Source organism: Rhodococcus sp. I2R (assembly GCF_020889545.1).
GTDB lineage: Bacteria > Actinomycetota > Actinomycetes > Mycobacteriales > Mycobacteriaceae > Rhodococcoides.
On sequence record NZ_JAHUTG010000009.1, the window covers coordinates 115,343 to 173,013 of the forward strand.

Consider the following 57,671-nt stretch of genomic DNA (forward strand, 5'->3'; position numbering starts at 1 on the left):
TCCGAAGCGCTCTACGAACCACCGCCGCGAGAGTTGTCGGCCTCTCCCCCGTCATCGACGGCAGGCCCCTACGCGGAATGGCCGACGAATGCCTGTCGGTCATCGGTGTCGAGACCTCGGCGGAAGCCATCGGACGCCACTACGGCGCGCGTTCGGATACCGGCATTCTCGACGGCTGGATGATTCATTCGACCGACGAGGCAACCATTCCCGGTGTCGAGGTTGTCAGCGCACCGTTGTTGATGACCGACACGGACGCAACCGCCGAAATGGCTGCTGCCGCTTTGCGGTCCGTCGGTCTGAACCTGTGAGCGCGCCGGTGCCGTCCGATCACGCACCGGGCACGAGCATCGAACTGCTCCCCATTGTGGGGCTCCCCGAGTTCCGTCCCGGGGACGATCTCGCCGCCGCCATCGCCGCATGCGCCCCGTGGATTCGCACCGACGACATCCTGGTGGTGACGAGCAAGGTCGTCTCCAAGGTGGAGGGCCGCCTCGTCGATGCACCGATCGATCCCGAAGCGAGGGACGCTGCTCGTCGTCTGCTCGTCGACCGCGAGGCCGTCCGTGTCGTCGCCCGAAAGGGCCGGACCCTCATCACCGAGAATCGACTCGGCATCGTGCAGGCCGCCTCGGGGATCGACGGATCGAACGTCGATCGCGCCGAACTCGCGCTGCTGCCGGAGGATCCCGATGCGAGCGCGCGTGCACTGCGAGCTGCCCTGGCCCGCTCGCTCGGCGTCGAGGTCGGTGTGGTGATCACCGACACCATGGGAAGGGCTTGGCGTATCGGTCAGACCGACGCTGCGATCGGCAGCGCCGGACTCGCCGTGGTGCACGCATACTCCGGGACCGAGGACAGTCAGGGCAACGAACTCGTCGTCACCGAGGTTGCCATTGCCGATGAGATCGCGGCGGCAGGCGACCTCGTCAAGGGAAAGCTCGGTTCCGTGCCGGTCGCCGTCGTCCGCGGCCTCCAGCCCGTCGACGACGGTTCGCGGGCACGCGATCTCGTGCGCCCCGGCGAGGAGGACCTGTTCTGGTTGGGCACCGAGGAATCGATTACCCGTGGCCGACGCGAAGCGGTATTGCTCCGCCGATCGGTACGTGCCTTCACCGACGATCCCGTCGACCCTGACGCCATCCGCAGCTCAGTCGCCGACGCCCTGACCGCCCCGGCCCCGCATCACACTCACCCGGTCCGCTTCGTGTGGGTGCGCACACAAGCAGTGCGGGCGCGGTTGCTGACGGCGATGCGGACGCAGTGGCGGGAGGATTTGCGGAGCGACGGGTGGTCCGAGGAACGCATCGAACGCCGGGTCGGCCGAGGAGACATTCTGTTCGACGCCCCCGAGGTGGTTATTCCGTTCTGCGTGCCCGACGGTGCGCACTCGTACGCCGACGAGCGCCGAACCAAGGCCGAGGAGACGATGTTCACGGTGGCCGCGGGAGCGGCCGTGCAGGCTCTGTTGGTCTCGCTCGCCGTCCGCGGACTCGGCAGTTGCTGGATCGGATCCACCATTTTCGTCTCGGACCTCGTCGGTGCCGAGCTGGGATTGCGTGCGGACTGGAAGGCGATGGGCGCCATAGCCATCGGACACCCCACTGGCGTTCTCGAACCGAGAACGCCCGGAGAAGCCGGCACCGGACTCGTGGAGATCTGAGCCTGTGACCGCGCGCTCCCTGCACGAATCCGCCCTGTCCGTCCTGACGAACTGGAACACCGAGAGCTGGCATGCCGATTCGTTGCGTCACACCATGCTGGCGTTTCTGGACAGCAACCCCGAGGGCTGCCTGCGCGCCAACACCGCCGGTCACATCACCGCGTCCTCGCTCGTTCTGGACGAGTCCGGTCACCGCGTGTTGCTGACGCTTCATCCGCGGGTGGGGCGGTGGATTCAGCTGGGCGGTCACTGCGAGGAATCCGACGAGACCGTTGTCGACGCGGCACTGCGCGAGGCGCGGGAAGAGTCGGGAATCGACGATCTGGAGATCGACAATCAGATGTTGTCGGCCCACACGCATCCCATCACGTGCTCGCTGGGCAAACCGACACGGCATCTCGACCTGAGGTTCCTCGTGCGAGCACGAGCGGGTGCGCAGGCCGTCCGGAGCGAGGAGTCCACCGACCTGAAATGGTGGCCCGTGGACTCCCTGCCCGCCGCTGCCGAGGTGGACACCATCAACCACCTGGTCGAGTTGGCGAACCGGCGCTAGACGTCGGTGGAGAAGCGCACCCCGCCATCGGGGAGCTTGACTCCGGGCCAGACGCGGGCCCCGCGTAGCAACTCGCAGCGAGCACCGATATCTGCCCCGTCGCCGATCACCGCGTCACGAACCAACGCGCGCGGTCCGATACGCGAACCGAAGCCGAGGATGGACCGCTCCACCACCGCGCCTGCTTCCACGACCGCACCGTCGAAGACGACAGCGCCATCGAGTCGTGCGCCCGCACCGATCTCGGCGCCGCGCCCGATCACGGTGCCCCCGATCAGCAGAGCACCGGGCGCGACTCCCGCGCTCGGGTGTACGAGGGATTCACCACGCGTGCCGTTCAGTGCAGGAGACGGTGCAATACCGCGCACCAGGTCGGCAGAACCCTTCACGAAGTCTTCCGGAGTCCCCATGTCGCGCCAGTACGCGCTGTCGACGTGGGCGTAGATTCGTTTGTCCTCGGCGAGCAGCGCCGGGAAGACCTCACGTTCCACCGAGACCGGGCGGTCGTGCGGAATCGTCTCGATGATCTCGCGTTTGAACACGTAGCATCCGGCGTTGATCTGGTCGGTCGGCGGATCCTGCGTCTTCTCGAGAAAGGCAGTGACGCGACCGTTCTCGTCGGTCGGCACGCACCCGAAGGCCCGCGGATCACCGACACGAACCAGATGGAGCGTGACGTCGGCCTGCGTTCGGTGGTGGGTATCGAGCACTGCAGTCAGGTCGGTTCCGCCGAGAACGTCGCCATTGAAGACGACGATATTGTCCGCGCGGAGCCGAGGCAGGACGTTGCGGATACCGCCACCGGTACCCATGGGTTCGGTCTCGGTGACGTATTCGAGTTCTATTCCGAGAGAGGAACCGTCACCGAAGTGCTGTTCGAACACCTCGGCCTTGAACGAAGTCCCGAGCACGACGTGATCGATACCAGCAGCCTTGATCCGCGCGAGCAGGTGATGCAAGAACGGAAGACCGGCGGTCGGCAACATAGGTTTGGGTGCCGAGAGCGTGAGCGGGCGCAAGCGAGTGCCTTTGCCGCCCACGAGAATTACGGCATCAGTGGTCTTGCTCATGTCAGCTGACATGGTCGGCCTCTCTGTTGTCTCGCTTGTCCGGATTATCGATCTGTCGCTGCCGAAGCGCCGAAGCCACAACCACCTTCGAACGCGCCGCCAAGCCCGCGCGCAGCGCCCATCTCAGGGGAGCTTGCCATACGTGTGGGTGTCGATCAGCTTGAAACCTGTACGCGCTCGCATGGTGGGCGGGAAGCATCAACTCCGGATGCCGTCCTGCCGCATGACCTTTGGAGTGAGTGACCTCGACGCCAGGGACGTACACGTTGTGCCACCCGGCGCCAGCGAGGCGGTCCCCCAGATCCACATCCTCCATGTACATGAAGTATCTGGAATCGAACCCGTTCACTGAGTCGAACGCCGAACGCCGCAGGAGCAGACACGAACCCGAAAGCCAACCGACGGCGCGTTCGGTTGCGGCTTCGTTGTCCTGTCGATACCGCTGAGTCCATCGATTGCGAGGCCACAGCTTCCCCAGCAGCGCGTGGCCGGCGCCCGAGGTGAGGTCCGGCACCGATCGAGCCGACGGGTACCGGCTGCCATCGGGCTCACGAATCAGCGGTCCCAGCGCACCTGCGCGCGGCCACCGTTCGGCGGCAGCGAGAAGGCCGTCCAGTGAGCCGCGATGCCACCGGACATCGGGGTTCGCGACGACGATGAACTCGATGTCATCGTCGATCTCGGCGACAGCACGATTGACTGCTGCTCCGTATCCGAGGTTGGCACCGGTCCGGAACAGGCGAGCATTCGGGTAGGCCGCGGCGGCAGCTTCCGGCGCTCCGTCCGTCGAGCCGTTGTCGGCCATGACGACCTGCGGTTTCTCGTCCGTGGCGGACGCGAGCGAACTCAGGAATTGATCCAGGTACTCCCCGGGCGAATAGGTCACCGTAACGACGGCCAGCTTGGAACTCACGCGGGCAAGACTATCGGTCCCAGGTTTCGGCGCGTCACGTCGTGGCCGGTCGGGCCGACTGCAGCGCGTCGCCGAGTGCGTCGCGCCACCCCCTGAACGGTGTCAGGCCGGCGCGCTCCCAGGCGGCACCGGACAGCACCGAATACGACGGTCGGGGTGCAGGACGAACGTATTCGGCGCTCGAGCACGGCCTTACTCGTTCTGGATCGGCCCCGACCCCGGCGAACACAGCGCGCGCCAGATCGAACCAGCTCGCAGTCCCAGCGTTCGTCGAATGCAGAATCGAGCCGGTCACCGGTGACGCGGCCACTTCCAGCAGCCCCGCAGCGAGATCGCGGGAGTACGTCGGCGAACCGATCTGGTCGTCCACGACGGTGATCACGTCTCGTTCGCGCTCGAGCCTGCGCATCGTCGCGACGAAATCCGTCCCGGTTCCCGTGTAGACCCATGCCGTCCGCACCACGTTGGCAGTGGGAAGCTCCGCTAGCACGGCACGCTCACCAGCCAGTTTGGTGCGGCCGTAAACACTCTGCGGCGCGGGCGCGTCGTCCGGTTCGTAGGGTGTCGTTGCTGTTCCGTCGAAGACGTAGTCGGTGGAGACGTGTACGAGCCTCGCACCAGAGGCGGCGCAGGCTCGGGCGAGGTTGCGTGGGCCATCGGTGTTGACTGCCGTTGCCCGATCGATATCGGTCTCAGCGGCGTCCACCGCGGTGTAGGCCGCGCAGTTGATCACGATCATCGACGGCTCGATGGCGTCGGCGACCGCGGACGTGTCGGTGATGTCGAGCTCGGCACTGCCGACCCCGACCGTGCGACCGGTCCGGTCACCACCGCTCGCGAGGTCGAGGATCTGCCGGCCGAGTTGTCCGCCGGCTCCGGTCACAAGGATGTTGGCCACAGTCGCAAAGTGTGGCACGCCGCCGCTGCTTGAGCGAGGCAGTGACGTTTCACAAGTAGCCTGGAGGATCGGGGGGAGTCGAAACCAAGAGAACGCATCGAGAGGACCACAGGTGACACGAGAGTCGGACGGGCCGCGAGGCGAGCCCCGCAGCCGCTCCCGTCACAGTCGGCCTCGTCGACATTCCGATCCCGCGTATTCCGAGCGTGCACAGCGACCCGAAAGGCAGGCTCCCCGGCGTCGGACCGATCCGGCCCGAGAAAGGCCTGCTCCGGCGCGACAACGGCCCACCCAGGACCTCAGGCGTATGCGGGCCCCTCGGATAGCAATCGCTGCCGCGTCCGTTCTGATCCTGCTGGTGACAGGCCTGGCGTGGCAGAGCGTCGACTCACTGCGCTCGAACATCGCCACCGCCGGCGGTCTGGGTCTCGGCAACGGCGCCGACGGCGCCGTCGACATTCTGATCGTCGGCACCGACAGCCGCACCGATGCGCACGGGAACGCGCTGACCCAGGCCGAGCTGGATTCGCTGCGGGCCGGTGACGAGGTCGCGTCGAACACCGACACCATCATCCTGATTCGAGTTCCCAACGACGGGTCGTCGGCCACCGCGATCTCGATTCCCCGCGACTCCTACGTCGAGGTCCCGGCTATCGGCATGTCGAAGATCAACGCGGCCTACGGCGCCACCAAGGAGACCCGGCGGCTCGAGTTGGTCCAGCAGGGCGTCACCGACGCCGAGGCCGACTCCACGTCGACGGAGGCGGGACGCGAGGCTCTGATCGAGTCGGTCGCGGACCTGACCGGAATCACCGTCGACCACTACGCCGAGGTCGGGTTGTTCGGTTTCGTTCTGCTCACCGACGCGGTGGGTGGGGTCGACGTGTGCCTCAACGCGCCGGTCGACGAGCCACTGTCCGGCGCCAACTTCCCGGCCGGGGAACAGACACTGTCCGGTTCGAATGCGCTCAGTTTCGTGCGACAGCGCCACGATCTACCCCGCGGAGATCTCGACCGAATCGTGCGGCAGCAGGTATTCATGGCATCGCTGGTGCGCAGTGTGCTCAGTGCGCAAACGCTGAGCAATCCGGGCAAACTGAACCAGTTGAGCGCTGCGGTCCAGCGTTCGGTGGTTCTGGACGACGATTGGGACATACTGCAATTCGCAACCAGGTTGCAGGACCTCGCCGGCGGGCAGGTGAAGTTCGAAACCATTCCCGTGGTGGACATCAACGGCGTGACCGACTACGGCGAATCGATCGTCGAAGTCGACCCGCTCTCGGTTCGGACCTACGTCGAAGGACTGCTGGACGGCACCGCCGACGAGCAGGACTCGCCGGAATCGACCGACGCCCCGGAAATCGACCCATCGTCGGTGACCGTCGACGTCGCCAACGACAGCGGTATCGACGGTCTCGCGAGCGGCGTGGCAACCTCGCTCGGCGCCCTGGGCTACACGGACGGCACTGTCGGCAACTACGAGGGGACCTCGGTTACGCGCAGCACTGTTCAGGCCGGTGATCCGGACAGTGATGCGGCGCGCTCGGTCGCGGCGGCGCTCGGTGGTCTCGAGGTCAGCTCCGATGACACGCTGTCAGAGGACACGATTCGAGTCGTTCTCACCGCCGACTACTCAGGACCCGGCGCCGACGGTGCGGTGGTTCCGGCGGACGACGTGACGGGCACGCCCGACCTCGCGGCGTCCGGCAGCGAACCTTCCGCACCTGCAATCGACGCAGGTTCGGTCGGGCCGGCCTGCGTCAACTGAACCGCCAGTCCACTGATTCGCTTTGCGCGCTCGGATAGGGTTCGTCATGTGGCTACGACCCTGACGCAGGAACTGCTCGATCCAATTCTCGCGACCGATCCGGCGGGCCCGCGGGTGACGTACTACGACGACAGCACCGGCGAGCGGGTCGAGGTGTCTGCGGTGACACTGACCAACTGGGCCGCGAAGACCGCGAATCTTCTGCGCGACGAGTTCGGCCTCGAACCCGGCGCGCGAGTATCGGTGCTGCTACCCGCGCACTGGCAGACTGCGGCGGCGCTTCTCGGCGCATGGTGGGCAGGTGCGGACGTCACCCTCGCCGCCGATCCCGACGCCGAGCTGGCCCTCGTTCACGGTGATCGGATCGACGAGGCCGGGGATGTGCCCGAGATTCTGGCGTTCTCGCTCGATGCGTTCGGGAAGCCTGTCCCGGACTTGCCAGTGGGGGTCACCGATTACGCCAGCTCGGTCAGAGTGCATGGTGATCAATTCACTCCGTCCGGGCAGCAGGGTGCCCTGGAAGGCCGGTCCGTCGGGGAAGTCCTCACTGCTGCACGCGCCCGCGCCGAGGCTCACTCACTCGCTGCAGGCGATCGCGTCCTGTCCACGCTGGCCTGGGGGAACGCCGATGAATTGATCGACGGACTGTTGTCCGTTCTGGTCTCAGGTTCGTCATTGGTGCAGGTGAATCGCCCCGACGCGAGCAAGGTGGATCGCCGCAGCGAAACCGAAAAGGTGAGCAAGACCCTCAGCTCGCTGCAATGACCACCTAGCCCGCATATCCCCCGTCTGCGAGTCCCGCTTCGATCTCGTAGCGATTGGCGGCGCCGGGATTTCGGAGTTCCTCGACCAGGTAGCGCACCGCGAACGACAGTCCGTACCGAGCCCACTGGTCCGCATGGACGGCCTCGTGCCGGAGAACCGCCACCGAGGTGTTGCGCCGCGTGAGATATACACCACCGATCGTGGTGCCACCGCGGCCGAATCCGCCTCGCATACCAGCGGCAACGAATAGGCGAGCAGCTTCGTCGTAGCCGATCTCAGCGCGCCAGCACCTGGCGTAGCCCAACGCGATGTACGTCACCACCCGCGACTGACAACGTCCTCGAGCGGCATCGCGTATCTGTGCGCGCGTGGACATGGTGCTATCCGAGAAGCTTCGCCCGCAGGGCTGCGTCCTTCTCGGCCACCATGGCCTCCAACCCTGCCTGGTAGGTGGCCATCGCCTCCCGCAGCACCGGATCAGCAGCGCCGAGAATGCGGACAGCGAGCAGTCCGGCATTGCGGGCTCCACCGATGGACACGGTCGCAACCGGGACACCGGCCGGCATCTGGACGATCGAGAGCAACGAGTCCATTCCATCGAGATACTTCAGCGGGACGGGGACGCCGATCACCGGCAGCGGTGTCGCCGACGCCACCATGCCGGGCAGGTGGGCTGCCCCACCGGCGCCGGCGATGATCGCGCTCAGTCCCCGCTCGGCGGCGCTGCGCGCGTAGTCGAGCATGCGCTGCGGTGTGCGGTGCGCGGAGACGACACCTACTTCGAAGCGCACGCCGAATTCCGCGAGCGCTTCGGCGGCGGCCTCCATCGTCGGCCAGTCGGAGTCGCTGCCCATGATGAGCCCGACCTGAGGTCCCTGCAATTCGGTCATGCGTGTGGGTCCCATCCATCGGTCCATTCGGCGTGCGACATGAAGTGAGCCGCACGTTGGGCACGTTCTGTGATCCCGCTCACATAGGTCGCATCACCGTGATGCCCACCCGCTGCGCCCACCACGTTGACGTGACCGATCTTGCGGTCCTTGCGCTCGCCCTTGCCGTACAGGTGCACTTTCACATCGGGCATTCTCGCGAACAGGTGGTGCAGGCGCTCGTCCATGCTCATGGCGGGCGCCTCGGGGGCACCGAGAATGTTGGCCATCACGGTCATCGGGGCCAGTGGCGACGTGTCACCGAGTGGATAGTCGAGCACCGCGCGCAGGTGCTGCTCGAACTGCGACGTCCGGCACCCGTCCATGGTCCAGTGGCCCGAGTTGTGCGGGCGCATCGCCAGTTCGTTGACGACGATCGCGCCGTCCACGGTCTCGAACAGCTCCACCGCCATCGCTCCCACGACACCCAACTCCGCCGCCAGTCCGAGCGCCATGCGCTCGGCCTCGATCGCGGTGTCCTCACCGAGAGCGGGAGCGGGGGCGAGAACGACGGCGCATTGACCGTTGCGCTGCACCGTCTCCACGATCGGCCAGGCCGCACCCTGGCCGAAGGGTGAGCGGGCGACCATCGCCGACAACTCCCGTCGGAGCGCCACCTTTTCCTCGACCATCAGCCGAACCCCGAGGTCGAGTTGCCGCGTGACGATGGCTTCCGCTTCGTCGGCGTCGGCAGGCATCCAGACGCCACGGCCGTCGTAGCCGCCGCGGATGGCTTTGACGACGACCGGCCAACCGTGCTCCTCCCCGAACGAGGTGACGTCGCCCACCCAGGTCACCTCGGCGAATGCCGGGATGGCAACCCCGAGTTCCTGGAGCTTGCGGCGCATACGCAGCTTGTCCTGGGCGTAGATCAGCGCGGTGGGCGGCGGCTGGACATTGACACCTGCTGCTACCAGGGCGTCGAGGTGTTCGGTCGGCACGTGTTCGTGGTCGAAGGTCAACGCGTTCGAGCCTGTTGCCACCGTGCGAAGTGCGTCCAGATCGTCGTGGTGCCCCAGAACGACGTCTGCACTGACCTGCGCAGCAGGCTCGTCGGCGCCGGCCGCGAGAACCCGCAGCGTCTGTCCCAGAGCAACCGCCGCCTGGTTTGTCATTCGCGCGAGTTGGCCCCCGCCGATCATCGCTACGACGGGCATCCCGGCATCGGACGCGCGGGGGGTACTGGGGCGCGGCGAATTGGCGGCGCCGGAGGCAGAACGTGGAGCAGTCACGGCTTCATATCGTGTCATGTGAGGACCGTTCGACGTCCGCCAGTCCCCTCCCTACTCTGAGAAGACTCTGATGATCCGCGCGCCGGTTCGTGAAATCACACCAACGTTTCGTAGACTCCTCCGTTGTGCCCACGATCGACAGAGTGCTTCATCGCCTCCCCGGCCCTGTTCGGGAAATGGCGATTCGCCATAGCGAGTTGATCAAGTTCGCGATCGTCGGTGGCACCACCATGATCTTCGATCTTGCGATCTTCTACTCCCTCAGCTTGACCGTGCTCGAGCCGAAGCCCACGATCGCAAAAATCATCTCGGGTGTGATGGCGACGATTCTGAGCTACATCCTCAATCGGGAGTGGGCCTTCAAGAATCGCGGCGGACGCGAGCGGCACCATGAGGCTCTGCTGTTCTTCACCATCAGTGGGGTGGGCGTGCTCATCGCTGCGGCACCCCTGTTCATCGCCAACAACGTCTTCGACATTCGTGAAGGTCACGCCAGCCTGACGATGCTGGTGATCGTGGACTTCGTGCTCAACTACATCATCGGCAATCTGATGCAGATGGCTTTCCGCTTCTGGGCGCTGCGCAAGTTCGCGTTTCCCGACGAGAACGGTCGCGGCGTCGCCGCCGGGTCGATCGACTACGAGCCGACCGCCGAGGAAGCCGCCGAGGAACAGCTCGGCCACAGCTAGCGTGGTTCGCGCACCGGCGGGGCAGGCGTGCTGGTCGTTCGAGACACAGTCAGAAACACCGAGAACCGGGCGGGGCGACGGCGCTGAAGTTCCAGCCGTCCGCCGTCGGCCTCGACGAGCGCACGCGCGAGGGCGAGACCGACGCCGGTCGATCCCGCTCCGGAGAATCCGCGATCGAAGATGTGCGGTGCCAGCTCGTCGCTGACTCCGGCGCCCTCGTCGGTGACCTCGATACACGCCAAGGGCTCGCGCCGTCGTTCTGAAGAGTCGAGCGCCGTGGTGTCCATCGCCGGGACCAGACGAACCGAGACCGTGCACGTGCCGCCGCCGTGCGAGAGCGCATTGTCGACCAGAACCGCCACCGCCTCGCGCAAGCGAGATCCGGTCACAGCGGCTGTCACAGTGGAGTCGCCGACGAGTTCTAGCCTGCGTGATGCTTCCTCGAAGTTACGTTTCCACTCGGCGATCACCCCCGACAGTTCGTCCAGCACGCCGATCTCCTCGGTGCCTGCTGTGCCCTCGCTGCGAGAAGCCCGGACGAGTTCGTCGATCGCGACGGTCAATCGATCTACCTGGGCCATCGCCTCGTTCGCTTCACCGACGACATCCGGGTCGGGGTGGGTGGACAATTCGTCGAGTCGGAGCCGCACAGCGGTCAACCGGCTACGCAGTTGATGGGAGACGTCCGCGACCAGCGCATGCTCGTGCTGCAGTCGACCGGCAATTTCCACCGTCGCCGAATCGAGAACTTCCGATACCCGGTCGAGTTCGGCGATTCCGTGGCGCCGGGGATCGGGACGGAAATCCCCCTCGGCAAGTCGCGCAGCGCGACGGGCGACGTCCTGCAGCGGGTCGGCCAGACGCTTCGCCGTGAGGACGGCGACGGCGGTGCCGGCAAGAATTGATCCCAACACCACCAGTCCCACGGCTCCGACGGCTTGTTGCTGCAGGGTTCGCATGTCCTCGGACGGGACCTCCAGGCGCAGCGAACCCGACGCCCCCAACGACAACGATTCGACGAGCGGAGCGGGCACGAACGCCTCTCCGATGTCGACCTGCGACGCGGCGTCCCCAGGGGTCGGGTACACGACGACGAGGCGTCCCGCCTCCGGAATCGCGAGCCGCAGCGATCTCGTGTCGAGTGCGCCCACGACCATGCCCGAAGCCCCCTCCTGAGACAGGATCTCCGAGGCCATCCGGTCGAGTCTGCGTTGCAGATCGTCGCGAGTGAAGTCCTCGACCCACAGCCACGCGGTGTACATCAGAGGTAGGCCGAGCAGCAGGGCGGTGAGGATGACCACAGCCAGAATCGATTGGAGTATGCGTCGGCGCATCGCCCGGCCCTAGTCGCTGTTGATGCGGAACCCGACGCCACGCACCGTGGCGATCCGGCGCTCCGAGACCGAGCCCTCGTCCCCGATCTTTCGACGCAGCCAGGACATGTGCATGTCGAGGGTCTTCGATCCCCGGAGCTCGGCGTCGCCCCACACTTCACGCAGGATCGTCTCTCGGGACACGACCTGCCCGGCGTGATCGAGCAGCACCTTGAGCAGTTCGTACTCCTTGTTGGCCAACGAGATCTCGGCGCCGTTGACCAGGACTCTGCGCGCCGCCGGTTCGAGTCTGATACCGCCGACCTCGACCGGGGTGTCCTCCCCGGGTCCGCGCCTGCGTAGCAGGGCCCTGACCCTGGCCATCAGCTCGGCCAACCGGAAGGGCTTGCCCACATAGTCGTCGGCGCCGGCATCGAGGCCGACGACGAAGTCGACCTCGTCGGTTCTCGCGGTGAGCATCAGGACCGCGAGCTCGGAGCTGTTGGCGCGCACCTGTCGGCACACTTCCAGTCCGTCCATGCCGGGGAGGCCGAGATCGAGTATCAGGAGGTCGAAGTGGCCCTCCAGCGCCTGCTGCAGCGCGGCCGGGCCGGTCTGCTCCACGGTCACCGTGTACCCCTCGCGCCCGAGGGCCCGCGAGAGTGGTGCGGCAATCGCTTCGTCGTCTTCGGCCAGGAGCACGTCGGTCACGACGGTCAGCCTACGTTCGCAACCTGTGAGAATGCTGCATCATCTGCGTCTGCCGCCGCGCCAACCGGGCCGAGCGGAATCGGCGACGTCCTGCGCCGACACCTCCCCGCTGGCATCGTCGTACCGGTCACGCCTGACATCGAGTGAGTCGAACACCTGCTGGTAGAGCAACGAGTGCACGCGCTGGACATGTGGAATGTCGTCGAATTCCAGTGGGTCGTCCGATGCGGAGGCGATGATCAGGGTTCCGGTCCTGAGTATGCGATCGAGCAGACCGTGGCGAAACTGCACGTTGCTGATGCGTCCCATGGGGATATCGATGCCGGAGTGCGTGATGACGCCCTGGCGCACCAGAACTCGGCGGTCGGTCACGATGAAGTGAGTGCACTTCCAGCTGATCAGCGGCGCGAGAGACCGCCACCCGACGATTGCCGCCCAGATCACGACGGTGGCGACCAGGGCGATGGTGGCGCTGGTGCCGTCGAGTCGAGCCGAGATCACGCCTACGGCGAATCCGGCGACTGCTGTGCCGAGGATGAACGTCACAGCGGGCAGGACCAGCATCTTCCAGTGCGGATGGTGATGGAGCAGCAGGTCTTCGGTGTCTGCGAGCGCGTCCTGTGGGTAGCCCATGTCTCTCACTCCTGATCGACGGCGCGCAGATGGGTGACATCACCCGCGGCCACCGCCACCGTTTCGTCGGTCTCGTCCATGCGGACGACGATTCTGCCGTGTGCGTCGACGTCGGTGGCTTTTCCGAAGAACTGCCGATCACCGGGCAGTTCGACACGCACGCGACGTCCGACCGTGTCGCAGCGCTCTCGGTAGCGGTGCGCGAGGCTGTCGGTGCTCCACTGCGAGTTCCTCCACGAATCCACCTCTGCCCCGATACCGCGGAGGATGGCACGCAGGAGGGTGTCGCGATCGGACACGGCGGCATTTTCGAGTATCAGCGAGGTAGCTGTCGGGACGGGCAACTCCTCGGTGGTCATCGAGACGTTCAACCCGATGCCCACCACCACCGACGGTGTGCCGCCGTGTGCGGCGACCTCGGCGAGAATTCCGGCAACCTTCCGACCCTCGATGAGAACGTCGTTGGGCCACTTGAGCGCAGCGTCGACGGACGCGACCGTGCGCAGGGCATCGACGACGACAACCCCGGTCAACAGCGGTATCCACCCCAGTACGGCTGGGTCGATGCCGGGGAACTTCACCAGCGCCGACACCAGCACTTGCGACCGGGGCGGCCCCGAGAACGGCCGCGCATGCCTGCCGCGGCCCGTGTCCTGGTGCTCGGCCACGAGTGCGGTCCGGTCGGCCAAGGTGTCGGCTCGGGACAAGAGGTCAGCGTTTGTCGAACCGGTTCGGTCCACCACGTCGAGTCTCGACCAGGACGCCTGGGGGCCCTCGACGAGTGCGCGGCGCAGCGCCGCGATGTCGAGCGGAGGGCGTTCGAGATTGGTCCACATGGCCCCGAGCATATTGCCACCGCACGTCTGGCGTGATCTCGCTACCGATCGGTAGCATTGCTCGGCTTCTCCGGTTGATGGACCTGGGTAGGGATCCGCATCACAGCCGTGGTTAAAGTGATTGCCCATGACCAGTGTTCAGGACTCGACTGCTGCCGAGGCGCCCGACATTCACACCACCGCGGGCAAGCTCGCCAATCTGCGGAGTCGCCGCGAAGCAGCGATGGCGCCTTCCGGTGAGGCCGCGATCGAAAAGGTGCACGCCAAGGGCAAGCTCACAGCCCGCGAGCGCATCACCGCCCTGCTCGACGAGGGCTCGTTCGTGGAGATGGATGCCCTCGCCCGGCATCGCAGCCAGAACTTCGGCATGGCCGAAAACCGGCCCTTCGGCGACGGCGTCGTCACCGGGTACGGCACCGTCGACGGCCGCGACGTCTGCGTGTTCTCCCAGGACGCCACCGTCTTCGGCGGCTCCCTCGGTGAAATCTACGGCGAGAAGATCGTCAAGGTCATGGACCTTGCCATCAAGACCGGCAGACCACTCATCGGCATCAACGAGGGCGCCGGCGCCCGCATCCAGGAAGGCGTCGTCTCCCTCGGCTTGTACGGGGAGATCTTCCACCGAAACGTTCAGGCCTCAGGCGTCATCCCCCAGATCTCACTGATCATGGGACCCGCAGCCGGCGGACACGTCTACTCCCCCGCCCTGACCGACTTCGTCGTCATGGTCGACGGCACCAGCCAGATGTTCGTCACCGGCCCCGACGTGATCAAGACCGTCACCGGCGAGAACGTCACCATGGAAGAGCTCGGCGGCGCCCACACCCACATGGAGAAGTCCGGCGTCGCGCACTACGTCGCCTCGGGCGAACAGGACGCGCTCGATTACGTGCGTGACCTGCTCGGCTACCTGCCGAGCAACAACCGCGCCGAAGCGCCCCGCATGCTCCCCTCGGATCCCATCAGCGGCGCCATCGAGGACAACCTCACCGACGAGGACCTCGAGCTCGACACCCTGATCCCGGATTCACCGAACACCCCGTACGACATGCACGAGGTCATCCGCCGCATCCTCGACGACGACGAATTCCTCGAGGTTCAGGAAGGGCGCGCCCGCAACATCATCGTCGGCTTCGGACGCATCGACGGCCGCAGTGTCGGCATCGTCGCCAACCAGCCCACGCAGTTCGCGGGAACACTGGACATCGACGCCTCCGAGAAGGCCGCCCGTTTCGTGCGGACCTGCGATTGTTTCAACGTCCCGATCATCACCCTCGTCGACGTCCCCGGATTCCTGCCCGGTACCGGCCAGGAGTTCAACGGCATCATCCGCCGCGGGGCGAAGCTGCTCTACGCCTACGGCGAGGCCACCGTGGGCAAGATCACCATCATCACCCGCAAGGCGTACGGCGGCGCCTACGACGTCATGGGCTCCAAGCACATGGGCGCCGACGTCAACCTGGCCTGGCCGACCGCGCAGATCGCCGTCATGGGTGCCTCCGGCGCCGTGGGCTTCGTCTATCGCAAGAAGCTCCTCGAAGCCGCGAAGAACGGTGAGGACGTCGACGCGCTGCGCTTGACCCTGCAGCAGGAGTACGAGGACACCCTCGTCAACCCGTACGTCGCCGCGGAACGCGGTTACCTCGACGCAGTCATCCCACCGAGCCATACTCGCGGACAGATCGTCTCCGCCCTGCGACTGCTCGAACGCAAACAGGTCACTCTGCCCCCGAAGAAGCACGGAAACATCCCGCTATGAGTGCCGACGCCATGCCTCGGGAAGTGGTGATCGACGATGCAGCCGAGATCCTCGAAGCAGTCGGCACCGACACTGCAGGCCTCGACGCTGCGGCGAGCGCGGACGTGCAGGGTGCGATTCGCATCCTCGCGGGCAATCCCACCGACCAGGACATCGCGGCGCTGGTGACGGTCCTGACATCGGCGGCGTCCGCGCCTACGCCGGTGGATTCTCGGCCACCGGAACTGTGGGGAGCGCCGGCGTCGATGCACCGTACGTATGTCCCGTTCTCGCCGTATTCGTTCGCCGCGTCTCAGCGCTACTGAATCCGTCGGTGCTCAGCTTCGTTCTCGCGTCGGCATCGCCCGCTCGTCTTGGTGTGTTGCGCAACGCGGGGATAAGTCCTCTCGTGCGGGTGTCCGGCGTGGACGAGGATGCGTTGGCGGCCGAGCTCGGGTCCGCAGCAGATTCCGAGCTGGTGGTCACTACGCTCGCGCGCGCGAAGGCGCTGGCCGTTGCCGGTGAATTCGACGACGCCGTGGTGGTGGGTTGTGATTCGATGCTCGCCATTGCCGGCGAGCTCCAGGGCAAACCTCACACCGTGGATGTCGCACGCCGACGCTGGGAGACGATGGCCGGCCGCAGGGGCGAGCTACTGACCGGTCATGCCGTCGTGCGCGTGCACGGGGGCTCGGTGGTCGCGGCCGTGACGGCATGCAGCACGACGACGGTCCATTTCGGCGAACCCGGACGCGCCGATCTCGAGGCCTACCTGGCCTCGGGTGAGCCATTCGAGGTTGCCGGGGCCTTCACACTGGACGGCCTCGGCGGCTGGTTCGTGGACCGCATCGAGGGTGATCCGTCCAGTGTCATCGGGATCGGGCTACCGCTTGTTCGCCGCCTGCTCGCCGAGGTGGGCGTCACCATGGCCGAGCTGTGGTCCTCAGCCGGCGAGTAGTCCGGTCAACTCCTGGGCCCACTCCTCGGCCTGTGCCTTGGGCTTGATGTTGGACGACCCGTCGTGGCGTGCATGTTCGTGCACCTGCTGCGCGCCGAGCTCGATCAGCTTCTGCGCCATGATCTCCCCGCCGCGATTGAATGTCGCTTCGTAGATGCGATCGCCCAGCCCGAACAGCGCGAACCGAAGGCCTGTGAGATCCGGGGCGTCCTCGACGAGCGCTTCGTAGAACGGTTCGGCACCTGTGGGTAGTTCGCCCTCGCCGTAGGTGGAGCAAATGATGACGTGGAAGTCGTCGGTGTCGATGTCCGATACCTCGTACTCGAGCATGTCGCGTACTTCGGCGTCGTGGTCCACCAGTACCTCGGCGATCTTGTCCGCGACCTCCTCGGCCGTACCGGTCTCCGAACCGAACAACACGACTACTGACATGTCCTCTTCCCCCTTCTGCGGCCCTGCTGAACTTCGCTGCTCAATCGGTGGACAAGCATATCCTCACCAGTACGTGGGAGTCAGCTCCCACTTGTCGTACTCGTCGGAGATCAACGCACGTAGGTGCTCCACAGTCGGGAAGTGATCGGGGTCCAGACCGGTGACACACAGTGTTGCCGTCTCGCCCGATATGTTCCACCACACGCTCACACCGCCTTTGGTCCGCCGGAGCAGTTCGGCGGTGGTGTTCTGGGTGATCGAACGCATGGCCACGGACCGCGCAGGCACGCCGCCGATCGATCGAGCGCGAGCGCCGCGGTCTCCGAGGTTGGAGCACAGGCACAACGGAGCTGTGGCCGATCTGGACGCCTGCGCGACGATGACGTCCGGCAGCATCTGCATCAGAGGCTTGGCCAACTCGAACGAGGTGGGTTCGGATACGTCGGCGAGCGCCGTGAATGCGGCTTTGCTCTTCGACCGGATCTGCGACAGATCGGCGCGATACCCCTGGTGACCTTCGACCTGAATGGACACTCCCGATGTCGCGTTGGCACGAATGTCCCCGGGCACTCGTGTGCTCACCGGCAGGGACACCTTGATCGGAGCCGCGCCCTCGACCCGCCCGCTTCCGGCGAGAATGCCGAGCGCGACTGCGACCAGAAGACTGTTCGCGCTGCCTCCGGCGGCAGCTGCGGCAGCGGTCCATTCCTCGGTCGGACAGTCCACGACAACGGTGCTGGGCGTGAAATCTCCGACCGCCAACGGGCCGACTACCGCGCCGCTAGCGGACGGCTCGGCGCTCACCGGGGCGGAGCCAGGCGAGCCGGACAGGGCGCCGCGGACACTCCGCGCGAGTACTCGCGCGGCTCCCCGTGCCGCTGCCCCGAACTGACCGGCCGCATCCCGCACGTCCGCCTCGATCGGTCGATCCCAAGCCGAGCAGAAATCCTCGGGATCACCCGGACCCTCGATCGCGGCGATCGCTGCCGATGTGAGTGCGCCGCCGTCGCCAACGACGTGGGATGCGACCAGCGACATCGCGGAGCCACCCTCCTCGATCGTGGTGTATGCCAGTTGCCACACCGGCCCATCGATCGGGTTCAGCGCAGTCGCGGCGCGCTCGCGCATCCACTGACCCAACTGCGACGCCGGGATGCCCGCATCGGTCACGTCGAGCGGCAGCGTGTGGGATGCACGGGTCCATCGGTCGCGCGCCCCTGGCACACGGACACGCTCGACTGTTCTACCGAGGGGCCCTTCTGACAGGTTGCGCCACATGGCGTTCGCGGCCTCGCGCGGAACTGCGTCGTCGAATCGCCAGACGATCTGGTTGACGACCGGGACGTTCAGCACACACTCCATACGGAGAAACAGGTCGTCGTCGTACGTCAGTCGGCTCACTCGACAAGCGTATCGGCGTCGGGTGCAACGCACCACAGACATGTGACGCAACGCAAAGTGCGTTGCGGCTGTTCGTCTTACGCGCCCGAAACCACCATGGGGTACGTTGCAGACCGGCGACGCGGCAAAGGAGTGCTCGAGTGAAGATCGTTCTGCCGTTCACCGGCAGCCGCGGTGATGTCCAACCCGGGCTGGCCCTCGCTGTCGAACTCGCTGGTCGTGGCCACTCCATCGAATTCGGCGCACCACCGAATCTGGTGCCGTTCGCCGCCGCGGCCACGGCATCGACCGACGGCATCACCGTGGTCCCCTTCGGCCCCGACACCAAGGCGTTGCTCGAGTCGGAGCTGGTCCGCACGCGCATCAAGGCACGAAACCCCCGAACGCGCCTCGCTGCGCTGGCCGAGTTGGCCAACTTCGGGTGGGACGAGATGACGCAGCAATTGTCGAAGATGGCAGTCGGCGCCGACGCTGTGATCACCGGCACTCTGGGCCAGGAAATGGCATTCAACACAGCCGAGGCGATGGGCGTTCCGTTCATTGCGTTGCACTACTGCCCGATTCGGCTCAACGGGTCGATGTCGGTGATACCGGGTCGGCAGCTCCCGGCGGCCGTGAACCGCGCGACGTGGCGCTTGCTGGAAACAACTCGGTGGCGGTCGATGAAGAAGCGGGAGAACCAGCAGAGACACGATCTGGGTCTGCGCGCCGCCACGGCCCCCCTTCCGAAAAGAATTTCCGCGTACGGCGGCGTCGAGATCCAGGCGTACGACGGTGCACTGTTCCCCGGTCTCGAGCGCGAATGGGCGAATGAGCGTCCGTTCGTCGGTTTTCTCGAACTCGTCTCCACCGCAACCACTCCGGGTACCGACATCGGCGTGGGCTCGCCACTGCGCACGTGGATCGACGACGGGACCGCGCCACTGTACTTCGGGTTCGGAAGCATGCCTGTTCGCGACCCGCAGTCACTGGTGGACACGATCGAGAATGTCTGTCGCAGAAACGGATACCGCGCGGTGGTGAGTTCGGGATGGAGCGCACTCTCGGTACGAATCGTGCCCGGATCGGTTCTCGCAATCACCGGCCCGGTGGACCACGCGGCGGTGTTTCCGCTGTGCCGAGCGGCAGTTCATCATGGCGGAGCCGGGACGACGGCGGCGAGCATACGCGCCGGGCTGCCCACGATGGTCTGCTGGTTCAGCGCGGACCAACCGTTCTGGGGTGCGGCGCTCGTTCGAACCGGCGCCGGAGTCTCGATGAAGTTCTCGGCCCTGAACACGGACAGTCTGACCGAGCGCCTGGCGACTCTACTCGCTGATCGAACTGCCTCTCGGGCACAGGAACTGGCCGCGTCGATGACGCCACCGGCAGACGCAGTTCGCGCGTCCGCCGACATCGTCGAACGCGCGTTCACCACAAGCGATATGTGAGGTCCCACCGGCGAAGGACGGCAGCGACCGCCTCGCGCATCTGTTCGTCCGTCCTGATGCGGTCCGGATCCATGCCGTGCACCGTGATCGTTACCGTGTCCGCAGTTTCACACGCCCAGGCCGTCGATCCACCTCCGAGTGAACGCGCGAACGCCGGGTCGGCTCCGGCGAAAATCGCTCGTGCCGAGATACTTGCAGCCGCGAAACCACCGATCATGGCGAAGTCGTCGGGGACTCGACCGAGATTCGAGCACAGGCCCTCGGCGCCGTCGGACGGCATCGGCATTCGCGCGACGAGCGAATCGGGCAGCATCTGCACGAGTTGGAGCGGCACGGCAGCAGCGGCGTTGCCGGTCTGCAAACGAGCAGTGAACTCGGTGAGAGCGGTCTTGACGGCCTTCCGGATTCGAGTCAGGTCCCGGTCCGCGGTCTCGGACACCGGCACCCGAACCGGGACGATCTTCGTCGAGTTGGCATCGAGATCGCCGATATCGCGGTCGCTGTACGGCAGTGACCACCGTAGTTCGTCCCCGGGGCGCGCACGGCCGAGCCGTTCGGCCAGTGCGGTCATCACTCCGATGAACAGAGACGTCGACGTTCCTCCCCATTCCGCGGCAGTTGCCTTCCATTCGTCGGCCGGGCATTCGATCACCACGTATGGGGGACTCCACAGATCACTGTTGCCTGCCACGACACTGCGGTGCGGCTGCTCGGGCTTGGGAGCGGCGCCGGGCGACGGCGCGCGACCGATCCCCGCGATACCGTCGGCCACCGTCCTGGCGGCCCACTCCACGATCGGTTTCAGCTCTCCGATCGTATCGTCGAAGTCGTCGACGAGCCCCCTGATCAGGGACGGCCGGGAGCCCAGGTCGGCGGCACGCACGCTCGGTTGTGCCTGATTGGCCTGGCGTACTGCAGCGATCATGGCCGCACCGTCTGCGATCATGTGCGAACACACCAGCGACAGCACCATCCCCCCGCCGTCGATGCGGGCAGCGGCGAGTTGCCAGCCCGTACCTTGCTCGGGGTCGAGCCCGTCGACAACCCGTTGCTCCGCCCAGCAACGTACGGCGTCCTGAGCAATTGTGGTGGACGCAAGGTCCAACGGCATCGACTCCTCCGATTGCACCCATCGGTGGCGTGCCGTCGGGAGCATCGGTGCAAGGACCGCCCGCGCCAACAATCCCTGCGAGAGATTCGTGTGCAGCTTCTTCAGCTCCGCGTCGGGCAGTGCGTTGTCGAACCGCCACACAAACTGATTGAACACTGGATTACCGATTCCGTGGTGCATTCGCAGGAACAAATGATCCGCAAATCCAATTCGTGCCATTAGCAGAACGTACTACATGGACAAAACGGCGAGCGAGATGAATTCTCGGTAACGCCTCTACGAAACTGCGCCGTAACAAATGAACAATGTTCATACAGATCGGTAGGTTTATTCGAAAGGCTCCGCATGCCCGGGGTCGACAGGGTTCGACAACACATCGCACCCGATACACACAGCGATACGTCCCGCAAGTCGGAACCTCAGACTGCCTGAATCTGCTGATGTGCAGCGCTATTCGAGCGGCCGTCATCGCGAATCCTCCACAGGATGCCGCTTCCGCCATCGGTCACCGCCTCCGTCAACCCCGTCGTCGGTGATCAACAACACTTTTTTGCATAGCGAATTACATTGGCATTCGACCTACTCTGAATTGAGGACGTTCGACCCTTGCATTGCCGCCGGGGCGGACACACGGGCGTTACATACGGTCGGTTCGTGTCAATTCGATTCACCGAGAACGAATGCGCGAACACTTATGAATTCGGCCGTACGAGGTCCGCTCCACCCGAAACTCGACGCACGAAAGCTCACCCCCCTCACCTAAGCCAGCCTCGGCTGGCCGAGCTCGGAATTGGATAAGCGATGGAATACACGGAACTGGCTGACTATCCCCTACCTGCCGGCACGCTGACCGAATGGTTGCCCGTGGTCACCGACGCCTCGGCATGGAACGCGGACGACCGACCGGTGTCCTTCACCCACGAGGATCACTGCAGTCGAGGCAACGACGGATCGTGGATCGGCACCGTCTTCGAGATTCACCGCCGCTTCGACGTCGAGGTGATGCGGCGCACGATGGCAAGCTACATCGCGCGGCACGAGGCGTTCCGCACCCGCGTCGAGCGTGACGATTCGACCGGCATCTGGCGCCGACACACTGTGCAGGCGGACGCCGTTCGAATCGAAGACCGCCCAGTACACGGAACGAGAACCGAATCGCAGGTTTTCGGTCACCTGCAGGCATGGTTCGCCGATGCTGTCTCGCCTACGCTGTGGCCGCATTTGGTGATGGCCACAGTCGTGCCGGAACCGCGGGTGGCCGCGAGCGCGCCGCAGACCGAGAAGTTCCTGATCGTCTTCGCCGCCGACCACTCCGTCATGGACGCCTACAGCCAGATCTACGCGATCAACGAGATCGATCGGCTGTACGCCCAAGCGTTGGACGGCACCGACCCCGGCCTCCCTGCAGTCGGTAGCTATGTGGACTTCTCTGCCCACGAGCGCCGAGTGGGTGAAGCACTGACGCCACAGGACAAGGCAGTTTCGGCCTGGAGCAGTTTCCTCGCACACGAGGAAGGCCGATTCCCGGCGTTCCCCTTGCCCCTGAACGCAATTCCAGAACAGAGTGATGCGGAATCGGCTGTGCCGGCGAGCCCGGCACTCCGTCAGAGCAGTGTGTCCTCGTGGTTGCTCACCGCTGCCCAGGTGGAGAAGTTCAACGCGGCCTGCCGTGCGTCCGGCCAGAACATGCAGTCGGGCATTCTGGCAGCACTCGCACTCGTCAATGCGCGGTTGTCCGGCGACGGCACCTTTCGCACCGTCATGCCGATGCACACGCGCCACACGCCGGAGTTGGCGGCCAGCGTGGGTTGGTATGTCGGAATTGCGCCGATCGAAATCCGGCTCGACGAGGCCCGCACGTTCGCCGATGCGATCCACTGCGCAGCGGCCGGGTCGAACGAGAACAAGGCGTTGGCGGTGGTCCCGTATTCTCGTGTAGCGGCACTGTTGGGTTCGACGGAGATACCTCGCTTCGTCGTGTCGTACATCGATCTGCGATTCCTGCCCGACGGGCACGAGTGGCAGACCCGCAAGGGGCGTGCTTTGCGCAGTGAGTGCCACGCCGAGAACGAGGTGTACTTCTGGATCAACCGGACGCTGGACGGACTCAACATCTCCGCTCGTTTCCCGAGCTCGGATGTCTCGACCACGAACGTTCATCGCTTCGTCACCGAGTTCGTCACGGTCATGACCGAAGTCATCGACGAGCCGACCGAGGCGCTGGACTCCGTGGTCGACGCCGTCGGAGCCGGCAGAGAATAGGAGCACGGGTAGCCGAAATGATCATCACCGCAATGGGTAATTGGAAGCCGAGGCCCGGCCGTCTGCTCGAATGGCATCCGACGATGGACGCCGTCCGTGTCGCTCAGGCAGCGCCGGTGCACCCTGCACCGCCGTCCTTCTTGCAGGAGGACCACCTGCGGGCTGCTGCAGCGGCAGCAGAACGCGGTGATGCTCATCATGCATACACCGGAGTCGCCACGGAGATCGACGGTGTGCTCGATCGCGATGCGCTCTCGCGCGCGATCGCGGCTTACGTACTCAGGCACGAGGGACTGCGGTGTTGGTTCGAGGTGGACCACACCGTGGTGCACCGCCGGTTGGCCGAACCTGCGGTGGCCGCCTTCGAACCGCGCGAGGCCGGTTCCTTCGACTCGGACGAGCAGTTTCAGCAGTATGTTCGCTCGCGATTCTCCGCTGAGGCAACGGCGTTCGAGTGGCCAGGTTTCGTAGTTGGTGCGATCGAGCGCGAGGACGGCTTCACGCTGTACTACGGGGCCGATCACGCATTCACCGATGGCGGCTCACAGGCGCTGGTCATCAGCGAACTCGCGGATCTGTATGCGCTCGAAATCGGAGCCGAGGCACCGGTACCGGCTCCAGCCGGTAGCCATCTCGACTACGCGGCACAGGAGCGCGACCGTGCAGCGCAGTACGACGCGGACTCACCCGAAATCTCAGCGTGGAGAGACGCATTCGCAAAAAACCACGGGAAGATGCCCCGTTTCCCTCTCGACCTCGGACTGGCCGCGGGTGAACGCGGACAGGTCCGAGTCGCCGAACGGCATCTGCTGGACGCCGAGGAAACTGCTGCTTTCGAGCGCGCATGCAAGGCCGCGGGTGCTCGTATCAGCAGCGGAATCTTCGCCGCAGTGGCCGTGACCGACCACGAACTCGCCGCGCGCGAAAGCTACTTCGGCATCACGATGCTGAGCACCAGGCACCTCGGTGACTACGGCCAGTCCCAGGGATGGTTCGTCAACTTCGCTCCCGTCGCGTTCGACGTCGCGGACGCCCGGACGTTCTCCGGGGTCGCGGCGCGAGCACACGATGGGTTCGACAGGGCCAAACAGATCGGAAAGGCACCCGTTCACGCAGTCCTCGGCGCCCTGGCCGCGGATGGAACCTTGGGCGACGAGCTTGCGGTCAGCCCGAACATGCTCTCGTACATCGACTTCCGCTGGTTTCCCGGCGTCGGTCGTCCCGCTGACGCCCGCGCTCGACACTTCACGGGCGAGGGCAGCACCTCCAACGCATCTATGTGGGTCAACCGCGATCACGAGAACCTGTATCTGTGTGCTCAAATTCCCGACAACCCCACGGCAACGGAATCGGTCGAGCGCTACCACGATCATCTGCAGTACGTTCTCAGCACGGTTGCCCGAGAGGGCGAGTATGCGGTGCGTACGGTCGACAAGGTGGGCAGCTGAGGGATGCATGTCACCTCGATCGCGCAGTTTCGTATCGAACCCGGCACGTATCTCGAGTGGCCGGTAGCGCTGGGCGCGGGTGAGGAATCAGCGATTCCGCCGTCGTTCAACCAGACATTTCACCTCTCGCCCGCCCTCGGTGCTGGCCCGCCCTCCCCGACCGTGTGGATCGCGGCGGCGTTCGAGGTGCCCGGGCGTCTCGACGTCGATGCCGCGACCTGGGCGATCTCGCAGTTCATCGAACGTCATGCCGCCCTGCGAACCACGTTCACCGCGAGCACGTCCCCCGGGGACGGCCCCGGCATCGACAGGCGCGTGCACAACGCAGCCGATGTTCGGGTGGGGCACCCCGCCGTGCGCGGGTTCGACGACGGCGATGGTCTTGCCTCGCATCTGCGCGCCCGTCTAGACGCGACGTGTCACCCATCGCGCCATCCCTCGTATTGTTTTGCGGCAGTGGATCGCTGCGAGAGTTCGACGATCGTGTGCGGATTCGATCACGCGCATGTGGACGCGGTGTCGATCACCGTAGCGGTCGAGGAGTTGTCTGCCCTCTATCAGGCCTACTCCTCAGGCGGTACGGCCGAACTCGACCCGGCCGGGAGCTTCGTCGAGTACTGCGCGATGGAAGCCGATACGCCGGCCGTCCCACTGTCCGACCGACGTATTGCTGCCTGGTCTCGTTTCGTCTCCGACTGTGGTGGCGGGGCACCGTCGTTTCCGTTCGATCTCGGCGTCGCGCCGGGCGAGAAGGCGCCGCAAGAGACGACCGTGCATGCGCTCGCTTCGGCGGTGGCGACGCAATCCTTCGAGCAGCATTGCCGCACGCTCGGCGCCGGTATGTTCGCTGCGGTCGCGGCCGCAATGGCGCAGGCGTGCGTGAAGATCGGCGGGCCCCGCCGGCTTCCCCTGCTGTTTCCGCTACACACCCGGCACGAGAAGCGATTCGCGCACGCGGTCGGGTGGTTCACCACCAATGCGCCGATGACGGTGACCGTCGGCAACAGCTTCGCCGATACGCTGGAATCCGCCCGATCCGAGTTCCGCGCGGCGCTGCCGCTTGCCACCGTTCCTATCTCGCGGATTCTCGGTGCGCTGGGCGAGGAGTTCGTGCGGACTCGCGAGGACGTGTTCATGATCTCGTACGTCGACTACCGTTCGCTGCCGGGCGCCGGTGCGAGCGCGCGGCGCGCACACCACATCAGCAATGTCACCACCGCCGACGACGCTCAGTTCTGGATCTCGCGCACCGACGAAGGACTGTCGTTGCGGGCCCGCTTTCCCGATACGCCGCGGGCACACCGCGTTGTGCAACAGTTCGCCGCGGCCCTGACAGAGGCGATACTGGCGGTGTCTGTCGAGTCCGAGCAATCGCGGGAACTCTCGCTCACCGGAACGACAGCCTAGGATCGACAGTGTCAGCTCGAATCGATCCCCCGTAGGAGCGAAGAAGAAGTGCCCATCGCAGCAGACCCCACCCCCACGTTCGCCGACTATGAGCACCCGGACCGCCTGGTGTCCACACAGTGGCTCTCCGCCCATATCGGAACTCCCGGCCTCAAGGTGGTCGAATCCGACGAGGACGTGCTGCTGTACGACGTCGGCCACATCCCCGGCGCCGTCAAGGTCGATTGGCATCTCGACCTCAACGATCCCGTCGAGCGCGACTACATCGACGGTGAGCAGTTCGCAGCACTCATGAGCCGTAAGGGCATCTCGCGCGATGACACCGTCGTCATCTACGGCGACAAGAGCAACTGGTGGGCCGCATACGCACTGTGGGTCTTCACGCTCTTCGGCCACGAGGATGTACGCCTGCTCGACGGTGGCCGCGACGCGTGGTTGGCCGAGAACCGGGAGACGACGCTCGACGTACCGGACTCCCCTGTTACCGAATACCCCGTCGTCGAGCGTGACGATGCACCGATTCGGGCATACGCGTCGGATGTCCTGAGCAGCCTCGGCACCATCCCACTGATCGATGTGCGCTCGCCTGCCGAGTACACCGGCGAACGTACCCACATGCCCGATTACCCCGAGGAAGGCGCGCTGCGGGGCGGTCACATCCCGACCGCGGTGAGTATCCCCTGGGCCAAGGCTGCGGCAGCCGACGGACGTTTCCGCACGCGCGCCGAACTGGACGAGATCTACGGCGAGATCGTCGCCCAGGAAAAAGTCATTGCCTACTGCCGGATCGGCGAGCGATCGAGCCACACGTGGTTCGTTCTCACGCATCTCCTCGGCCACAGCTCGGTGCGCAACTACGACGGATCGTGGACGGAGTGGGGTAATGCCGTGCGTGTGCCCATCGCTCGCGGCGACGAGCCCGGCGACGCACCTTCCAAGCAGTAGAGATGGCGGAGATGCCTGAGTCCTTGGCCGAGATAGTCGAAGACTTCGCGGCCGTCGACGGGCAGAACAAGCTGCAGCTTCTTCTCGAGTTCAGTCGCGAGCTGCCCGAGTTGCCTGCCCACCTGGAACAGGCGGCGATGGAACCGGTCCCGGAATGCCAGTCCCCGCTGTTTCTGTCCGTCGATTCCGCCGACACCGACCATGTGCAGCTCTACTTCAGCGCTCCCCCGGAGGCGCCGACCACCCGTGGGTTCGCATCGATTCTGCACCAGGGACTGCACGGGCACAGCGCCCGCGCGATTCTGGACGTGCCCGACGACTTCTATCTCGCGCTCGGCCTCGGCGATGCGGTCAGCCCGCTGAGACTGCGCGGAATGTCGGCGATGCTCACGCGCATCAAGCGGCACCTGAGGTAGTCACGTCGATCGAGACGACCCCGTGGACGCCCACGTGGGTCGTCTTGATCGATTCACCTGCACTCGGTAGACTCGCGACCGGACGAGCGAGCCCTCACGCCGTTTCGTCCGATCTTCCGTCATCGATCGAGAAATGGTAGTGCCGCATGGAGTTCACCGAGCTGGCGGACTACGCCATCCCAGCGGGCACCATCACCGAGTGGATTCCCAGCGTCGGCCCACACGCCGCCACCCCCGCCCTGGCCGGGTGGCAGCCCGATGACCGCCCGACGTCCTACGTCCACGAGGCGCACCTTCGACACAGCCACGCCAGCCCCCGCCGAGGCAGTGAAAGCTGGCTTGGGGCCGCTTTCGAGATCGACGGTCCGCTCGACAAGCCCGCGTTCAGACGGGCGGTGCTGGCATGGATCGACCGACACGAGTCGATGCGTTCGCACGCCTCGATCGACGAGCCATCCGGTCAGCTTTCGCGCGTCACGGCCGCCAAAGGCGCCATCGACATCTGGCAGGTCGAACAGGAACCGTGCGCGCAGTCCGACGAAGTGTTCGACCATCTGCAATATCTGTTCGACGAATACACTTCACCACTGGCCTGGCCCGCGTACGCCTTCGTGACGCTCGAGCCTCTCGAACCGACCCGGCCGTCGGGAGAGCACAACAGGATCACCGTCTTCTTCGCCGCCGACCACTCCATCATCGACGGCTTCTCCACCGCGCTCGTCGCTCACGAGATTTCCGTTCTGTACGCCGAGGCCAAAGACGGGCGACCTGCGGACCTGTTCGAGGCGGGCAGCTACCTCGACTTCGGCGTCTCGGAGCGGCGAATCCACGCCGAACTCGAGCACACGCACGATGCAGTGGTGGCGTGGAAGGAATTCCTCGACGACGGAGACGGCGAATTCCCAGCGTTCCCCCTCGATATCGGCCAGCCCAATTCACCCACCACTCCCCAGGGCGGGTTGTCGGCGTGGATTCTCGACGCCGAGCGCGCCGACGCTCTGTCTGTTGCATGCCGGAAGACGGGCAACAGCCTCTTCGCGGGGCTCCTCGCGGCACTGGCGGTTGCCGGCGCGGAACTGTCCGGCACCACGGAGTTCAGAACGATCAGTCCCGTCCACACGCGCGACCAACCACAGTGGGTCTCTTCTCTCGGGTGGTTCGTCGGCCTGTGTCCGCTCGCGTTCGACCTCGCCGATGCAGACTCTTTCGCGTCGATCGTCGCGAAGGCTTCGGATCAGGTCAACAGGACCAAACCTCTCGCGCGAGTACCCCTCGACCGGGTGTTCAAGGCCCTCGGTACCAGCGCGACGCCGCGCTTCGTCGTCTCCTTCATGGACGTGCGGTTCGCGCCGATGGCCGATCACTGGCACGAGTGGAACGCGCGCGCACTCCGCAGCAAGCACTACGACCACGACGTGTACCTCTGGATCAACAGAACTCCGCGGGGACTCAACATCGCCGCGAGATATCCGAACACCGAAACCGCGACCGCCAACGTGCATCAGTACGTCGGCGCTCTGCGTCGAATTCTCGACGAGGTGGTCGACACAGGTAGCGCCACCCTGCCCGAGCACGGCCTTCGCGGCCACCCTATTGGCACGGCGCCAATCGGACCGATCCCTACCGATCAGTAGGTGAGGCTCGCATTTTCGGGGAGTTCGTCGAAATCAGCATCCAGTTGGGATGCCGATCCGGGCTGTGCTTAAACTCCGGAGAGATGAAGTAACGTGCGGCACACACGGCCAGCACAGAACACTCGACACCTCAGGAGGCTCAGTGCCCAGCCATGCCAGTGCGCGTATCACCAAGGTTCTCGTCGCGAACCGCGGCGAGATTGCAGTTCGGGTGATTCGAGCGGCAGCGGACGCCGGCCTCACCAGTGTCGCGGTTTACGCAGAACCGGACGCCGATGCACCTTTCGTTCGCCTCGCCGACGAAGCTTTCGCCCTCGGCGGTCAGACGTCGGCCGAGTCCTACCTGGTCATCGACAAGGTTCTCGACGCCGCGAAGAAGTCCGGCGCCGACGCCATCCACCCGGGCTACGGCTTCCTCTCCGAGAACGCCGAGTTCGCCCAGGCCGTCATCGACGCCGGACTGATCTGGATCGGGCCGTCCCCGCAGTCCATTCGCGACCTCGGCGACAAGGTCACCGCCCGCCACATCGCTGCCCGCGCGAAGGCCCCGTCGGTACCCGGCACCGCCGAGCCCGTCAAGGATGCCGACGAAATCCTCGCCTTCGCCGACGAGCACGGCCTCCCCATCGCCATCAAGGCAGCCTTCGGCGGCGGCGGACGCGGCATGAAGGTCGCCCGCACCCGCGAAGAAATCCCCGAGTTGTTCGACTCCGCCACCCGCGAAGCCGTCTCCGCATTCGGCCGCGGGGAATGCTTCGTCGAGCGCTACCTCGACAAGCCCCGCCACGTCGAAGCACAGGTCATCGCTGACCAGCACGGCAACGTCGTCGTCGCCGGCACCCGCGACTGCTCCTTACAGCGCCGCTTCCAGAAGCTCGTCGAAGAAGCCCCGGCACCGTTCCTCACCGCCGAGCAGCGCGCCGAGATCCACTCCTCCGCCAAGGCCATCTGCAAGGAAGCCGGTTACTACGGCGCTGGCACCGTGGAATACCTCGTCGGCCAGGACGGCCTCGTGTCCTTCCTGGAGGTCAACACCCGCCTGCAGGTCGAGCACCCTGTCACAGAAGAGACCTCCGGCATCGACCTCGTGCTCCAGCAGTTCCGCATCGCCAACGGCGAAGAGCTCTCCATCACCGAGGACCCCGAACCCCGCGGACACTCCTTCGAGTTCCGCATCAACGGCGAAGACGCCGGCCGCGGCTTCCTGCCCGCACCCGGTCCGGTCACCACGTTCGTCGCCCCCTCGGGTCCGGGTGTGCGCGTCGACTCCGGTGTCGAATCCGGCAGCGTGATCGGTGGCCAGTTCGACTCCATGCTCGCCAAGCTGATCGTCACCGGCGCCACCCGCGAGGAAGCTCTGGCCCGTTCGCGTCGCGCACTGGCCGAGTTCAAGGTCGAAGGCCTAGCCACGGTCATCCCGTTCCACGCAGCCGTGGTCTCCGATCCCGCGTTCGTCGGCGACGGCGAATCCTTCGATGTCCACACTCGTTGGATCGAGACCGAGTGGGACAACCAGGTTTCCCCGTTCACTGCGGGCGAGCCCCTCGAAGAGGACGAGGCCCTTCCACGTCAGTCCGTGGTCGTCGAGGTCGGCGGCAGGCGCGTCGAGGTGTCGCTTCCGGGACAGTTCTCCCTCGGTAACGGTGGGGGTGCAGCTGGTGGTGGAAATGCCGGCGGCGCGATCCGCCGTAAGCCCAAGCCACGCAAGCGCGGCGGCGCCGGGGCGGGAGCTGCGTCCGGTGACGCCGTCACCGCACCCATGCAGGGCACCGTGGTCAAGGTCGCCGTCGAAGAAGGCCAGGAAGTCGCCGAGGGCGATCTCATCGCCGTCCTCGAAGCGATGAAGATGGAGAACCCGGTCAACGCTCACAAAGCGGGCATCGTCACCGGCCTGACCGTCTCCCCAGGATCGGCCATTACGCAGGGCACGGTCCTCGCCGAACTGAAGTAGCTGCGCACAGGTTCACGAGATCGAGCGACGTCCGGGTTAGTCTGTTTTCATGACAGAGAACCCGGACGTTCGCATCGGTACGGCCGAACGCGAGCAGGCATTGTCCAATCTCAGCGAGCACCTGAGTGCGGGGCGAATCACGCTGCCGGAGTTCGATGAACGCAGTGCCGTCATCGCAGGGGCGCTCACACGCGGTCAGCTCGATTCCGTCTTCACCGACCTGCCATCGCCCTCGCTTGCCCCGACCGGGTCGCGGCCGCTGGACATCTCGAAGTCGAACGCGCCGGCCGGACGGGCGGGCCAGGACGCGGCGGATAGCGGTTGGGATTGGCGCAAGACCGTCATGTCCATTTCCCCAGTCGTCGCGCTCATTCTGTTCTTCGTGGTGCCGGTCTCGAACAGTTGGCTCTTCTTCTTGCTCGTCCCTCTCGTCGGCGCCGTTGTCTATGGCGGTGAGCGATCGAAAGACAAACGGAAAGGTCGCGAGTGAAAACCGAAGCCCTCCTGTTCGACGTGTTCGGCACGGTGGTCGATTGGCGCACCAGCGTCGCGGAGCAGTGCGCAGCCGTGTTGCCCGGTTCGGTCGACTCCTTCGCTTTCGCAGACCGGTGGCGCAGCCTGTATCAGCCGTCGATGGAACAGGTCCGTTGCGGCGCACGCGAATTCACCCGGCTCGACGTGCTGCACCTCGAAAGTTTGCGCGTCGTTCTTTCGGAATTCGGTGTAGACCTGCCAGAGAGCACGATCGTCGAACTCAACCGTGTGTGGCACCGGCTGACACCGTGGCCCGATTCGATCGACGGACTCACTCGATTGAAGTCCCGATTCATCGTCGCGCCTCTGTCCAACGGCAACGTGTCTTTGCTTCTCGACATGGCGAAGAACGCGGGGCTGCCCTGGGATGCCATCCTCGGCGCAGAACCGGTGCGTGCATACAAGCCGACACCCGAGTCATATCTCCGCACCGCTGACATTCTCGGCCTGCAACCCCACCAGTGCATGCTGGTCGCCGCACACAACGACGACCTCGCCGCAGCCCGCGACTGCGGCTTCGACACCGCGTTCGTGTGCCGCCCCACCGAACACGGTGCGCATCAGAGCAGCAACCTCGGCCCTACCTCCGACTGGACGTACAGCACCGGTTCGATATCGGAGTTGGCGGATCGACTGAACTGCTGACCTCAGGCAGGCCTACCGTCTACGAGGTACGAATGGGTCAGCATTTCGAGGAAGTGCCCGGTCGGATCACGGAAGTACACTCCCCGGCCTCCGTGCCCGTGATTGACGACGCCCGGCTGAGTCATTCGTGGATCAGCCCAGTGCTCGATTCCATCCTCGACGAGCCGCGCATATGCGGAGTCGAACAATTTTTCGTCGACGCGGAACGCGTAGTGCTGGAACTGGATATCGTCGAATGGCGGTTCGGCGAACTGAACAAGCGTGCCGTCGGTGAGTTGGACGTTGAGGAAGAACCCCCACGACGGGGCTTCTGGTAGGTCGAAGATTCGGCGAAAGAACGACGCCGATTCGGTTCGATCTTTCGAGACGACAATGGTGTGGTCGAACGAGATGGACAACGCTGCCTCCGGGCAGTACGACGCCTCCATGCCTGACGCAGTCCGCCATCGACACGCGACGATGGGGAACATCGTGCCCGCAGCTTGCGAGGCGTGTCAATACCCGCCCCAACGTTCTCGGACATCGACGAGCGAGCCGCTGGCCCATTGATTCACTTCGGAACGGGACCGAAGGCGAACGACGTACCTCCGCCCCCTAGAACGGTGGGGGTTGGTGTTGTTCGCGGATTCTGAGTATTGCTGTGTGTTCTCGGAATCTGCGGCGGATTTTTCGGATGCGGCTTCGGGCTTCGTTGGCGGTTGCAGCGCGTTGCTCGGTGATGGTTGGTGGGTTCTGGCCTTCGGGGATGTTCTTCTCCCACCACGTTTCTTCGGTGTGATCGATCGCGGGCACCCGTTTGCTCCGCCGCACGGGATGCACGGTGGTGGGTAACGCGAACTCCGGCAGAGTGATCCGCACGATCCCGGCGCGCGAGGTCCACACGATCGCACCATGGGCATGCATCACCGCCGTCCACATCCGCGCGGTCTTCGCTTGATGATGGCAGGTGCACAGCGGCTGCAGGTTCGAGGCGATCGTCCAGCCACCTGCCTCGGGACTGCCGTGATCGAACGGGACGATGTGGTCGAGCTCGCACCGCTCGGCAGGTACCTCACACCCGGGAAACGCGCAGCACCGGTACGCCATCCGCACCAACGCCGAGGTCACAGTGTTCGGTCGATACACCAACCCCGCAGCCGGCGGCACCAGCAGACCCCCGTGACCATCCGGAAACACCCCAGGATGCGAAGGGTTCTGCTCCACCATCGCCGACAACACCGCAGCGTACCGACTCAGCGCAGTCTCGTCGGGCAGCATCGCGGGTGGCGTACCGATCGGCGCCACACACGAGAAATCCGGTAGCACGGCCGCGGGACCGGACCGTCCGCGCCCGAGCACCCGCATCAACGCCAGCGGCACTCCGCCGGGGGTAGTAGGAGTCCCCGGCTCATCCGGTGCCGGCTCTGGTTCGGCCGTGTTCCCGGGGTTGTCGGGTGTTTCAGGGCTGCGTGATGCTTCGAGGACAGTGACCAGCTCGGTGAGAATCGCCTGCCACCGAGCATCACCGGCCAAGGTGCGCACCACCTCCGGGTTCAACGCTATCCCATCCGGCAACGACGCCGGTTCCGCCGTCAACCCCAGCAAGGTCTCCACCCCGATCATGATCTGCAGCAGATGCCCGCGTCTGGGCGGTTGCCCGTCGGCGAGTCCCGCGGCAGGGCAGTCGGCACCGGTACTGCAGGTGCATTCGAGGGCATGCTCACCGTGCAGTAACGCGAGCAGTCCATCGACCCGCAGTTGCGGGCGCGAGCGTGGGTCGTTCTTGCAGACCGTGTCGGCGATCTCGGAGATCAACTGCTCGGCCTCGGCGCCCTGCAGGTCCGTCATGTGCGCGGTGAGCTGCGCCATACCGTGGTCTTTCGGATCGACGGTAACCCTCGCGTCCAGTTTGGTCGACTCGTGCTGTGCTCGGGTTGCCTCGTCCTCGTCGAACCGCATCCACAGATGCCAGATCCGTTTACGTAGCGATCGCGGGTTCAGCCGTTCCGCCGCCGCAACGCATTGGTGTTCGATGGCTCTGATCGTGTCCTCGCTGGCTTTGCTGAGCATCGAGGTCAGCACCAAGACCTTGGTGTAGTCGAGGGTCCCGCACACGAACCGAATAGCGGTCAGCGGCATCCAGTTGAGGCGCTCGGCGACCCCGACGAGCTTGCGGGCGACATCGAGTGAGATGTTCAGTGCCGTCGCGATCTCGCACAGTGCCTCGCGGTGCGCATCGGACGGGTCCCCGTAACGCCTCTCCGCGTCCGCGAGCCGGAACTCGATTACCTCGCAGACCGATTCGACGATGCGGGCACGCTCGATGTTCTCTCTGTAAGCGTCGCGCGCGAGCACGCCGAGTATCCCCGCGACACACACGTCGGTGTCCATGGCGACACCCTCGAAATCCCCCGATTCGAACATACTTGCGAGTGTAAGCGATGGGTCCGACACGTTTCCCGATCCCGATCGACAGCCGGAATACCCACTGCGCCTTGCACCATCCGCCAAAGGCCATCAGCCCGAAGCACTCACAAGCGCGCGAGCAGGTAGGCCTGCTGTTGACGTTCACCACCGGAGGGTTCGCGAATCACCTGAACCTCCACCGCGAAGCCTGCATAGTTCAGCTGCTCGGCGATCCTTGATGGCCGCAATCTGTAGGCGTCGTAACTGACCCTGTGCCCGTACACATCTTCGAGCCGCACCCGCTCGTCGCCGATCTGAAAGGCAAGCAACAGCGATCCGCCTGGCCGCAACAGGCGAGCGAATTCCTCGAACACGATCGGCAATTGTTCGGGCGGCGTGTGGATGATCGAATACCAGGCAACGATTCCATCGAATCGTCCCGCAGAAATGGGAATGTCGAGAAGAGAGCCGACCACGAACTGCGATTGCGGACACGCAGTCAATGCGAGGCGGATCATCTCGGGCGATAGATCGATTCCTGTCACCGCCAACCCGAGACCATCAAGATGCTCGGCGACGCGCCCCGATCCGCAGCCGGCGTCGAGCACAGCTCCGTCCCCGCCCGAGGTGACCAGTTCCGCGAACACTGCCAGCAGACCACGGTCGAGCGGCTTGTCCCCGAGGTCCGAGGCAACGAGTTCGGTGTAGCTTTTCGCCACGGTGTCGTACGCCGCCCTCGTCATTGCCTGGTGATTGCGCATCGAGGCGTCCCTGTCGGGACCCCGATCAGCGGAAGTCACGATCGACCCCGGTTGCCCAGTGGGAGCATTCGACGAGTGCGACGTCGGATCTGGCAGCCAGAAAAGCGCGCGCGCCCGAATCGCCTGTGGAAGCGACGACGACATCCGCCCAGTGTTCGCGTCCGAACACCACCGGATGCCCCGGCTCGCCGGCGAACACCGCCCTGGCCAGGCGCGAGGGCTCCGAGCGCGCGGCGCCGAGCACCGCGCGTACCACCTCCGGTCCCACGTCGGGGGTATCGACAACGTGGACGACGGCGAACTCGGCCTCACCCGCTGCCGACAACCCCGCCTTCAGCGATGCACTCAGTCCCGAAGCCCAATCCGGTGCGTGGACGGCGCGGGCACCTTCGGGCATCGGGGCGTCGGCTGCACCGAGAACCACCAGGACACTGGAGCAACCGCCACCGAGGAGAGCGCTGACGGCCGTGTCGAGCCAGCCACCGTCCTCGGCGAGCACCTTGGGCGAGCCGTATCGACGACCCTCCCCCGCTGCGAGAACAATTCCAACCGCGACTTCTGACACCCAGCAACCTTCCATTTGGATCTTCGTACAACACGCGGCTCGTGACTGCCTCGAATATTGTGCGCGCTCGACTCGCGGCAACCGCCCCGATACCGGATTCTGATAGCACTTCTCCTGCAGCGTGGCAGGAATTCATGCCCTGGTTGCTACCGCGAGGTGTCCACATGTCCGTTCTACCCACCAAGCGTCGCCGTGTTCACCCCGTCGACGAGGTCCTGCCTGTTCCCAAGCTGGCCGCGTACGGCTTCCAACACGTCGTCGCGTTCTACGCCGGTGCCGTGTTGGTGCCCATCATCATCGGCAGCGCGATCGGACTGACCAACGAGCAACTCATCCATCTGATCAACGCCGACCTGTTCACGTGCGGTATCGCCTCGATCATTCAGTCGGTCGGCTTCTGGAAGGTGGGTGTGCGCCTACCGCTGCTTCAAGGTGTGACCTTCGCGGGCGTTTCGCCGGTGATCGCAATCGCGATGGCCAACGGCGGCGGCACAGAGGGACTGCTGTACGTCTACGGTGCAGTCATCGTGGCCGGCCTCTTCACGTTCTTCATGGCACCGTACTTCAGCAAGCTGCTGAGATTCTTCCCACCGGTCGTCACCGGAACCGTCATCACCATCATCGGCGTCGCACTGCTTCCCGTAGCCGTCAACGACGCAGTGACCAATCCGGCTACCCACGAACAGGATCCGACGAACGGACGGTGGATGGCGTATGCCATCGGCACGTTGCTGATCATCGTGCTTATTCAACGGTTCTTCAAGGGATTCATGGCGACGATCGCGGTGCTGCTCGGCCTGGTGATCGGCAGTGCCGTCGCGTTCTTGCTGGGAGACATGAACTTCGACGGCACCAGCGAGGCATCGTGGGTGGGCTTCACCCAGCCGTTCCTGTTCGGCGTCCCTCAATTCAGCCTGGTGGCCATCATTTCGATGATTGTCGTCATGCTCATCATCGCCGTCGAAACCACCGGCAGCGTCTATGCCACCGGCGAAATCGTCGGCAAGCGCATCAAGAAGGAGGACATCGCGGCGACGCTGCGGGCCGACGGCATCGCGACCACGATCGGTGGCACGTTCAACTCGTTCCCGTACACAGCGTTCTCGGAGAACGTCGGACTCGTACGTCTGACCGGGGTTCGAAGCCGATGGGTCGTCGCCACGGCCGGGCTGTTCATGATTCTCCTCGGCCTGCTACCCAAGACCGCGGCTGTGGTGGCTTCCATTCCGCCGCCGGTGCTCGGCGGCGCCGCTCTCGCGCTGTTCGCAACGGTCGCAGTGGTCGGCATCCAAACTCTGTCCAAAGTGGATTTCACGGACCACCGCAATCTCATCATCGTCGCGACGAGCCTGGGTCTGGCCATGTTGGTCACGATTCAGCCGACGGTCTCGCAAGGCGTGCCTGCGTGGTTGGAGATGCTCTTCGGTAGTGGCATCGTGCTGGGGGCAGTCAGCGCGATCGTCCTCAACGTGCTGTTCTTCCATGTCGGAGGTCGCGGCAGGACCGTCGCCGGCGGGCCGGGTAAGGGCATCACTCTCGAACAGGTCAATGCGATGTCCCCGGAGGAGTTCGCGTCGACCTTCGGTGGCCTCGTGCAGGGCACACCCTGGGTTGTCGAGCGTGCCTACGAGCAGCGTCCTTTCGCCGACGCGCACGGCCTTCGGGAAGCTTTCCAGGCAGCACTGTTGGCCGGCACCACGGAGGAACAGCTGGAACTGATCAACAACTATCCCGACCTAGGCAGCGAGGACGCGACGGGCACACTGAATGCGGCGGACCACACCGGCCTGTCCAATCTAGAGGAGGACGAGCACGAGAACATCGTCGAGTTGGCCAGCGAGTATCGCGAGCACTTCGGTTTCCCGCTGGTCATCTGCGCGCGCGAGACAGAGCGCTACGATCGCGTTCTCGCGAACGGCTGGTCGCGGATCGAGAACGCAACAGCTACCGAGCGTTCCTTTGCGATGATCGAGATCGCCAAGATCGCCAACTACCGTTTCGACGATCTCGTCGCCGACGCCAACCCGATCGCGTCCGCCCGTTTCGGTCGGCTCGCCGAGCACAGATAGAGAGACTGCCGTGCTACACGAATGGATCGGCCTCGAGGGGTTCAACAGACTCTCGGACAGGCAGGCGATGCATGCGCTGTTCGAGTGCTGCTCGTCGTCGATCTGGGCGCGCCGCGTCGCTGGATCGCGTCCGTTCACCACTCGGGATCAGCTCCTCGACCGGGCCGAACGGGTGCTCGCCGAGCTGCCGGAGGCCGAGATAGATCGGGCACTCGACGGTCATCCACGGATCGGCGGCACAGCAGACAATGCCTCCTCCCAACGCGAGCAGGCAGCCGTGCAGCGCGCCGGATCGGACTTACTGACCGAGCTCGCCGCGGCGAACCGGAAATACGAGGATCAATTCGGCCACGTATATCTGGTGTGCGCCACGGGCAGATCAGCCGAAGAGTTGCTCGCTATCCTCGAAGAAAGGTTGGGCAACGATCCGGAAACCGAGCGACGGGTGCTGCGTGTGGAATTGGCGAAGATCAACAGAATTCGGCTGAATCGACTGTTGGGGCCGGAGGAATGAGCGGGCTCAGCACCCACGTGCTCGATGCAATGAACGGCACCCCTGCCGCCGGGGTCGCGGTGTCCTTGTTCGGCACCGGCGCGGAAGCCTTGACCACGACGACAACCGATGTGGACGGAAGGGTGCCCGAGCTGGCGCCGGGTCCACTCGAACCCGGGGTATACCGGCTCTCCTTCGACACCGGCAGCTACTTCGCACAACTCGACGTGCCCACGTTCTATCCGGAAGTGTCCATATCGTTCACCGTGACCAGTACCGACGCCCACTACCACGTCCCATTGCTGTTGTCGCCGTATGCCTATTCGACCTATCGCGGGAGTTGACATGACTGATCTGACCGGAAAGATCGTCCTCGGGGCGAACCAGTACGGGAAAGCGGAGAACCGGGTGGTGCGAATCTACCGGGACACGCCACGGCACGAGATTCACGACATCAACGTATCGAGCGCGCTCCGCGGCGACTTCTCCCCCGCCCACCTCGTCGGCGATCAGTCGAACGTGCTACCCACCGACACTCAGAAGCAGACCGCGTACACGTATGCGAAGTCCAAGGGCCTGCTGCACATCGAGAGCTACGGTCTCGACCTCGCCCGGCACTACGTCGACGATGTCGACCCGGTCGAAGCAGCAAGCATCGAGCTGGAGGAGTATGCCTGGCAGCGGGTGGTCATCGACGGCGCAGAGCACGATCACACCTGGACACGCAAGGGCGAAGAGATCAGAACGTCGGCCGTCACCGTCGAGGGCTCGGGCGAGGACCGAAAGACTTCGGTGATCAGCGGCTTCAAGGAATTGATCATCCTCAAGTCGACCGGTTCCGAGTTCTCCGGCTTCCTCGAGGACGAGCTGACCGTGTTGGAGCCGACGCACGACCGCGTCATGGCGACATCACTGACCGCGCAGTGGCGCTACACCCACACCGATATCGATTGGGACGCTGTGTATGCCGGAGTGAAGGCCGCGATGATCGAACGCTTCGCCAATCTTCAGTCGCTCGCACTACAACAGACGCTGTATGCGATGGGTGCGGCTGTGCTCGAGAAGTACCCGTACATCGCCGAGATCCGGATGTCGGCGCCGAACAAACACCATTTCCTCTACGACACCGGTCGCTTCGGCGTCGAGAATCGAAACGAGGTGTTCAACGCCGACGACCGTCCGTACGGTCTCATCCAGGCAACCGTCGAGCGCGAGGACGCTCCTGAGGCGGGCAGTGCCTGGCGGACCTTCCAGAGCATGTGAGCGGAAATACATGCCCCACTATGCATTTTCGCGCACATGCGGCGGAGCCGTCTAACGCAGGATCTGCTCCGCCCATTCCACCAACGGTGTCATCTTTCGCCACGAATCCCTGACCTGCACAGCCGCTTTCGGAGTCTCGAGCCATCCGGGTGAACCGAAGTGCTTGCTGACGGTCAGCGTCTTGTGGCGCAGCAGGGTGATGCGCGGATGGTCGGCGTCGTAGCCGCGCGGTTTGGTCTTGAGCTGGTCGCCTCCCAGCGCGAACCCAGCCTTTTCCATCACCGCGACGATGCCTTCAAGTTCGGTTCCGCGAACCTCGGTGTCGACGGCCTCGCGAAATCGAGCGACACCCTCGGCACTGGCGCCGTAGAAACCCCCGGCGACGAACAGCCCGGCCGGGTCGATCTGCACGTAGTAGCCGAGACTGGGGCCTCGTGCTATGAATGCGCCCTGGTGGGCCTTGTAGGGGGTCTTGTCCTTGGAGAAACGCACATCGCGATACGGCCGGAACAGCTTGGCTTCACCGAACTCCGGCTCGAGCTCGGCGACCAATGCCTTCATCGGCGCCTTGACCTCCTGCTCGTACACCTCCTTGTGGGCGTTCCACCACACCTTGCTGTTGTCCGCTTCGAGGTCCTCGTAGAAATCGAGTGCAGCGAACGGTATTCCCGTGAAAGCCATGCTGCAATTCTAAGTCGCCTGGTCTCTAGGCTCCCTGGTCGACGTCCCCACCGACCTCAGCGCGAGGTACACATCGAGTCGGTCGGTCGTGGACCCGAGATCGCGACCCAGGAGCTCCTCGACCCGCTTGATGCGATAGCGAACGGTGTTGAGGTGCACGTGCAGCACCTCGGCGGTCTTGTTCCACGACCCGCCCTGAGCGAGGAACTCCTCCAACGTAGACAACAGAACCGAATCGACGTCGTATTCGAGAACCGGACCCAGGACACGTTCTGCATACTGGCGCCGAACTCTGTCGGGGAGAATCGAGACCAGTGACACCGCCGAGTCCAGGTCGCCGGCCGTCACGATCGCCACCTGCCGATCACTGGCTCTGGCCACGTCGAATGCGTGCCGCGCAGCATCGACGGCACCTTCGAGAGCAGCACCGGTGACCTCGGAGCTGACCCCGACCACCAACCGGCTACGCCCGATACCCGGAGCCAGGCGTCGCAACCGCGTACGAAGAACCGGCACGATGTCGACGTCCCTCGTGCCCACGATCCCAACGATGTCCCCCCTGCTCCCACCGCCAACGCAACCGCCACCGAACGAGGTGAGCGTATCCAGCAGGAGCGTCCTGAGCAGCTCGTTCGCATCGCTGCGCCCCACGAAGGCCGCACTGATCACAACCAGCGGACTATCCGGATCCACCCCGGCCTGACGAAGACGAACGAACGTTTCCCTACCGAACCCCTGCAGCCCGTTTCGCTCGCTGCCACCCTCGAGAAGGCGCACGGCCTGATCGGCGATCTCGCGGCGGACCAGCCTGCCCTCTTCCCTGCGCGCTCGGTCCAGCGCGGCAATCGCGGCGAGCTGACCGAAGGCGTCGGTGATCGCCGGGGCGAACGTGGCGAAGTCGCCCGCCACCGCCAGGAACCACCGCGTGGCGCGCATGGACAACGATGCCCCGACGCCGAAGATGCTGAATGTGCGCGCCCGGCCCCCGGCCCGCTCGTCGCGCAAGGTCACGGTAGCGGGCAGGCTTTCGGCCGAGAGCGCGCGATGAGTCAGCGCGTCGACATCCGAATCGGACAGCGGTGTCGCCTCGATCACCAGTCGGCGCCCCGTCGCGGTGAAAATCAAACACTGCATGCCGGTTTCGCGCGTGGTGTGCAGCGCGAGCTCGTCGAGGGCACGTCCCTCGGCCACTGCTGCGAGCAGTTGCCGCTGACGCATCAAGGATGCGTTCAACGTCGCGATCCGGTCGCCCGCCACCCTGCCGACCAGAAACTCCGTGACGTCGCCGAAGGAGACTGAATCCGGGACCGCCAGCAGCGGCAGCCCGTATCGCTCGCACGCCTCGACGAGATCGTCGGGAATATGGCCGAGCAAACCCTCACCCGCCGCCAGGGCCGCAGCCCCGGAGTCGAACACGGCGCGAGCGAACCTCTCGGAATCCGCGGCCGAACGACGCCACACCAGCCCTGTGATGACGAGTTCACCGCCCGCGATGTATCGCGACGGGTCGGGAAGATCGGTCGTGAACGTCCATCGCACAGTACGTTCGAGGGCTTCGGTATCGGTGGTGAGCATCCGAATACCGAAGTGCGGTACCTCGAGCAAGTCCTTGACCTGCACATTTCCCCCTGAACCGGACGACTTTGTATGAACGGACAATAACCGCGCGGTGTTTCGGTCGGGTTTCCGTCGTATCGCGTCACAACACCTCCGGCGTAACAGATGTTCACTAGAGTTTCGATACAGCGAAGGAGGTGCGAGATGGACCTCGGAACGATAGAAGACGTGGTTGTCCCAGGCGAGAGATCCGGGCTGCCCGAGGGGCGATCGGACACCGCCGTCCTCGCCGGCGGAACGTGGTTGTTCTCGCAGAAGCAGGATCATCTGCGGACTCTGGTCGACATCACGGCGCTGGGCTGGGAACCGCTCGTCGAGGACGAGACGGGACTCGACATCGCAGCCACCTGCACCATCGAGCACCTGGCGCTGGCCCGGTTCGACCGATGGCCGGCGACGGTGCTGTTTCACCAATGCGCCACAGCCCTGCTCGCCTCGTTCAAGATATGGAAGGTCGCCACCGTCGGTGGCAACATCTGTACAGCCCTGCCTGCGGGCGCGATGATTTCGCTGGCGACGGCCCTGGACGGCGTCGCGCTGGTATGGAGTCCCGACGGCGCCGACTATCGCATCCCGGTGGCGGAGTTGGTGACCGGGCCGCACACGCACTCGCTGCGGGACGGTGATGTGGTTCGGAGCATTCATCTGCCGGACCGGGCTCTGCAGGCGCGGACAGCTTTTCGGAAACTCGCACTCTCCCCGCTCGGACGATCGGCAGCGGTGATCATCGGGCGGGTCGACCTCGATGGATCGTTCGTGCTGTCGGTCACCGCGTCGACGGTGCGGCCCTACGTCCTGCGCTTTCCGACGCTTCCCACGGATGCGGCCCTGGGCCGCGAGCTCGCCATGCAGATTCCGGACTCGGCGTGGTACGACGACCCGCACGGCGCCCCCGACTGGCGACGGCACATCAGTGTGAGCTCGGCCCGCGAGATCGTCGAGGAGTTGAGATGAAGGTCGAGATCAACGGTAAGTCCACGCAGTGTTCACCGCGACCGGGGCAGTGCCTGCGAACGCTGCTGCGGGAGCACTCTCACTTCGAGGTCAAGAAGGGCTGCGACGCCGGCGACTGTGGGGCTTGCTCGGTGCTGGTGGATGGGCAGCCGGTGCACTCGTGCATGTACCCAGCATTTCGTGCTGCGGGGCGCGAGGTGGTCACGGTCGCCGGGTTGGGCACGCCGGAGGATCTGCACCCGGTACAGCGGCGCTTCGTCGAGGCCGGCGGATTCCAATGCGGTTTCTGCACAGCTGGAATGGTGGTCACCACATCGGCGCTCACCGAGGGCGACATCGACGAACTGCCCCAGCGTCTCAAGGGCAATCTGTGTCGCTGCACCGGCTACCGATCTATCGAGGACGCGGTCCGCGGGGTATCGAACATCGAACAACCCACCGACGGTGCAGCATCCGGCAGGTCGTTGTCCGCCCCGGCCGCAGCGCGAATTGTCACCGGCACCGAGCCGTACACCATGGATTACGCACCGACCGGACTGTTGCATGCCAGCGTGCTGGCGAGCCCGCATCCGCACGCGCGCGTGCTTTCCATCGACACGTCCGTGGCCGAGTCCCTCGCTGGTGTTCGGCTGGTCCTCACTGCCGCGGACAGTCCCGATCGAGCATTTTCCACGGCGCGGCACGACCAGCGAGCCGACGACCCGGACGACACCCGAGTGATCGACACGGTGATGCGGTTCAAGGGCCAACGCGTCGCGGTGGTCGTCGGTGAGACACTCGCCGCCGCAGAGGCGGGTTGCCGTGCTCTCGTCGTCGAATACGAGGAACTTCCGGCTGTCTTCGACACCGAGGCCGCGTCGCGGCCTGGGGCTCCGCTCCTGCACGGAGACAAGGGGCCGGAGTCTCGCATCGCGGACCCGTCGCGCAATCTGGTGGCCGAATTGCACGGCGCCACAGGCGATGTCGACGCCGCGATAGCCGAGGCTGATGTCGTGGTGTCCGGACGCTGGCGAACGCAGCGGGTGCAACACGTACACCTCGAGACGCACGGCACCATCGGGTGGATCGACGATTCCGGCAGGCTGACACTGCGTACCAGTACCCAGGTCCCCTTCCTCGTACGCGATGAGATCTGTGAGATCTTCGGTCTGGAACGTGATCGGGTTCGTGTGTTCACTGCGCGCGTCGGGGGCGGATTCGGCGGGAAGCAGGAGTTGCTCACCGAGGACATCGTGGCTCTCGCTGTACTCCGCACCGGCGCTCCGGTCCAGTTCGAGTTCTCGCGGACCGACGAGTTCACCGTCGCTCCCTGCCGGCATCCGTTCGAGGTCGACGTCCGGGTATCGGCCCGATCGGACGGCACCCTCACCGCGCTTTCCGTGGACGTGGTCACCGATGCCGGCGCCTATGGCAATCACAGCCCGGGGGTGATGTTCCATGGCTGCGGTGAATCCGTGGCGGTGTATCGGTGCGCCAACAAACGGGTCGACGCGAAGTCCGTGTACACCAACAACATCCCCTCGGGCGCGTTCCGCGGATACGGCCTCGGCCAGGTCATTTTCGCCGTCGAGTCCGCGCTCGACGATCTCGCCCGAGAACTCGGCATGGACCCGTTCGAGTTTCGCCGACGCAACGTGGTGGTCCCGGGTGATCCGCTGGTCGCCGCCCACGTCGAAGGCGAGGATCTGATGTTCGGGAGCTATGGACTCGATCAGTGTCTGGACCTTGCGCAGCAGGCGCTGAGGTCGGGCAACGGCGATCCGGCGCCCCCAGGATGGAAGGTCGGCGAGGGCATGGCCGTGGCCATGATCGCGACGATTCCCCCGCGCGGCCACCATGCCGAGGCCTCGATCACGATACGCAGCGACGGGTGCTACGAAATCGGTGTCGGCACTGCCGAATTCGGCAACGGCACGACCACCGTCCATACTCAGATCGTCGCAACCGAGCTCGGGACCTCACCCGACCGCATCGTCGTGCGTCAGTCCGATACCGATGCCACCACCTACGACACCGGCGCATTCGGATCGGCGGGCACAGTGGTAGCCGGCAAAGCCGTCTACGCCGCTGCGAGGGCTATGTCCGACCGAGTGCGGGCGCTCGGTGCCGACATCACGGGCTACCGAGATCGGCTGGGGCAACTCGGGCGGGAGGGCGTAGCGTACGACGACCGAATCGTTTCGCTGAAGGACATCCTTGTCGCTGCGGGCGGAGCGCTTCGCACGCACGGTGACAGCGGCGGCGTTCCCCGATCTCTCGCCTTCAATGTGCAGGCGTTCCGAGTCGCGGTGGAACCGTCCACCGGGACGGTGCGAATTCTGCAGTCCATCCAGAGCGCGGACGCGGGAACCGTCATGAATCCTCAGCAATGCCGCGGTCAGGTCGAAGGGGGCGTAGCGCAAGGCATCGGCTCCGCACTCTACGAGGAGATGCGCACCGATGGCGCAGGCACAGTGATCACCGATTCCATTCGTAGCTACCACGTGCCGCAGTTCAGTGACATTCCTCGAACCGAGGTGTACTTCGCGGACACCTACGATCAGCTCGGCCCGTTCGGTGCGAAGTCGATGAGCGAGTCGCCCTACAACCCGGTCGCTCCCGCGTTGGCGAACGCGATACGCGATGCGGTCGGTACCCGTCTCTACGAGCTGCCGTTGTCCTCGGACCGTATCTGGCGCTCGCTGGGCAGCTGATCGACCTGCACCCGCCAGTTATGGGTCAGTCGCCAGTACAGGTATGCGATGAGACCCAACGGGATGGGAAGCAGCCAGGTCGCAAACCGGAACAGAAGAACCGCGGCCACGAGTTCCGCCTGTGCGTCGGTGGCCAAGCCCACCCCGAGTACAGCCACGAGCGCGGCTTCTGCAACTCCCAGCCCGCCTGGGGTCGGCGCGATGAAGGCGGCGAGCCACATCGCACCGAACGCGACGACGATGCGGTCCACCCCGATCTCGTCCGGACCCAGCCCCGACATTCTCACGGCCACACCGAGGACAAGTGCCCCGAGCAGTTGCGAGAGCACCATCGTTGCGGTCAACGACCGCCAACAAGACTGCACTCGGCCGAGTAGGTGCAGACGAAAGTCGGTGACCACCCGGTCCATGTCCCGGGGACTGATGCGGGTGATCCGACCGGCCAGCCAGCTGCGAACTCTGGTCAGGCCAAGCCCTGTCCGTCGAGCGAAGCCGTCATTGGTGATCACCAGAGCGACGGCGAGACACCCCACCGTCACGATCACGCAGACGCCCACCGCGATCGCCACCGCCGAACCTGTGATCGAGCCGAGGAGGATCATCACGACCAACGCCACCGCCATCAGCACATAGCGCGACAGATTTGTCCAGATTGCGATGGCGACGATTGAGGTGGAACTGTCGGTCGGTCCGAAGCCCCAGGATCGATACATCGCGAAGGTCAAACCGGTTGCGACGGTGCCCCCTTCGGGCACGGTGTTGGCCAGCGCCTGCGACGCCGTCCGGGCGACCCCGGCCTGGCGCATGGTCAATCCGGGCAGCGTGTAGAGCATCGGAGGGAACATGGAGGCCAGGTACAGCAGGCCCAATCCCGAGACCACCAAGAGCTGAGTTGCGGTGATGGAGTCGACCGCACGGGAAACGGAACCCGAGTTCCCGACTGTTCGGTAGAGGAGCCACATCACCAGCCCGACCACGCCGTACGACAGCGCAGCGGAAGCGATTCTGCGGACTACCGGCCGAGTCATCGATCGTAGAAAGTTTGCAGAATGATGGTGCTGCGTGTGCGCACGTTTGCCGTTGCACGGATTTCTTGGAGGAGGTGTTCGAGGCTGCGGGGGGATTCGACGCGCACCAGAAGAACATAGCTCTCTTCGCCCGCCACCGAGTGGCAAGACTCGATAGCGCTGATATGACGGAGTCGTGCGGGGGCGTCATCGGGTTGTGCAGGATCGATGGGGGTGATGGCAACGAAGGCAGACAGTGCCCGACCTACCGCTTCCGGATCGACCTGGGCTGTGTATCCGCGTATGACGCGTTTCGACTCGAGCCGGCGAACACGCGATTGCACAGCGGAAACGGAAAGGCTGGCTTTCTCCGCCAGGCTCGCGAGGGTGGCTCGGCCGTCTGCGACGAGTTCGTCGATGATCAACCGATCTATCCGGTCGAGGTTTTCACTCACCTGCACAATGTAGCTCAGAGTGGACAGATTCGGCCATCGGACTCGTATGGATGAGATATCCGGAGCTGAGGTATGTTGCCGTGGACTCAGGACATGAACTGGCTCAGGACACGAACAGCGGTGGCAATGCCAACACCATCACCGTCGACCACACCACGTGCGTGAGCATGGGCGCGAGAATGCCGCCGGAGGCCCGCCGCTGCAAGCCGAGTACGAAACCGAGTGTGATCGCCGCAAATGCCAGCATCGGATTGCCACTTGCGAGTGTGACGACGGTGTACACCAGGGTCGAAATCAGCACGGGATTGCGCCTGCCGATGGCAGCGAAGAGCGCGCCCCGGAAGAACACTTCCTCGGCAATGCCGTTGATCAGTGTGATGAAAACGATAAGAGCGAGCGGTCCGAACCGGGCGTGAGCGAGGACGTTTTCGGTGAAGTCCGCGAGCGGTGGGATCTGTCGAACGATCAGCGCACCCACCACGAATACGGCGCCGGCGGCGAGTCCGATGAGGATCGGCGTGATCACCGGTCGTCTCATCGAATTGTTGAACGCTATTCGGCCCAGATGAAGCGGTCCCGAGGCGAATCCGCCGATGAACCACGTCGCTGCCAGTCCGAGCGTCAACGGGTAGAACGCAGTGTCACCCGGGTCGACGGACAACGACAAGCCCAACAGCGTTGCACCGAGGACAAGTGTGACGACCACCACGATTCGACGCCTAAGGAACGCTTTGTCGGATTCGTCGTGGTCGCGATCGACTCGTTCGACGAGTGCCGACTTGACGACATCTCTGACGCTTGTCTGCCAGGTCGCCATCACACCTCCGTTGCTGAATTCTCGACTCTACCTACCCGGTAGCACTCGGCGAATCACCGATTTGGCGCGGTCCGAAACACTATCGACTACGTCGAGGTTGGTACGAACCACCGCCGCTACCGGCCACGAGTACAGAAAATTTCGCGCTCCCAGCGATTCGAGAAGTCCCCATGTCTGCCCGGACGAAGCGGCAACGCCGTAGCGGCGGATGCCGAGTGCATCCCCACCGCACCATGCCGCGTCGGTAGCGGCCAATCGGAGGGGGTCCTTCAGCGCCCGCACACCGGGCGGTGTTCCGACGGTTCCCTGCACACTGCGTCGCATCGCCTCCTCGATCGTGGTGCGGCCACCGTGGGGTTCGCCGACGATGTCGAGGATCGCCTGCTCGGATGTTGTCATCGTGTTGTGCAACGACCCGACCAGATCCTCTGCGAGGGCATCGGGAACGGGAATGATCTTGCCGATGACGAGGCCGGCCAGCGCGGTGGGCACTCCCGGAGCGGAAACCCCGATACGCGTGAGCCCAGCAGCTTCGACGTAGGCGAACACCAGATCGCGGTAGGGAACCACGTCGGGGCCGCCGATGTCGTACGCACCGGCGGGCACCCGTGACCTTGACTCGAGTAGGTAGAACAGCACGTCGTCGACGGCGATGGGTTGCACAGGATGACCGAGCCACCCCGGCAGTGGCAGCACCGGCAGCCTGTCGGCCAGATACCTCAGCATCTCGAACGACGTGGAACCGGCGCCCAGGACGATCGCCGCTCGCAGCCACACCACCTCGACACCCTCGACGTCGAGGGCCTCGCCCACATCCGCGCGGCTCGCGAGGTGCTCCGAAAGCTCCTCGTCGGGTACGAAACCGCCCAAGTACACGATCCGATGAACACCCGCGGCAGCAGCAGCTTCGGCGAACAGCCTGGCCGCCTTTCGATCCTGCGCGCGATAATCGTCCTCGCCGATCGCGTGGACGAGGTAGTACGCAACCTCGATGGGTCCTGCGGCGACGAATGCTTCGTTCAACGACTCTGCTTGACTCGCATCGAGTTTCGTCGCCTCCACATCGTTGTACCAGTCGAAGACCTCCAGCGACTCGGGACTCCTGGACGCTGCGAAAACCTCGTCTCCCGCGTCCAACAATGCTGCGACCAGCCGTGAACCGATGTACCCGCTGGCGCCGGTGACGAGAACTCTCATGTTCTCGAGGCTAACCGCTTTCGGACAGTACTGCCGAAGCCGCTATCGACGTTGTGGCAAGGTCAAGTCATGGCACTGGTGCTCGCAGGCGTGCGACTTCCTGATCCCCACGGGGGTCTCGTAGCCGCAAGGAACGGGCTCGACCTCGCCCGGACGGGCGTGCGATGGGCACACGAGACCGCTGTGTTCGCCGTTGGCCTGCCCGGCCGCATCAACGCGTTGCTCGACGACGCCGACGCGTTGCTCTACGACGTCAGCGCGTTGATGGATCGCATCAACTCCGTCGTCGATTCCACTGAACTCGTCGTGGCCGGGGCGGAAGCGACCAACCGAGCTGCGGAGGGCGTCGTACTTTCGGCCTCGCTGACGTCCAAAACTGCGCTCGAGCTGGTGGAGTTGCTCGAACCCATCACCAGGCAATCGATTCCGTTCGCGCGCAAGTTCGTCGAGAGCCTTCAGGACAGTGAGGTCGACGCCGCAATCGACATGGTCGACCACCTGCCTGCGCTGGTCAAACACATGGAAGCGACCATGCCCATCCTGGCGACGCTGGGCACCGTTGCCCCGGAGGTGCATGAACTGCTCGGCGTCACCAAAGACGTGCGGCGCGCAGTGATCGGTATTCCCGGCTTCAAATTCTTCCGTAACCGCGGACAGGACAAGCTGGACGAGGAGGGCTTCGACTGACCGATCCTCGCCGCCGTCTCTCTCAGCCGTACTCTTCGACCAGCCGGTCGAACTCCTTACGGTCGATCAATTGCGGCTCCCCGATCGCGAGGGCCTGGGCATACTTGCTGGCGAGATGGTAGTCGTGGCCGAGCGGCCCACGTTCACCGTCGTCCTTCTGCACGCTTGCGCCCGGTGACACCTCGTTCTGCAAACCGTTGGTCTGCTCACCCAATCGGGCGTCGAGTTCGGCGGAAATCTTCTGCATAATTTCTCGGTCGTCGGTCATGAATCCAGACGTACCCGCCTACCACCGATTCCACACCCCAGCCCGCTCACCGACCCACCGATGATTGCGTGTCGGTGCCTGGGGGCATCATGAGCGCATGGCCAGGAAACCATCTGCAGAGCGCGAGAACGCGGTGGTATCGGCGCTGTCGAGGTTCTCCGCGGCTACTCGGGAATGGTTCGACGGCGCGTTCGTCAGCCCCACGTCCGCGCAAGCAGGCGCGTGGGAAGCAATCGCGAGTGGGCGTCACACCCTGGTCGTCGCCCCGACAGGATCGGGAAAGACCCTGTCTGCGTTCTTGTGGTCGATAGATCAGCTGGCCAGCGCCCCGGCATCGGCGGAGTCGGAGACCAAACAACACCGCAAGACCAAAGTGCTCTACATCTCGCCACTCAAGGCGTTGGCCGTCGACGTCGAACGCAACCTCCGCGCGCCGCTGGTCGGCATCACACAGACTGCAAAACGCCTGGGGCTCGAGCCACCGGACATCTCCGTCGGAGTTCGGTCAGGGGACACCAGCCAGCTGGATCGCCGCACGATGATCAAGACACCTCCGGATATCTTGATCACCACACCCGAGTCGCTGTTCCTGATGTTGACCTCCGCGGCGCGCGAGTCCCTCGAGCTCGTCGACACGGTCATCGTCGATGAGGTGCACGCGGTGGCCGGAACCAAACGCGGCTCGCACCTGGCGCTGTCGTTGGAGCGGCTGGACCTGATGCTGCCGAAGCCTGCTCAGCGCATCGGTCTGTCCGCGACGGTGCGTCCACACGAGGAGGTCGGCCGGTTTCTCACCGGCGCCGCGCCCATCGAGATAGTGGCGCCACCGGCACCCAAGACATTCGATCTGTCGGTTCGGGTGCCGGTCGAGGACATGACCGAACTGGGCGTCATCGAACCGTCCGACGGTGACGCCTCGGCAGCTCCACGCCACGGGTCGATCTGGCCGCACGTCGAGGAGAACATCGTCGATCTGATCCTCGAGCATTCCTCGTGCATCGTGTTCGCCAATTCCCGTCGGCTCGCCGAGCGATTGACAGCACGGCTCAACGAGGTCTACTCCGAGCGCCTCGGTGAAGGAGACAAGACTGTCCACGGCCCGCCGTCACAACTCGGCAGCACGAGCGAGGTGAACCACGGAGCCGATCCACTCCTGGCGCGCGCCCACCACGGCAGCGTCAGCAAGGACCAGCGCGCCCTCATCGAGGACGATCTGAAGACCGGCCGGTTGCGGTGCGTCGTCGCCACCAGCAGCCTGGAACTCGGTATCGACATGGGCGCAGTCGATCTGGTGGTACAGGTGGAGGCTCCACCCTCGGTCGCCAGCGGACTGCAGCGCGTCGGGCGCGCCGGCCACCAGGTCGGCGAAATATCGAAAGGCGTGCTCTTTCCGAAACACCGGACCGATCTCATCCATTGCGCCGTCACGGTCGAACGCATGACCACCGGCAAGATCGAGGCACTCTTCGTGCCCGCGAATCCATTGGACATTCTGGCCCAGCAGACCGTCGCTGCCTGCGCTCTGGAGCCCATCGACGCCCACGACTGGTTCGACGCAGTCCGCCGCACCGGGAGCTTTGCCACGTTGCCGCGATCCGCCTACGAATCGACTCTCGATCTGTTGTCCGGACGGTACCCCTCCGACGAGTTCGCCGAGCTGCGCCCACGGCTCGTGTGGGACAGAGACGCCAACACCCTCACCGGCCGCCCCGGTTCACAGCGCCTGGCCGTCACGTCCGGCGGAGCGATTCCGGACCGCGGACTGTTCACGGTGTACATGGTCGGCGAAAAGGCGTCTCGCGTCGGTGAACTCGACGAGGAGATGGTCTACGAGTCACGCATCGGAGATGTCTTCGCTCTGGGAGCGACCAGCTGGCGGATCGAAGAGATCACACACGACCGGGTGTTGGTCAGCCCGGCGTACGGCCAGCCCGGCCGGTTGCCGTTCTGGCACGGAGACGGATTGGGCCGGCCCGCCGAACTCGGCCGGGCGCTCGGTGAGTTCCTGCGCAGCACAACCGAGCGAGAGGCGCTGGCCCAACGACTCTCTGGCGATGGTCTCGACCCCAACGCCGTCAACAATCTGATCGCGCTGCTCGATGAGCAGATCGAGGCCACAGGGCAGCTTCCGACGGATCGGACGATGATCGTCGAACGGTTTCGCGACGAACTCGGGGATTGGCGCCTGGTGCTGCATTCCACCTATGGCCAGCCGGTACACGCGCCGTGGGCGCTCGCCATCGGTGCCCGCCTGATCGAGCGATACGGCATCGATGCCGCGCCGACGGCGTCGGACGACGGGATAATTGTTCGACTACCCGATACCGAGGACACCCCACCCGGCGCGGATCTGTTCGTGTTCGAGCAGGACGAGATCGCCGATATCGTCACCGAGCAGGTCGGCGGTTCGGCCCTGTTCGCCTCGCGCTTTCGGGAATGCGCGGCACGCGCACTGCTCCTTCCCCGGCGCAATCCGGGAAAGCGCGCGCCGCTGTGGCAGCAGCGTCAACGTTCGGCCCAGCTGCTGGACGTCGCCCGCAAGTACCCGTCGTTCCCCATCCTCCTCGAGACTGTCCGTGAATGTCTGCAGGACGTATACGACCTGCCTGCGCTCGAAGAGATTCTGGGCCAGGTCGGCCGCCGACAGATCCGCATCGTGGAGGTCGAGACGCCGTCGCCGTCGCCCTTTGCGAACTCACTGCTGTTCAACTACGTCGGTGCGTTCATGTACGAGGGGGACAGTCCTCTCGCCGAGCGTCGGGCACAGGCACTTTCTCTGGACTCCGCCTTACTTGCCGAGTTGCTCGGTCGCGTCGAACTCCGAGAACTGCTCGACCACAATGTCATCGAGACAACCGAACTGGAGCTTCAACGGCTCGCCCCCGACCGCCGGGCCAAGGACATCGAAGGCGTCGCAGATCTGCTCCGCATTCTCGGCCCTCTCACTGCCGACGAGGTCGCACTACGCACCAACGGCGACGAGTCCCAGATGTGGTTGACCGAACTTGCTGCCGCGCGGCGCGCGATGGAGGTGAGCTTCGCCGGCCACACGTGGTGGACAGCGATCGAGGACGCCAGCCGCCTCCGTGACGCACTGGGCGTGCCACTTCCCATCGGCACTCCGGCTGCCTTCATCGAACCGGTCGAGGATCCCCTGTCGGATCTGGTGAGCCGGTACGCCAGGACACACGGCCCGTTCTCGGTGACGAACCTGGCCGAGAGATTCGGTATCGGTTCTGCGGTGGCACGTTCGGCGCTCATGGCTCTGAGCGTGGACAAGCGAGTCGTGGAAGGTGAGTTCAGACCGGGCGAGACGGGCAGCGAGTGGTGCGGGGCCGAGGTACTGCGACGCCTTCGGCGGCGATCGCTGGCGGCCGCGAGAGAAGAAGTCGAACCTGTGGCCACCGCGACGCTCGGCCGGTTCCTACCTGCATGGCAGCACGTCGGCAGCAGACAACTGAGCGGGATCGACGGCGTCGCTACCGTTGTGGAGCAGTTGGCCGGTGTACCGATACCCGCCTCGGCGTGGGAGCCCCTCGTGCTCGCATCCAGGGTGCGGGACTACTCCCCTGCCATGCTCGACGAGCTCACCTCGACCGGCGAGGTGGTGTGGTCCGGTCACGGATCCATCAGCTCCAAGGACGGCTGGGTGTGCCTGCACATGGCCGACACCGCTCCCCTGACGCTTGCACCGGCGGCCGAAGCGGACCTCTCGGAACTACAAGTTCGAGTGCTGGACGCGGTTGCGGCGGGTGGGGCCTACTTTTTCCGGCAATTGTCGGACGCGGTGGGCAGTACCGACGACGACAGTTTGATCGCCGCGTTGTGGGAGTTGGTCTGGGCCGGACAACTGAGCAACGACACCTTCGCGCCGCTGCGCGCCCTGCTCAATGCCACCACCCGCGCCGCACCCAGCCATCGCTCACCGCGGCGAACTCCTCGGTTGAGGTCGTATCGCAGAATGGAGCGGCCCAGTCTGCCGACACGGACCGGCCCGCCTACAGCAGCGGGTCGCTGGTCGAGGCTGCCAGATCTCGAGCCCGATGCCACCATCAGAGCCCACGCGACCGCTGATGTGCTGCTCGAACGCTACGGCATCGTCACGCGCGGTTCCGTCATGGCTGAGGGCGTACCCGGTGGATTCGCGACGATGTACAAGGTGTTGACGACATTCGAGGACTCCGGACGTAGTCGACGCGGCTATTTCGTCGACTCACTGGGCGGAGCGCAATTCTCCACCTCGGACGTCGTCGACCGGCTGCGTACCTACGAGGAACGGGAGAAGACGGGAGCCGTCGTCCTTGCGGCGTGCGATCCCGCCAACCCGTACGGCGCCGCGCTGAGCTGGCCCAGGCGCGGTGAGAGCGAGGATTCTCCGAAACATCGGCCGGGGCGGAAAGCGGGTGCACTGGTCGTTCTGCACGAGGGAGCTCTCGCGCTGTATGTCGAGCGTGGAGGCAAGACCGTGCTGACATTCTCCGAAAACGACGAGGTGACCGCGATCGCGGCGCAGGCGCTGGCGGCGACCGTCGAACGCGGCGGCGTGGACAAACTGCTCGTGGAGCGTGTGGACGGCAACGACATTCACGGGACGCCCTTCTCCCGGCTGCTCACCGATGCAGGTTTCTCCGCGACCCCGCGGGGCTACCGAATGAGGCGATAGCGTGCCCGAAGGCGATACCGTTTACCGCGCCGCGAACAGGCTTCGCGACGCACTCGAGGGCCGGGTGCTCACCGGTTGCGACATCCGAGTTCCACGTTATGCGACAGTCGATTTCACCGGTCGAACCGTCGGCTCGGTAGCTTCACGCGGCAAACACCTTCTCATTCGAGTGGGTGAATTCTCCATCCACAGCCACCTGAAGATGGAAGGCAACTGGCAGGTCTACGCTCCCGGCGCCCGATGGCGCCGGCCCGCTTTTCAGGCCCGAGCCATTCTCTCGACGGAACGCGCCATCGCGGTGGGCTTCGAATTGGGTGTGCTCGACATCGTCGAGAACGAGGACGAGGTGGTCGGCTATCTCGGGCCGGATCTGCTCGGCTCGGATTGGACTGCCGCAGGCGCCGTCGCCAATCTGCAATCGGACCCCGCGAGACCGATCGGGCTGGCGCTACTTGATCAACGCAACCTCGCCGGGCTCGGCAACGTCTACCGGAACGAAATCTGCTTTCTCCGCGGAATCGATCCGAGGACACCGGTGGAGGATTGCGGCGATATCGGCAAGGTGGTCGACCTGGCGTTTCGCACCATCACGGCGAACAAAGATCGCAGTCAGCGGGTGACCACCGGCGACAGACGGGCAGGTCACCACTTCTGGGTGTACGGGCGCGAGAACAAGCCGTGTCGCCGCTGCGGGACCACGATCGAATTCGGGATGTTGGGCGACAATCCGCTCGAGGAACGGCAGATTTATTACTGCCCGTATTGCCAGCCGCAACCCAGCTGATTCACAGGGTCGGCACCGATCATCGAAAGCACGATCTTCTTGGCGACATCGTGAAACCACACCGGCCCGACGCGAAGCGGTATCACTGTCGGCTGTTCGGTAAATCTCGAGGCCAGGCAATCTATGCTCTGTTCGCATGGCACTGAATATTCGGCAGCTACTGCATCGTCCGCTGCGGTCTCGTAGCCATCCACTCGAACCGGACAACGCCGCGAGCCGAATCAGCGCGTATGTCTACGGAAACATCCTGGTCCTTGCCGCGCTCATTCCGTTGACGTTCGGTGAGCAGCACACGTTCCAGGGCGTTGCAATCATGCTCGGGACCGCGGTCTCGACCTTCATCGCGCACGCCTTCGCCGAAGGAGTCGGGCAGACAGTACGGACGGGCGTCAACCTTTCGCGCTCCGAACGGTTGAGCGAGCTACGCAACTCGGTACCCGTTCTCAGCGCCGCAGTGCTTCCCGCTGGTTTGTTGGCGATCGGCTGGTGGGGTCTCTTCGATCCAGAGCTCGGTCAGATCCTCGCCGAGATCACCGTGATCGCCAGAATCGCGTCGACGAACTATGTGATCGGTCGTCTCCGCGGCGAGAAACCCACCAGCGGAACATTTTTCGGATCACTAGCACTCGCTGCCGCGGCCACCATCATCGTTGCCGTCAAGATCGTTCTGACGCACTGACGTCGGCCACCGGCGTTGACGCCCCTCGGTCATAACTCGCGCACGGGCGGCATCGCCACGCTCACCGGCTCGAGGATTTCCTGCCGCGCCTCCGGCGCGACCACCCGCAACGCGTCGGCCGATTCGTCGTCGGGCTGCATCTGCGACTTGATCTCAGCCTCCACGCGGGCATTGTAGTTTTCGACCTCGCGATCGACGGTCGCGGGATCCCAGCCGAGCACGGGTGCCACGAGCGCTGCGACTTGGCCTGCACAGTTGACGCCACGGTGTGTGTACTCGATGGAGATGCGGGTGCGCCGCGACAGAATGTCCTCCAGGTGCAGTGCGCCTTCTGCCGCAGCACCGTAGACGACCTCGACCTGTAGGTAACTCGGTGCGTCGGTGATCGGCTGGAGCAGTTCGGGTTTGTCCGCGGCAAGCTGGAGCACTTCGTCGATGAGTGAGCCGTAGCGGTCGAGAAGGTGCTTGACCCGGTACGGGTGCAGGCCGTATTTCGTGGCGAGGTGATGGGTCTGATTGACGAGAGCGAAGTAACCGTCAGCGCCGACAAGCGGCACCTTCTCTGTGATCGACGACGCGACACGCGCCGGTATGTCCTCGGCCGCCAGGTCGACAGCGTCCTCGGCCATCACACGGTACGTGGTGTATTTGCCACCCGCGATAGCCACGAGTCCCGGCGCGACCCTGGCGACGGCGTGCTCGCGGGAAAGCTTCGAGGTCTCGTCGCTCTCTCCGGCGAGCAGCGGCCGCAGGCCTGCGTAGACACCGTCGATGTCCGCGTGTGTCAGAGGCGTGACCAGCACGGCGTTGACCTCGCCGAGGATGTAGTCGATGTCGGCCTTCGTTGCTGCGGGGTGCGCAAGGTCCAGCTTCCAGTCCGTGTCGGTGGTGCCGATGATCCAGTGCGCACCCCACGGAATGATGAACAGCACCGACTTCTCGGTACGCAGAATGATGGCCGCCTCGCTGACGATGCGGTCACGGGGTACCACGATGTGCACGCCCTTCGAGGCCCGCACGCGGAATCGTCCTCGCTGCGAGGACAGGGCCTGAACCTCGTCGGTCCACACACCGGTGGCGTTGATCACGACGTGGCCGCGCACCTCCGTCGTCACGCCGTTCTCCGAATCACGAACACGCACACCGGAAACACGATCGGCCTCGCGAAGGAATCCCACCACCTGGGTGGAGGTGCGAACTACAGCGCCGTAGTGGGCGGCGGTTCGCGCCACACTCATGGTGTGACGGGCATCGTCGACAATGGTGTCGTAGTAGCGGATTCCACCGATCAGAGACTTGCGCCTGATGCCCGGCGCCATGCGCAGCGCACCCGAGCGGGTCAAGTGCT

Annotated in this window: 54 protein-coding genes (2 of these 54 running past the window's edge); 29 read left to right on the forward strand and 25 right to left on the reverse strand. The window is 64.8% G+C overall.

Annotated elements, in window-relative coordinates:
* The 3 genes in view from cofD to KVY23_RS11575 are tightly spaced (at most 4 nt apart) and all read left to right on the forward strand, a layout consistent with a single transcriptional unit that may run on beyond the window.
* On the forward strand, positions 1–311 hold the final stretch of the coding sequence (gene cofD / locus KVY23_RS11565; protein ID WP_230556495.1) for a 2-phospho-L-lactate transferase. Its footprint begins 658 nt before the window's first position; 311 of the gene's 969 nt are visible here — the last part of the coding sequence; the start codon falls outside the window, past its left edge; the stop codon is at positions 309–311.
* Complete coding sequence (locus KVY23_RS11570) at positions 308–1,663, forward strand: coenzyme F420-0:L-glutamate ligase (RefSeq protein WP_230556496.1); 1,356 nt, start codon at positions 308–310, stop codon at positions 1,661–1,663. The genes cofD and KVY23_RS11570 overlap by 4 nt, the downstream gene beginning before the upstream one ends.
* A gap of 4 nt (positions 1,664–1,667) precedes the next feature.
* Complete coding sequence (locus KVY23_RS11575; RefSeq protein WP_230556497.1) at positions 1,668–2,216, forward strand: NUDIX hydrolase; 549 nt, start codon at positions 1,668–1,670, stop codon at positions 2,214–2,216.
* Here KVY23_RS11575 and KVY23_RS11580 read toward each other — a convergent pair.
* The 3 genes from KVY23_RS11580 to rfbD are packed head-to-tail and all read right to left on the reverse strand — an operon-like array spanning position 2,213 to position 5,097.
* Positions 2,213–3,298, reverse strand: a complete 1,086-nt coding sequence (locus tag KVY23_RS11580; RefSeq protein ID WP_206511276.1) for a sugar phosphate nucleotidyltransferase — start codon at positions 3,296–3,298, stop codon at positions 2,213–2,215. The two genes, KVY23_RS11575 and KVY23_RS11580, sit on opposite strands and share 4 nt — an antisense overlap.
* Complete coding sequence (locus tag KVY23_RS11585) at positions 3,288–4,199, reverse strand: glycosyltransferase family 2 protein (RefSeq protein ID WP_230556498.1); 912 nt, start codon at positions 4,197–4,199, stop codon at positions 3,288–3,290. Before KVY23_RS11585 ends, KVY23_RS11580 begins: the two co-directional genes overlap by 11 nt.
* Before the next feature lie 34 nt (positions 4,200–4,233).
* The gene (gene rfbD, locus KVY23_RS11590; protein WP_230556499.1) at positions 4,234–5,097 is read right to left on the reverse strand and encodes a dTDP-4-dehydrorhamnose reductase; all 864 of its coding nucleotides are present in this window, start codon (positions 5,095–5,097) and stop codon (positions 4,234–4,236) included.
* Between the two features lie 307 nt (positions 5,098–5,404).
* Here rfbD and KVY23_RS11595 point away from each other — a divergent pair, with 307 nt between their 5' ends.
* Together KVY23_RS11595 and KVY23_RS11600 are read left to right on the forward strand one after the other, a co-directional pair.
* Positions 5,405–6,865: an LCP family protein gene (locus KVY23_RS11595; RefSeq protein ID WP_230556500.1), complete on the forward strand. Its 1,461-nt coding sequence runs from the start codon at positions 5,405–5,407 to the stop codon at positions 6,863–6,865.
* Positions 6,866–6,913: 48 nt separating this feature from the next.
* Positions 6,914–7,630, forward strand: coding sequence for a TIGR03089 family protein (locus KVY23_RS11600; protein ID WP_230556501.1), 717 nt, complete (start codon positions 6,914–6,916; stop codon positions 7,628–7,630).
* A 4-nt stretch (positions 7,631–7,634) separates the two neighbouring features.
* Here KVY23_RS11600 and KVY23_RS11605 read toward each other — a convergent pair whose 3' ends face one another.
* The 3 genes from KVY23_RS11605 to KVY23_RS11615 are packed head-to-tail and all read right to left on the reverse strand — an operon-like array spanning position 7,635 to position 9,809.
* Entirely contained in the window at positions 7,635–8,006 is a 372-nt protein-coding gene (locus KVY23_RS11605) for a hypothetical protein (RefSeq protein WP_075839790.1), read from the reverse strand.
* A gap of 4 nt (positions 8,007–8,010) precedes the next feature.
* A complete protein-coding gene (gene purE, locus KVY23_RS11610; protein WP_075839789.1) occupies positions 8,011–8,520 on the reverse strand; it encodes a 5-(carboxyamino)imidazole ribonucleotide mutase in 510 nt (169 codons plus the stop codon).
* Entirely contained in the window at positions 8,517–9,809 is a 1,293-nt protein-coding gene (locus tag KVY23_RS11615) for a 5-(carboxyamino)imidazole ribonucleotide synthase (protein WP_230556502.1), read from the reverse strand. The genes purE and KVY23_RS11615 overlap by 4 nt, the downstream gene beginning before the upstream one ends.
* 107 nt (positions 9,810–9,916) lie before the next feature.
* Here KVY23_RS11615 and KVY23_RS11620 point away from each other — a divergent pair, with 107 nt between their 5' ends.
* The gene (locus tag KVY23_RS11620; RefSeq protein ID WP_230556503.1) at positions 9,917–10,480 is read left to right on the forward strand and encodes a GtrA family protein; all 564 of its coding nucleotides are present in this window, start codon (positions 9,917–9,919) and stop codon (positions 10,478–10,480) included.
* On the opposite strand, the gene KVY23_RS11625 is transcribed toward KVY23_RS11620, so the two are convergent.
* The 4 genes from KVY23_RS11625 to KVY23_RS11640 are packed head-to-tail and all read right to left on the reverse strand — an operon-like array spanning position 10,477 to position 13,973.
* On the reverse strand, positions 10,477–11,814 hold the full coding sequence (locus KVY23_RS11625) for a HAMP domain-containing sensor histidine kinase (protein ID WP_230556504.1): 1,338 nt from the start codon (positions 11,812–11,814) through the stop codon (positions 10,477–10,479). The genes KVY23_RS11620 and KVY23_RS11625 overlap by 4 nt on opposite strands.
* Before the next feature lie 9 nt (positions 11,815–11,823).
* Positions 11,824–12,504: a response regulator transcription factor gene (locus KVY23_RS11630; RefSeq protein ID WP_075839788.1), complete on the reverse strand. Its 681-nt coding sequence runs from the start codon at positions 12,502–12,504 to the stop codon at positions 11,824–11,826.
* A 39-nt stretch (positions 12,505–12,543) separates the two neighbouring features.
* Complete coding sequence (locus KVY23_RS11635; RefSeq protein ID WP_230556505.1) at positions 12,544–13,137, reverse strand: PH domain-containing protein; 594 nt, start codon at positions 13,135–13,137, stop codon at positions 12,544–12,546.
* A 5-nt stretch (positions 13,138–13,142) separates the two neighbouring features.
* Positions 13,143–13,973, reverse strand: a complete 831-nt coding sequence (locus tag KVY23_RS11640) for a biotin--[acetyl-CoA-carboxylase] ligase (RefSeq protein WP_230556506.1) — start codon at positions 13,971–13,973, stop codon at positions 13,143–13,145.
* A gap of 127 nt (positions 13,974–14,100) precedes the next feature.
* On the opposite strand from KVY23_RS11640, the gene KVY23_RS11645 reads away from it, so the two are divergent.
* The 3 genes from KVY23_RS11645 to KVY23_RS11655 are packed head-to-tail and all read left to right on the forward strand — an operon-like array spanning position 14,101 to position 16,669.
* Positions 14,101–15,732, forward strand: coding sequence for an acyl-CoA carboxylase subunit beta (locus KVY23_RS11645; RefSeq protein ID WP_206511284.1), 1,632 nt, complete (start codon positions 14,101–14,103; stop codon positions 15,730–15,732).
* Positions 15,729–16,037 carry an acyl-CoA carboxylase subunit epsilon gene (locus KVY23_RS11650; protein WP_075839786.1) on the forward strand — a complete coding sequence of 103 codons (309 nt, stop codon included), beginning with the start codon at positions 15,729–15,731 and terminating at the stop codon, positions 16,035–16,037. Before KVY23_RS11645 ends, KVY23_RS11650 begins: the two co-directional genes overlap by 4 nt.
* A gap of 8 nt (positions 16,038–16,045) precedes the next feature.
* A complete protein-coding gene (locus KVY23_RS11655; RefSeq protein WP_230556507.1) occupies positions 16,046–16,669 on the forward strand; it encodes a nucleoside triphosphate pyrophosphatase in 624 nt (207 codons plus the stop codon).
* On the opposite strand, the gene KVY23_RS11660 is transcribed toward KVY23_RS11655, so the two are convergent.
* Positions 16,655–17,101 carry a flavodoxin domain-containing protein gene (locus KVY23_RS11660; protein WP_230556508.1) on the reverse strand — a complete coding sequence of 149 codons (447 nt, stop codon included), beginning with the start codon at positions 17,099–17,101 and terminating at the stop codon, positions 16,655–16,657. The two genes, KVY23_RS11655 and KVY23_RS11660, sit on opposite strands and share 15 nt — an antisense overlap.
* A gap of 63 nt (positions 17,102–17,164) precedes the next feature.
* The gene (locus tag KVY23_RS11665) at positions 17,165–18,502 is read right to left on the reverse strand and encodes a hypothetical protein (protein ID WP_230556509.1); all 1,338 of its coding nucleotides are present in this window, start codon (positions 18,500–18,502) and stop codon (positions 17,165–17,167) included.
* A gap of 140 nt (positions 18,503–18,642) precedes the next feature.
* Here KVY23_RS11665 and KVY23_RS11670 point away from each other — a divergent pair, with 140 nt between their 5' ends.
* Entirely contained in the window at positions 18,643–19,932 is a 1,290-nt protein-coding gene (locus KVY23_RS11670; RefSeq protein WP_230556510.1) for a glycosyltransferase, read from the forward strand.
* Here the strand turns inward: KVY23_RS11670 and KVY23_RS11675 are convergent.
* Positions 19,913–21,199, reverse strand: coding sequence for a hypothetical protein (locus KVY23_RS11675; RefSeq protein WP_230556511.1), 1,287 nt, complete (start codon positions 21,197–21,199; stop codon positions 19,913–19,915). The genes KVY23_RS11670 and KVY23_RS11675 overlap by 20 nt on opposite strands.
* Before the next feature lie 645 nt (positions 21,200–21,844).
* Here KVY23_RS11675 and KVY23_RS11680 point away from each other — a divergent pair.
* From KVY23_RS11680 to KVY23_RS11720, 9 genes are all read left to right on the forward strand, one after another.
* Positions 21,845–23,305 carry a condensation domain-containing protein gene (locus KVY23_RS11680; RefSeq protein ID WP_230556512.1) on the forward strand — a complete coding sequence of 487 codons (1,461 nt, stop codon included), beginning with the start codon at positions 21,845–21,847 and terminating at the stop codon, positions 23,303–23,305.
* 17 nt (positions 23,306–23,322) lie between these two features.
* Positions 23,323–24,753 carry a condensation domain-containing protein gene (locus KVY23_RS11685; protein ID WP_230556513.1) on the forward strand — a complete coding sequence of 477 codons (1,431 nt, stop codon included), beginning with the start codon at positions 23,323–23,325 and terminating at the stop codon, positions 24,751–24,753.
* Between the two features lie 3 nt (positions 24,754–24,756).
* The gene (locus tag KVY23_RS11690; protein ID WP_230556514.1) at positions 24,757–26,160 is read left to right on the forward strand and encodes a condensation domain-containing protein; all 1,404 of its coding nucleotides are present in this window, start codon (positions 24,757–24,759) and stop codon (positions 26,158–26,160) included.
* A gap of 48 nt (positions 26,161–26,208) precedes the next feature.
* On the forward strand, positions 26,209–27,105 hold the full coding sequence (locus KVY23_RS11695) for a sulfurtransferase (protein WP_230556515.1): 897 nt from the start codon (positions 26,209–26,211) through the stop codon (positions 27,103–27,105).
* A 2-nt stretch (positions 27,106–27,107) separates the two neighbouring features.
* Positions 27,108–27,521 (forward strand): SufE family protein, encoded by a 414-nt coding sequence (locus tag KVY23_RS11700; RefSeq protein WP_206511290.1) that lies wholly within the window; start codon positions 27,108–27,110, stop codon positions 27,519–27,521.
* A 146-nt stretch (positions 27,522–27,667) separates the two neighbouring features.
* Positions 27,668–29,155: a condensation domain-containing protein gene (locus KVY23_RS11705; protein ID WP_230556516.1), complete on the forward strand. Its 1,488-nt coding sequence runs from the start codon at positions 27,668–27,670 to the stop codon at positions 29,153–29,155.
* A 142-nt stretch (positions 29,156–29,297) separates the two neighbouring features.
* The gene (locus KVY23_RS11710; protein ID WP_230556517.1) at positions 29,298–31,106 is read left to right on the forward strand and encodes an acetyl/propionyl/methylcrotonyl-CoA carboxylase subunit alpha; all 1,809 of its coding nucleotides are present in this window, start codon (positions 29,298–29,300) and stop codon (positions 31,104–31,106) included.
* A gap of 49 nt (positions 31,107–31,155) precedes the next feature.
* The gene (locus KVY23_RS11715; RefSeq protein ID WP_230556518.1) at positions 31,156–31,596 is read left to right on the forward strand and encodes a DUF1707 domain-containing protein; all 441 of its coding nucleotides are present in this window, start codon (positions 31,156–31,158) and stop codon (positions 31,594–31,596) included.
* Entirely contained in the window at positions 31,593–32,285 is a 693-nt protein-coding gene (locus KVY23_RS11720; RefSeq protein ID WP_206511292.1) for a haloacid dehalogenase type II, read from the forward strand. The genes KVY23_RS11715 and KVY23_RS11720 overlap by 4 nt, the downstream gene beginning before the upstream one ends.
* Positions 32,286–32,287: 2 nt before the next feature.
* On the opposite strand, the gene KVY23_RS11725 is transcribed toward KVY23_RS11720, so the two are convergent.
* The 4 genes from KVY23_RS11725 to KVY23_RS11740 all read right to left on the reverse strand — a co-directional run bounded on the left by KVY23_RS11725 (position 32,288) and on the right by KVY23_RS11740 (position 35,996).
* On the reverse strand, positions 32,288–32,755 hold the full coding sequence (locus KVY23_RS11725) for a VOC family protein (protein ID WP_308070762.1): 468 nt from the start codon (positions 32,753–32,755) through the stop codon (positions 32,288–32,290).
* A gap of 124 nt (positions 32,756–32,879) precedes the next feature.
* Complete coding sequence (locus tag KVY23_RS11730) at positions 32,880–34,688, reverse strand: HNH endonuclease signature motif containing protein (RefSeq protein ID WP_230556519.1); 1,809 nt, start codon at positions 34,686–34,688, stop codon at positions 32,880–32,882.
* 107 nt (positions 34,689–34,795) lie between these two features.
* Positions 34,796–35,431 (reverse strand): class I SAM-dependent methyltransferase, encoded by a 636-nt coding sequence (locus tag KVY23_RS11735; RefSeq protein ID WP_230556520.1) that lies wholly within the window; start codon positions 35,429–35,431, stop codon positions 34,796–34,798.
* Between the two features lie 25 nt (positions 35,432–35,456).
* Positions 35,457–35,996: an NTP transferase domain-containing protein gene (locus KVY23_RS11740; RefSeq protein ID WP_230556521.1), complete on the reverse strand. Its 540-nt coding sequence runs from the start codon at positions 35,994–35,996 to the stop codon at positions 35,457–35,459.
* Positions 35,997–36,160: 164 nt separating this feature from the next.
* Here KVY23_RS11740 and uraD (KVY23_RS11745) point away from each other — a divergent pair, with 164 nt between their 5' ends.
* The 4 genes from uraD (KVY23_RS11745) to pucL are packed head-to-tail and all read left to right on the forward strand — an operon-like array spanning position 36,161 to position 39,821.
* Positions 36,161–38,065: a 2-oxo-4-hydroxy-4-carboxy-5-ureidoimidazoline decarboxylase gene (uraD, locus tag KVY23_RS11745; protein ID WP_206511296.1), complete on the forward strand. Its 1,905-nt coding sequence runs from the start codon at positions 36,161–36,163 to the stop codon at positions 38,063–38,065.
* 10 nt (positions 38,066–38,075) lie between these two features.
* The gene (gene uraD, locus KVY23_RS11750) at positions 38,076–38,579 is read left to right on the forward strand and encodes a 2-oxo-4-hydroxy-4-carboxy-5-ureidoimidazoline decarboxylase (protein ID WP_075840790.1); all 504 of its coding nucleotides are present in this window, start codon (positions 38,076–38,078) and stop codon (positions 38,577–38,579) included.
* The gene (uraH, locus tag KVY23_RS11755) at positions 38,576–38,902 is read left to right on the forward strand and encodes a hydroxyisourate hydrolase (RefSeq protein ID WP_230556522.1); all 327 of its coding nucleotides are present in this window, start codon (positions 38,576–38,578) and stop codon (positions 38,900–38,902) included. The genes uraD (KVY23_RS11750) and uraH overlap by 4 nt, the downstream gene beginning before the upstream one ends.
* Before the next feature lies 1 nt (position 38,903).
* Positions 38,904–39,821: a factor-independent urate hydroxylase gene (pucL, locus tag KVY23_RS11760; protein WP_230556523.1), complete on the forward strand. Its 918-nt coding sequence runs from the start codon at positions 38,904–38,906 to the stop codon at positions 39,819–39,821.
* Positions 39,822–39,872: 51 nt separating this feature from the next.
* On the opposite strand, the gene KVY23_RS11765 is transcribed toward pucL, so the two are convergent.
* Complete coding sequence (locus KVY23_RS11765) at positions 39,873–40,502, reverse strand: DUF2461 domain-containing protein (protein WP_230556524.1); 630 nt, start codon at positions 40,500–40,502, stop codon at positions 39,873–39,875.
* 9 nt (positions 40,503–40,511) lie between these two features.
* Positions 40,512–42,122: a PucR family transcriptional regulator gene (locus tag KVY23_RS11770; protein WP_230556525.1), complete on the reverse strand. Its 1,611-nt coding sequence runs from the start codon at positions 42,120–42,122 to the stop codon at positions 40,512–40,514.
* A 141-nt stretch (positions 42,123–42,263) separates the two neighbouring features.
* Between KVY23_RS11770 and KVY23_RS11775 the strand changes: the two genes are divergently transcribed.
* Entirely contained in the window at positions 42,264–43,073 is an 810-nt protein-coding gene (locus KVY23_RS11775; RefSeq protein ID WP_230556526.1) for an FAD binding domain-containing protein, read from the forward strand.
* A complete protein-coding gene (locus KVY23_RS11780) occupies positions 43,070–45,766 on the forward strand; it encodes a molybdopterin cofactor-binding domain-containing protein (RefSeq protein WP_230556527.1) in 2,697 nt (898 codons plus the stop codon). The genes KVY23_RS11775 and KVY23_RS11780 overlap by 4 nt, the downstream gene beginning before the upstream one ends.
* Here KVY23_RS11780 and KVY23_RS11785 read toward each other — a convergent pair.
* The 4 genes from KVY23_RS11785 to KVY23_RS11800 form a co-directional block, all read right to left on the reverse strand.
* Positions 45,715–46,794, reverse strand: coding sequence for a YbhN family protein (locus KVY23_RS11785; RefSeq protein WP_230556528.1), 1,080 nt, complete (start codon positions 46,792–46,794; stop codon positions 45,715–45,717). The genes KVY23_RS11780 and KVY23_RS11785 overlap by 52 nt on opposite strands.
* Positions 46,791–47,228 carry an Lrp/AsnC family transcriptional regulator gene (locus KVY23_RS11790; RefSeq protein ID WP_230556529.1) on the reverse strand — a complete coding sequence of 146 codons (438 nt, stop codon included), beginning with the start codon at positions 47,226–47,228 and terminating at the stop codon, positions 46,791–46,793. The genes KVY23_RS11785 and KVY23_RS11790 overlap by 4 nt, the downstream gene beginning before the upstream one ends.
* Before the next feature lie 103 nt (positions 47,229–47,331).
* Positions 47,332–48,045, reverse strand: coding sequence for a CPBP family intramembrane glutamic endopeptidase (locus tag KVY23_RS11795; protein WP_230556530.1), 714 nt, complete (start codon positions 48,043–48,045; stop codon positions 47,332–47,334).
* Positions 48,046–48,072: 27 nt separating this feature from the next.
* Positions 48,073–49,242, reverse strand: coding sequence for an NAD(P)H-binding protein (locus KVY23_RS11800; protein WP_230556531.1), 1,170 nt, complete (start codon positions 49,240–49,242; stop codon positions 48,073–48,075).
* Between the two features lie 69 nt (positions 49,243–49,311).
* Here KVY23_RS11800 and KVY23_RS11805 point away from each other — a divergent pair, with 69 nt between their 5' ends.
* Positions 49,312–49,929: a ribulose 1,5-bisphosphate carboxylase large subunit gene (locus KVY23_RS11805; RefSeq protein WP_230556532.1), complete on the forward strand. Its 618-nt coding sequence runs from the start codon at positions 49,312–49,314 to the stop codon at positions 49,927–49,929.
* Between the two features lie 22 nt (positions 49,930–49,951).
* Here the strand turns inward: KVY23_RS11805 and KVY23_RS11810 are convergent, their stop codons facing one another.
* Positions 49,952–50,197: a modification methylase HgiDII gene (locus KVY23_RS11810; protein ID WP_230556533.1), complete on the reverse strand. Its 246-nt coding sequence runs from the start codon at positions 50,195–50,197 to the stop codon at positions 49,952–49,954.
* 97 nt (positions 50,198–50,294) lie between these two features.
* Between KVY23_RS11810 and KVY23_RS11815 the strand changes: the two genes are divergently transcribed.
* From KVY23_RS11815 to KVY23_RS11825, 3 genes are all read left to right on the forward strand, one after another.
* Positions 50,295–54,860 carry an ATP-dependent helicase gene (locus KVY23_RS11815; protein WP_230556534.1) on the forward strand — a complete coding sequence of 1,522 codons (4,566 nt, stop codon included), beginning with the start codon at positions 50,295–50,297 and terminating at the stop codon, positions 54,858–54,860.
* Between the two features lies 1 nt (position 54,861).
* Positions 54,862–55,644, forward strand: coding sequence for a DNA-formamidopyrimidine glycosylase family protein (locus KVY23_RS11820; protein ID WP_230556535.1), 783 nt, complete (start codon positions 54,862–54,864; stop codon positions 55,642–55,644).
* A 136-nt stretch (positions 55,645–55,780) separates the two neighbouring features.
* The gene (locus KVY23_RS11825) at positions 55,781–56,323 is read left to right on the forward strand and encodes a hypothetical protein (RefSeq protein WP_230556536.1); all 543 of its coding nucleotides are present in this window, start codon (positions 55,781–55,783) and stop codon (positions 56,321–56,323) included.
* 29 nt (positions 56,324–56,352) lie between these two features.
* Here KVY23_RS11825 and glpD read toward each other — a convergent pair whose 3' ends face one another.
* Positions 56,353–57,671 carry the 3' portion of a glycerol-3-phosphate dehydrogenase gene (gene glpD, locus KVY23_RS11830; RefSeq protein ID WP_230556591.1) on the reverse strand. It continues 448 nt past the right edge of the window, so only the last 1,319 of its 1,767 coding nucleotides appear in the window; its start codon lies off the right edge, out of view; it ends in the stop codon at positions 56,353–56,355.

Excerpts from the sequence above, each read along its gene's own strand:
- KVY23_RS11615 (WP_230556502.1), bottom strand. The coding sequence starts at position 9,809 with ATGACACGATATGAAGCCGTGACTGCTCCACGTTCTGCCTCCGGCGCC.
- KVY23_RS11805 (WP_230556532.1), top strand. The coding sequence starts at position 49,312 with ATGGCACTGGTGCTCGCAGGCGTGCGACTTCCTGATCCCCACGGGGGT.
- KVY23_RS11595 (WP_230556500.1), top strand. The coding sequence starts at position 5,405 with ATGCGGGCCCCTCGGATAGCAATCGCTGCCGCGTCCGTTCTGATCCTG.
- KVY23_RS11685 (WP_230556513.1), top strand. The coding sequence starts at position 23,323 with ATGATCATCACCGCAATGGGTAATTGGAAGCCGAGGCCCGGCCGTCTG.
- KVY23_RS11690 (WP_230556514.1), top strand. The coding sequence starts at position 24,757 with ATGCATGTCACCTCGATCGCGCAGTTTCGTATCGAACCCGGCACGTAT.
- pucL (WP_230556523.1), top strand. The coding sequence starts at position 38,904 with ATGACTGATCTGACCGGAAAGATCGTCCTCGGGGCGAACCAGTACGGG.
- KVY23_RS11730 (WP_230556519.1), bottom strand. The coding sequence starts at position 34,688 with ATGTTCGAATCGGGGGATTTCGAGGGTGTCGCCATGGACACCGACGTG.
- KVY23_RS11625 (WP_230556504.1), bottom strand. The coding sequence starts at position 11,814 with ATGCGCCGACGCATACTCCAATCGATTCTGGCTGTGGTCATCCTCACC.
- KVY23_RS11800 (WP_230556531.1), bottom strand. The coding sequence starts at position 49,242 with ATGAGAGTTCTCGTCACCGGCGCCAGCGGGTACATCGGTTCACGGCTG.
- uraD (WP_206511296.1), top strand. The coding sequence starts at position 36,161 with ATGTCCGTTCTACCCACCAAGCGTCGCCGTGTTCACCCCGTCGACGAG.
- KVY23_RS11680 (WP_230556512.1), top strand. The coding sequence starts at position 21,845 with ATGGAATACACGGAACTGGCTGACTATCCCCTACCTGCCGGCACGCTG.
- KVY23_RS11725 (WP_308070762.1), bottom strand. The coding sequence starts at position 32,755 with ATGTTCCCCATCGTCGCGTGTCGATGGCGGACTGCGTCAGGCATGGAG.
- KVY23_RS11785 (WP_230556528.1), bottom strand. The coding sequence starts at position 46,794 with ATGACTCGGCCGGTAGTCCGCAGAATCGCTTCCGCTGCGCTGTCGTAC.
- KVY23_RS11645 (WP_206511284.1), top strand. The coding sequence starts at position 14,101 with ATGACCAGTGTTCAGGACTCGACTGCTGCCGAGGCGCCCGACATTCAC.
- KVY23_RS11640 (WP_230556506.1), bottom strand. The coding sequence starts at position 13,973 with ATGTGGACCAATCTCGAACGCCCTCCGCTCGACATCGCGGCGCTGCGC.
- KVY23_RS11705 (WP_230556516.1), top strand. The coding sequence starts at position 27,668 with ATGGAGTTCACCGAGCTGGCGGACTACGCCATCCCAGCGGGCACCATC.
- KVY23_RS11700 (WP_206511290.1), top strand. The coding sequence starts at position 27,108 with ATGGCGGAGATGCCTGAGTCCTTGGCCGAGATAGTCGAAGACTTCGCG.
- KVY23_RS11780 (WP_230556527.1), top strand. The coding sequence starts at position 43,070 with ATGAAGGTCGAGATCAACGGTAAGTCCACGCAGTGTTCACCGCGACCG.
- KVY23_RS11605 (WP_075839790.1), bottom strand. The coding sequence starts at position 8,006 with ATGTCCACGCGCGCACAGATACGCGATGCCGCTCGAGGACGTTGTCAG.
- uraH (WP_230556522.1), top strand. The coding sequence starts at position 38,576 with ATGAGCGGGCTCAGCACCCACGTGCTCGATGCAATGAACGGCACCCCT.
- KVY23_RS11715 (WP_230556518.1), top strand. The coding sequence starts at position 31,156 with ATGACAGAGAACCCGGACGTTCGCATCGGTACGGCCGAACGCGAGCAG.
- KVY23_RS11635 (WP_230556505.1), bottom strand. The coding sequence starts at position 13,137 with ATGGGCTACCCACAGGACGCGCTCGCAGACACCGAAGACCTGCTGCTC.
- KVY23_RS11810 (WP_230556533.1), bottom strand. The coding sequence starts at position 50,197 with ATGACCGACGACCGAGAAATTATGCAGAAGATTTCCGCCGAACTCGAC.
- KVY23_RS11795 (WP_230556530.1), bottom strand. The coding sequence starts at position 48,045 with ATGGCGACCTGGCAGACAAGCGTCAGAGATGTCGTCAAGTCGGCACTC.
- KVY23_RS11765 (WP_230556524.1), bottom strand. The coding sequence starts at position 40,502 with ATGGCTTTCACGGGAATACCGTTCGCTGCACTCGATTTCTACGAGGAC.
- KVY23_RS11775 (WP_230556526.1), top strand. The coding sequence starts at position 42,264 with ATGGACCTCGGAACGATAGAAGACGTGGTTGTCCCAGGCGAGAGATCC.
- purE (WP_075839789.1), bottom strand. The coding sequence starts at position 8,520 with ATGACCGAATTGCAGGGACCTCAGGTCGGGCTCATCATGGGCAGCGAC.
- KVY23_RS11815 (WP_230556534.1), top strand. The coding sequence starts at position 50,295 with ATGGCCAGGAAACCATCTGCAGAGCGCGAGAACGCGGTGGTATCGGCG.
- KVY23_RS11735 (WP_230556520.1), bottom strand. The coding sequence starts at position 35,431 with ATGCGCAATCACCAGGCAATGACGAGGGCGGCGTACGACACCGTGGCG.
- KVY23_RS11650 (WP_075839786.1), top strand. The coding sequence starts at position 15,729 with ATGAGTGCCGACGCCATGCCTCGGGAAGTGGTGATCGACGATGCAGCC.
- KVY23_RS11660 (WP_230556508.1), bottom strand. The coding sequence starts at position 17,101 with ATGTCAGTAGTCGTGTTGTTCGGTTCGGAGACCGGTACGGCCGAGGAG.
- KVY23_RS11825 (WP_230556536.1), top strand. The coding sequence starts at position 55,781 with ATGGCACTGAATATTCGGCAGCTACTGCATCGTCCGCTGCGGTCTCGT.
- KVY23_RS11580 (WP_206511276.1), bottom strand. The coding sequence starts at position 3,298 with ATGTCAGCTGACATGAGCAAGACCACTGATGCCGTAATTCTCGTGGGC.